The 56,578-nt window shown below is 67.3% G+C and carries 53 protein-coding genes, 7 tRNA genes and 1 riboswitch (1 of these 61 running past the window's edge); of the genes, 38 read left to right on the forward strand and 22 right to left on the reverse strand.

Annotation, left to right across the window (positions count from 1 at the left end; translation table 11 throughout):
- From AB0280_RS00225 to AB0280_RS00245, 5 genes are all read left to right on the forward strand, one after another.
- Positions 1–482 carry the end of an aldo/keto reductase gene (locus AB0280_RS00225; RefSeq protein WP_307489581.1) on the forward strand. 496 nt of this gene lie to the left of the window's left edge, so the window shows 482 of its 978 coding nt (coding positions 497–978); its start codon lies beyond the left edge, outside the window; its stop codon occupies positions 480–482.
- A gap of 6 nt (positions 483–488) precedes the next feature.
- On the forward strand, positions 489–1,514 hold the full coding sequence (locus tag AB0280_RS00230) for a nucleoside hydrolase (protein ID WP_159632166.1): 1,026 nt from the start codon (positions 489–491) through the stop codon (positions 1,512–1,514).
- Positions 1,515–1,700: 186 nt separating this feature from the next.
- Positions 1,701–2,591, forward strand: coding sequence for an ECF transporter S component (locus tag AB0280_RS00235; protein ID WP_307489579.1), 891 nt, complete (start codon positions 1,701–1,703; stop codon positions 2,589–2,591).
- A gap of 10 nt (positions 2,592–2,601) precedes the next feature.
- Positions 2,602–3,384 (forward strand): energy-coupling factor transporter transmembrane component T, encoded by a 783-nt coding sequence (locus tag AB0280_RS00240; RefSeq protein ID WP_307489578.1) that lies wholly within the window; start codon positions 2,602–2,604, stop codon positions 3,382–3,384.
- Positions 3,385–3,388: 4 nt separating this feature from the next.
- On the forward strand, positions 3,389–4,960 hold the full coding sequence (locus AB0280_RS00245; RefSeq protein WP_307489576.1) for an ABC transporter ATP-binding protein: 1,572 nt from the start codon (positions 3,389–3,391) through the stop codon (positions 4,958–4,960).
- 12 nt (positions 4,961–4,972) lie between these two features.
- Here the strand turns inward: AB0280_RS00245 and AB0280_RS00250 are convergent, their stop codons facing one another.
- The 9 genes from AB0280_RS00250 to AB0280_RS00290 all read right to left on the reverse strand — a co-directional run bounded on the left by AB0280_RS00250 (position 4,973) and on the right by AB0280_RS00290 (position 15,111).
- Positions 4,973–7,138: a 3-hydroxyacyl-CoA dehydrogenase NAD-binding domain-containing protein gene (locus AB0280_RS00250; protein WP_307489574.1), complete on the reverse strand. Its 2,166-nt coding sequence runs from the start codon at positions 7,136–7,138 to the stop codon at positions 4,973–4,975.
- Complete coding sequence (locus tag AB0280_RS00255; RefSeq protein ID WP_159632162.1) at positions 7,135–8,412, reverse strand: thiolase family protein; 1,278 nt, start codon at positions 8,410–8,412, stop codon at positions 7,135–7,137. The genes AB0280_RS00250 and AB0280_RS00255 overlap by 4 nt, the downstream gene beginning before the upstream one ends.
- A gap of 121 nt (positions 8,413–8,533) precedes the next feature.
- The gene (locus AB0280_RS00260) at positions 8,534–9,868 is read right to left on the reverse strand and encodes an HRDC domain-containing protein (protein ID WP_307489572.1); all 1,335 of its coding nucleotides are present in this window, start codon (positions 9,866–9,868) and stop codon (positions 8,534–8,536) included.
- A 12-nt stretch (positions 9,869–9,880) separates the two neighbouring features.
- Positions 9,881–10,573, reverse strand: coding sequence for a DUF3000 domain-containing protein (locus tag AB0280_RS00265; RefSeq protein WP_307489570.1), 693 nt, complete (start codon positions 10,571–10,573; stop codon positions 9,881–9,883).
- A gap of 58 nt (positions 10,574–10,631) precedes the next feature.
- Positions 10,632–11,729, reverse strand: coding sequence for a threonine aldolase family protein (locus tag AB0280_RS00270; RefSeq protein WP_307489568.1), 1,098 nt, complete (start codon positions 11,727–11,729; stop codon positions 10,632–10,634).
- 42 nt (positions 11,730–11,771) lie between these two features.
- Entirely contained in the window at positions 11,772–12,521 is a 750-nt protein-coding gene (locus AB0280_RS00275; RefSeq protein WP_307489566.1) for an SDR family NAD(P)-dependent oxidoreductase, read from the reverse strand.
- Positions 12,518–13,885: a DUF6421 family protein gene (locus AB0280_RS00280; protein WP_370871762.1), complete on the reverse strand. Its 1,368-nt coding sequence runs from the start codon at positions 13,883–13,885 to the stop codon at positions 12,518–12,520. The genes AB0280_RS00275 and AB0280_RS00280 overlap by 4 nt, the downstream gene beginning before the upstream one ends.
- A 201-nt stretch (positions 13,886–14,086) precedes the next feature.
- Positions 14,087–14,605 (reverse strand): peptide-methionine (R)-S-oxide reductase MsrB, encoded by a 519-nt coding sequence (gene msrB / locus AB0280_RS00285; RefSeq protein WP_307489564.1) that lies wholly within the window; start codon positions 14,603–14,605, stop codon positions 14,087–14,089.
- Positions 14,606–14,619: 14 nt separating this feature from the next.
- Entirely contained in the window at positions 14,620–15,111 is a 492-nt protein-coding gene (locus AB0280_RS00290) for a hypothetical protein (protein WP_366365983.1), read from the reverse strand.
- 233 nt (positions 15,112–15,344) lie between these two features.
- On the opposite strand from AB0280_RS00290, the gene AB0280_RS00295 reads away from it, so the two are divergent.
- The 3 genes from AB0280_RS00295 to AB0280_RS00305 are packed head-to-tail and all read left to right on the forward strand — an operon-like array spanning position 15,345 to position 19,074.
- Positions 15,345–16,628: an alpha/beta hydrolase family protein gene (locus tag AB0280_RS00295; RefSeq protein WP_307489561.1), complete on the forward strand. Its 1,284-nt coding sequence runs from the start codon at positions 15,345–15,347 to the stop codon at positions 16,626–16,628.
- A 1-nt stretch (position 16,629) separates the two neighbouring features.
- Complete coding sequence (locus AB0280_RS00300) at positions 16,630–18,204, forward strand: succinic semialdehyde dehydrogenase (RefSeq protein WP_366365984.1); 1,575 nt, start codon at positions 16,630–16,632, stop codon at positions 18,202–18,204.
- 36 nt (positions 18,205–18,240) lie between these two features.
- A complete protein-coding gene (locus AB0280_RS00305) occupies positions 18,241–19,074 on the forward strand; it encodes an SDR family oxidoreductase (protein ID WP_366365985.1) in 834 nt (277 codons plus the stop codon).
- Here the strand turns inward: AB0280_RS00305 and ybaK are convergent.
- From ybaK to AB0280_RS00320, 3 genes are read right to left on the reverse strand one after another with little or no spacing between them, the layout of a single operon-like run.
- Positions 19,071–19,583, reverse strand: coding sequence for a Cys-tRNA(Pro) deacylase (gene ybaK, locus AB0280_RS00310; RefSeq protein ID WP_366366235.1), 513 nt, complete (start codon positions 19,581–19,583; stop codon positions 19,071–19,073). The two genes, AB0280_RS00305 and ybaK, sit on opposite strands and share 4 nt — an antisense overlap.
- A gap of 10 nt (positions 19,584–19,593) precedes the next feature.
- Complete coding sequence (locus tag AB0280_RS00315) at positions 19,594–20,046, reverse strand: SufE family protein (RefSeq protein WP_159632150.1); 453 nt, start codon at positions 20,044–20,046, stop codon at positions 19,594–19,596.
- A gap of 28 nt (positions 20,047–20,074) precedes the next feature.
- Entirely contained in the window at positions 20,075–21,001 is a 927-nt protein-coding gene (locus AB0280_RS00320) for a sulfurtransferase (protein WP_366365986.1), read from the reverse strand.
- Positions 21,002–21,216: 215 nt separating this feature from the next.
- Here AB0280_RS00320 and zapE point away from each other — a divergent pair, with 215 nt between their 5' ends.
- Positions 21,217–22,254 (forward strand): cell division protein ZapE, encoded by a 1,038-nt coding sequence (gene zapE, locus AB0280_RS00325; protein WP_224025730.1) that lies wholly within the window; start codon positions 21,217–21,219, stop codon positions 22,252–22,254.
- Here the strand turns inward: zapE and AB0280_RS00330 are convergent.
- The 7 genes from AB0280_RS00330 to AB0280_RS00360 form a co-directional block, all read right to left on the reverse strand.
- Positions 22,251–23,471, reverse strand: a complete 1,221-nt coding sequence (locus AB0280_RS00330) for a benzoate/H(+) symporter BenE family transporter (protein WP_224025731.1) — start codon at positions 23,469–23,471, stop codon at positions 22,251–22,253. The two genes, zapE and AB0280_RS00330, sit on opposite strands and share 4 nt — an antisense overlap.
- Positions 23,472–23,612: 141 nt before the next feature.
- Positions 23,613–23,876 (reverse strand): antitoxin, encoded by a 264-nt coding sequence (locus tag AB0280_RS00335; protein WP_159632146.1) that lies wholly within the window; start codon positions 23,874–23,876, stop codon positions 23,613–23,615.
- A gap of 148 nt (positions 23,877–24,024) precedes the next feature.
- Positions 24,025–24,096: transfer RNA gene (locus tag AB0280_RS00340), tRNA-Val, on the reverse strand.
- A gap of 33 nt (positions 24,097–24,129) precedes the next feature.
- A tRNA-Gly gene (locus tag AB0280_RS00345) sits at positions 24,130–24,202 on the reverse strand.
- A gap of 58 nt (positions 24,203–24,260) precedes the next feature.
- Positions 24,261–24,332 (reverse strand) — tRNA-Val (locus tag AB0280_RS00350).
- Between the two features lie 37 nt (positions 24,333–24,369).
- Positions 24,370–24,440 (reverse strand) — tRNA-Cys (locus AB0280_RS00355).
- A gap of 47 nt (positions 24,441–24,487) precedes the next feature.
- A tRNA-Gly gene (locus AB0280_RS00360) sits at positions 24,488–24,560 on the reverse strand.
- 338 nt (positions 24,561–24,898) lie between these two features.
- Here AB0280_RS00360 and AB0280_RS00365 point away from each other — a divergent pair.
- The 14 genes from AB0280_RS00365 (at position 24,899) to hisF (ending at position 36,194) form a co-directional block, all read left to right on the forward strand.
- Positions 24,899–24,970 (forward strand) — tRNA-Val (locus tag AB0280_RS00365).
- A 104-nt stretch (positions 24,971–25,074) separates the two neighbouring features.
- Positions 25,075–25,929, forward strand: a complete 855-nt coding sequence (locus tag AB0280_RS00370) for a cytochrome (RefSeq protein ID WP_224025732.1) — start codon at positions 25,075–25,077, stop codon at positions 25,927–25,929.
- Positions 25,930–26,006: 77 nt separating this feature from the next.
- Entirely contained in the window at positions 26,007–26,609 is a 603-nt protein-coding gene (gene def, locus AB0280_RS00375) for a peptide deformylase (RefSeq protein WP_159632144.1), read from the forward strand.
- Positions 26,606–27,526 (forward strand): methionyl-tRNA formyltransferase, encoded by a 921-nt coding sequence (gene fmt / locus AB0280_RS00380; protein WP_366365987.1) that lies wholly within the window; start codon positions 26,606–26,608, stop codon positions 27,524–27,526. Before def ends, fmt begins: the two co-directional genes overlap by 4 nt.
- Positions 27,523–29,154 (forward strand): RsmB/NOP family class I SAM-dependent RNA methyltransferase, encoded by a 1,632-nt coding sequence (locus tag AB0280_RS00385; RefSeq protein WP_366365988.1) that lies wholly within the window; start codon positions 27,523–27,525, stop codon positions 29,152–29,154. The genes fmt and AB0280_RS00385 overlap by 4 nt, the downstream gene beginning before the upstream one ends.
- 49 nt (positions 29,155–29,203) lie before the next feature.
- Positions 29,204–29,881 (forward strand): ribulose-phosphate 3-epimerase, encoded by a 678-nt coding sequence (gene rpe / locus AB0280_RS00390; protein WP_224025735.1) that lies wholly within the window; start codon positions 29,204–29,206, stop codon positions 29,879–29,881.
- A 39-nt stretch (positions 29,882–29,920) separates the two neighbouring features.
- Positions 29,921–30,069, forward strand: a riboswitch (FMN riboswitch).
- 171 nt (positions 30,070–30,240) lie between these two features.
- The gene (ribD, locus tag AB0280_RS00395) at positions 30,241–31,380 is read left to right on the forward strand and encodes a bifunctional diaminohydroxyphosphoribosylaminopyrimidine deaminase/5-amino-6-(5-phosphoribosylamino)uracil reductase RibD (protein WP_275181087.1); all 1,140 of its coding nucleotides are present in this window, start codon (positions 30,241–30,243) and stop codon (positions 31,378–31,380) included.
- The gene (locus AB0280_RS00400; RefSeq protein WP_307489541.1) at positions 31,380–32,042 is read left to right on the forward strand and encodes a riboflavin synthase; all 663 of its coding nucleotides are present in this window, start codon (positions 31,380–31,382) and stop codon (positions 32,040–32,042) included. The genes ribD and AB0280_RS00400 overlap by 1 nt, the downstream gene beginning before the upstream one ends.
- Positions 32,039–32,812, forward strand: coding sequence for a 3,4-dihydroxy-2-butanone-4-phosphate synthase (gene ribB / locus AB0280_RS00405; RefSeq protein ID WP_370871761.1), 774 nt, complete (start codon positions 32,039–32,041; stop codon positions 32,810–32,812). Before AB0280_RS00400 ends, ribB begins: the two co-directional genes overlap by 4 nt.
- Positions 32,809–33,543, forward strand: coding sequence for a GTP cyclohydrolase II (gene ribA / locus AB0280_RS00410; RefSeq protein WP_307489539.1), 735 nt, complete (start codon positions 32,809–32,811; stop codon positions 33,541–33,543). Before ribB ends, ribA begins: the two co-directional genes overlap by 4 nt.
- A 33-nt stretch (positions 33,544–33,576) precedes the next feature.
- The gene (gene ribH, locus AB0280_RS00415) at positions 33,577–34,065 is read left to right on the forward strand and encodes a 6,7-dimethyl-8-ribityllumazine synthase (protein ID WP_018770776.1); all 489 of its coding nucleotides are present in this window, start codon (positions 33,577–33,579) and stop codon (positions 34,063–34,065) included.
- Between the two features lie 104 nt (positions 34,066–34,169).
- A complete protein-coding gene (locus AB0280_RS00420; protein WP_009358176.1) occupies positions 34,170–34,433 on the forward strand; it encodes a phosphoribosyl-ATP diphosphatase in 264 nt (87 codons plus the stop codon).
- Between the two features lie 83 nt (positions 34,434–34,516).
- Positions 34,517–35,377: an ATP phosphoribosyltransferase gene (gene hisG, locus AB0280_RS00425; RefSeq protein ID WP_159632138.1), complete on the forward strand. Its 861-nt coding sequence runs from the start codon at positions 34,517–34,519 to the stop codon at positions 35,375–35,377.
- Positions 35,378–35,417: 40 nt separating this feature from the next.
- Entirely contained in the window at positions 35,418–36,194 is a 777-nt protein-coding gene (gene hisF, locus AB0280_RS00430; RefSeq protein ID WP_141160745.1) for an imidazole glycerol phosphate synthase subunit HisF, read from the forward strand.
- Between the two features lie 52 nt (positions 36,195–36,246).
- Here the strand turns inward: hisF and AB0280_RS00435 are convergent, their stop codons facing one another.
- Positions 36,247–36,891 carry a TIGR03085 family metal-binding protein gene (locus tag AB0280_RS00435; RefSeq protein ID WP_110544633.1) on the reverse strand — a complete coding sequence of 215 codons (645 nt, stop codon included), beginning with the start codon at positions 36,889–36,891 and terminating at the stop codon, positions 36,247–36,249.
- A gap of 112 nt (positions 36,892–37,003) precedes the next feature.
- Between AB0280_RS00435 and hisI the strand changes: the two genes are divergently transcribed.
- From hisI to pyk, 11 genes are all read left to right on the forward strand, one after another.
- Positions 37,004–37,459 carry a phosphoribosyl-AMP cyclohydrolase gene (gene hisI / locus AB0280_RS00440; RefSeq protein ID WP_307489536.1) on the forward strand — a complete coding sequence of 152 codons (456 nt, stop codon included), beginning with the start codon at positions 37,004–37,006 and terminating at the stop codon, positions 37,457–37,459.
- A gap of 115 nt (positions 37,460–37,574) precedes the next feature.
- Complete coding sequence (locus AB0280_RS00445; protein ID WP_224025741.1) at positions 37,575–39,137, forward strand: anthranilate synthase component I; 1,563 nt, start codon at positions 37,575–37,577, stop codon at positions 39,135–39,137.
- Positions 39,137–39,790, forward strand: coding sequence for a Trp biosynthesis-associated membrane protein (locus AB0280_RS00450; RefSeq protein ID WP_307489532.1), 654 nt, complete (start codon positions 39,137–39,139; stop codon positions 39,788–39,790). The genes AB0280_RS00445 and AB0280_RS00450 overlap by 1 nt, the downstream gene beginning before the upstream one ends.
- Positions 39,791–39,895: 105 nt before the next feature.
- Positions 39,896–40,183 (forward strand): HGxxPAAW family protein, encoded by a 288-nt coding sequence (locus AB0280_RS00455; protein ID WP_141160741.1) that lies wholly within the window; start codon positions 39,896–39,898, stop codon positions 40,181–40,183.
- A complete protein-coding gene (gene trpC / locus AB0280_RS00460; protein WP_159632132.1) occupies positions 40,183–41,004 on the forward strand; it encodes an indole-3-glycerol phosphate synthase TrpC in 822 nt (273 codons plus the stop codon). The genes AB0280_RS00455 and trpC overlap by 1 nt, the downstream gene beginning before the upstream one ends.
- Positions 41,005–41,126: 122 nt before the next feature.
- Positions 41,127–42,446, forward strand: coding sequence for a tryptophan synthase subunit beta (gene trpB / locus AB0280_RS00465; protein WP_307489528.1), 1,320 nt, complete (start codon positions 41,127–41,129; stop codon positions 42,444–42,446).
- On the forward strand, positions 42,443–43,291 hold the full coding sequence (gene trpA / locus AB0280_RS00470) for a tryptophan synthase subunit alpha (RefSeq protein WP_307489527.1): 849 nt from the start codon (positions 42,443–42,445) through the stop codon (positions 43,289–43,291). Before trpB ends, trpA begins: the two co-directional genes overlap by 4 nt.
- A 2-nt stretch (positions 43,292–43,293) precedes the next feature.
- Complete coding sequence (lgt, locus tag AB0280_RS00475; RefSeq protein WP_307489526.1) at positions 43,294–44,460, forward strand: prolipoprotein diacylglyceryl transferase; 1,167 nt, start codon at positions 43,294–43,296, stop codon at positions 44,458–44,460.
- Between the two features lie 261 nt (positions 44,461–44,721).
- Complete coding sequence (gene gltB, locus AB0280_RS00480) at positions 44,722–49,335, forward strand: glutamate synthase large subunit (RefSeq protein ID WP_307489524.1); 4,614 nt, start codon at positions 44,722–44,724, stop codon at positions 49,333–49,335.
- Positions 49,328–50,785, forward strand: a complete 1,458-nt coding sequence (locus AB0280_RS00485; RefSeq protein ID WP_159632128.1) for a glutamate synthase subunit beta — start codon at positions 49,328–49,330, stop codon at positions 50,783–50,785. Before gltB ends, AB0280_RS00485 begins: the two co-directional genes overlap by 8 nt.
- A gap of 77 nt (positions 50,786–50,862) precedes the next feature.
- Complete coding sequence (gene pyk / locus AB0280_RS00490; RefSeq protein ID WP_224025746.1) at positions 50,863–52,371, forward strand: pyruvate kinase; 1,509 nt, start codon at positions 50,863–50,865, stop codon at positions 52,369–52,371.
- 126 nt (positions 52,372–52,497) lie between these two features.
- Here pyk and AB0280_RS00495 read toward each other — a convergent pair whose 3' ends face one another.
- The gene (locus AB0280_RS00495; RefSeq protein WP_009358190.1) at positions 52,498–53,103 is read right to left on the reverse strand and encodes an ANTAR domain-containing response regulator; all 606 of its coding nucleotides are present in this window, start codon (positions 53,101–53,103) and stop codon (positions 52,498–52,500) included.
- A 202-nt stretch (positions 53,104–53,305) separates the two neighbouring features.
- On the opposite strand from AB0280_RS00495, the gene AB0280_RS00500 reads away from it, so the two are divergent.
- The 4 genes from AB0280_RS00500 (at position 53,306) to AB0280_RS00515 (ending at position 55,839) form a co-directional block, all read left to right on the forward strand.
- Positions 53,306–53,387: transfer RNA gene (locus AB0280_RS00500), tRNA-Leu, on the forward strand.
- An 87-nt stretch (positions 53,388–53,474) separates the two neighbouring features.
- A complete protein-coding gene (locus AB0280_RS00505; protein WP_366365989.1) occupies positions 53,475–54,608 on the forward strand; it encodes a tyrosine-type recombinase/integrase in 1,134 nt (377 codons plus the stop codon).
- A gap of 103 nt (positions 54,609–54,711) precedes the next feature.
- Positions 54,712–54,984, forward strand: coding sequence for a hypothetical protein (locus AB0280_RS00510; protein ID WP_307489519.1), 273 nt, complete (start codon positions 54,712–54,714; stop codon positions 54,982–54,984).
- Positions 54,985–55,221: 237 nt separating this feature from the next.
- Positions 55,222–55,839, forward strand: coding sequence for an HNH endonuclease family protein (locus AB0280_RS00515; protein ID WP_370871767.1), 618 nt, complete (start codon positions 55,222–55,224; stop codon positions 55,837–55,839).
- Positions 55,840–56,056: 217 nt separating this feature from the next.
- On the opposite strand, the gene AB0280_RS00520 is transcribed toward AB0280_RS00515, so the two are convergent.
- Positions 56,057–56,380 (reverse strand): ArsR/SmtB family transcription factor, encoded by a 324-nt coding sequence (locus AB0280_RS00520; protein ID WP_366366236.1) that lies wholly within the window; start codon positions 56,378–56,380, stop codon positions 56,057–56,059.
- Positions 56,381–56,578: the final 198 nt, after the last annotated feature.

Below are 56,578 nucleotides of genomic sequence, written 5' to 3' on the forward strand. Positions count from 1 at the left end.
TCGCCCAAGCGGAATACGTGGCCCGCGAACTGGGCACCGCACGGTTCATCTCCTCGCAAAACCACTACAACCTCCTGGACCGGCGCGCCGAACTGGAGGTGACCCCGGCGGCGGAGGAATTCGGCCTGGGCGTCCTGCCATACTTCCCGCTGGCCAACGGCCTGCTGACCGGCAAGTATTCGCCGGGCCACGCTCCGGAAGGATCCCGGCTCAGCCACACCCGCACCAACATGGTGGACGACGCCGACTGGGACCAGCTGGGAAGGTACAGCGCCTTCGCGAAGGAGCGCGGCCTGACCGAGATCGAGGTGGCCTTCTCCTGGCTCGCCGCCCAGCCCTCGGTGGCGAGTGTCATCGCCGGCGCCACCAGGCCGGAACAGGTCCAGCAAAACGCGGAAGCGGCGGACTGGGTGCCCACCCCGGAGGACCTGGCCGCCCTGGACGGGATCTTCCCCGCCGTGCCCAAGGTCGCGCTCTTCTAGGCAACAGTGCCCGCCTACCTCCTGGACGTCGATACCGGCATCGACGATGCCCTGGCCCTTGCCTATCTTGCCGCCCTCCCGGACACGGAGTTCGTGGCGGTCACGGCCACCCCGGGCAACGTCGACGCCGACCAGGTGGCGCGCAACACCCTCGCCCTGCTGGAGCTGTGTGGCCGCCCTGGAGTGCAGGTGGCGGTGGGTGCCCGGAAGCCCCTGTCCATCCCCCTGATCACGACCCCGGAAACGCATGGGCCGCAGGGAATCGGCTACGCGGTGCTGCCTGAACCATCAGGCCAACCCAGTCCGCAGAATGCAGTGGACCTGTGGATCGAGCACGCCAGGGCCAGGCCGGGGGAGTTGACCGCGCTCATTACCGCTCCGCTCACCAACTTCGCTTTGGCCCTGCGGCAGGAACCGGAACTTCCCGATCTCCTGGCCAAAGTGGTAATCATGGGCGGCGCCTTCTACCACCAGGGCAACACCACACCCACCGCCGAGTGGAACACCCACGTGGATCCGCACGCGGCCAGGGAGGTCTACGCCGCCTACCGCGGCCGGCCGCTGGAGAAACTGCCCATCGTCTGCTCGCTGGACACCACAGAACGCATGGAAATGCACCCGGCCCACGTCAGGGCGCTGGCCCGGGCTGCGGGCGCCGCCGTTCCGGAGCTGGTACTCCCGGAAGACCCTGAGGGCCGCCGCAGCACTTCCGACAACACCCTTATCAGGCACCTTTCGGACGCCCTGCGCTTCTACTTCGAGTTCCACCGGCTCTATGACCAGGGCTACCTTGCCCACGTCCATGACTTCTTTGCCGCCGGGGTGGCCGCCGGCACCCTTGAGTACGCCGCGCGTCCGGCCACGGTGGACGTCGAAACGGAATCGGGGCTCCTCATGGGAACAACCGTGGCAGACTTTCGCGGGCTTTGGGGCGCACCCCCGAATGCCCGGATCGTGTCCGCCAACAACCCGGAGCAGGCGTTCGGTGAGCTGGTGTCCGCCGTGGGGCGCCTGGCCCGGAAGACGGGGTGAGGCAGGCGATCCACGGCCGGCGCGGCAGGAACATCCTGCCCGGGACGCTGCCGGAGGATGGCCGGTAGAATGGGCTCCGGACCGGCCCGGCGCAGTTGCCGCCGGCTGCTGCCGAGGTGACATAGGCAGCCACATCCCGGCCCGGTACTGCCGGGCCACTGCCTGCACCCCAAAGGAACATTCCCCATGTCATCGCCCTCTTTGACGCTTCCGTCCCAGGAACGCCCCGCGGCCCGCCGCCGGCTGCTGGAGATCCTCGGCGCCCTGGCCATTGCCGCCACGTACGTCTACCTGGTCCTTAATCAGCCCGCAGACATCACCGGGGGTCCAGGCAGCGCATCGGCCCTGATCGCCCTCACCGGTTTCCTGGCAGGGGCGGTCCTGCTGATCGTCGCCGTGCTCCCCACCCTTCCTGCCTCCACCCTGGTGCTGATCCCGGTGGCGCTAGTCCTGAACATCGTGCTGGGCCAGTTTGTCGGCAGCACCCTGGTTCCCTTCTACCTCGACGCCATCGGCACGGTGCTGATCGCCGTTCTGGCCGGCCCGGCCGCCGGCGCCGCCACCGGCGCGCTCAGCAGCATTGTCTGGTCCTTCTTCAACCCCACCGTGCTGCCGTTCGCGGCAGGAGCCGCGCTCATCGGCTGCCTGGCCGGCCTCGCGGCACGCTACGGCCTCTTCCGCCGCTTCTACCTTGCCCCGGTTGCCGGCTTCGTCACCGGGATCATTGCAGGCGTCGTGTCCGCCCCCGTGGCTGCCTTCGTCTTCGGCGGAACGTCGGGCGTTGCCACCGGCGCTATCGTCAGTGCCTTCCGGGCCATGGGGGACACCCTCCTGGCCGCCATCACCAAGCAGGCACTCCTGTCCGACCCCATGGACAAAGCCATCGTGTTCACCATCGTGGCCGTCCTGGTCTACGCGCTGCCGCGCCGGACGCGGCAGCAGTTCCGCTTCATCCGCCGCCACCGGGTGCTCGCCGGCAGCAGCCCGGCCCCGCAGCCGGATGCGCGCGCCGACGCTTCGAAGCAGGCACCGGGTACTGCGTCGGGACCGGCCAGCGATTCAGCCCTGAACGGCTGACCCAAGCACCGTGACAGCATCCCCGGCGGGCAGGACCGCGGCCCCGGCCAGGCGGGAGCGGCTTAATCCGCTGACCTCACTTGCCGCTGCCGCCAGCACCGCGGTCATGACGACGGCGGCAGCAAGCTGGGTGCTCTCAGGCACCGTGGTTGCCGGCTGCCTTGTCCTGTCACTTGCCACGGGCGCGGCCCGCCGCGTTGTGCCGGCTGGCGCGGCAGTCCTGGTCCCGCTCGGCCTTTCACTGCTGGTGCTGCACGGCCTCTTCTTCCCGGAAGGAAGGACCGTGCTGGCAGAGTGGGGACCTGCCCGCATCACGGCAGAGGGCCTGCAGTTTGCCGTGCAGCGCATCCTGCAGCTGGCCGCGGTGGTCCTGGCCCTGCTGCTGTTTTCCTTCAGCGTGAGCGTCCCGGACCTCGTGGCGGCCTTGTCGGCCCGCGGCGTGCAGGGCCGGTTCGCTTTCGTCCTGGCCTCCACCCTGACCCTGCTGCCGACCATTGCCGGCCGGGCGCGCCGGATCCGGGAAGCTCAGGAATCGCGCGGCCTGGTCATCAGCCGCGGGCTGCTGTCCAGGGTGGCGGCGTTCCGGCTGCAGGCGGTTCCCCTGGTCCTGTCCCTGATCGAGGATGCAGGGACCCGGGCTGCTGCCCTGGAAGCTCGTGGACTGGGCAACCCCGGACCACGGACCACCTACCGGGAAGTGCCCGATTCCACCGCCCAGCGGGCAGTGCGGGCCGTCCTGGTGGTGGCGGCACTGGCCGCACTGATTCTCCGGGTGGTGCAGTCCGGTGCCTGAACGCATGGCTTCTGCCGGCCGCGCCGTCCCCCTGGACAGCCCCGTGCTGGCTGCCGGGATCCGGAACTTTACCTTCCACGACGGGCATGCCCCCGCCCTTCATGACCTGGCTGTTTCCGTTGCGCCGGGCTCCTTCACGGCCATCCTCGGCGCATCCGGGAGTGGCAAGTCCACCCTGGGCCGGTTGCTGTCCGGCTGGCTGGCACCGGGCGGCCACGGCAGGCTGGCGGGATTCCTTGAGCTGGCCGGCACACGGCTGGACTTCGACGGCGGCACCGGGGACCCCCGGATCGATCCCGCCCAGTGGGGCCGGCAGGTGGGTTTCGTACCCCAGGACCCTGCCGGCGTCCTGTCCACCGTCCGGGCCACGGTGGCCGAGGAACTCGCATTCGGTCTGGAAAACACCGGCATGGACCGTGCCGGGATGAAAGCCGCCGTGGAGCGAACCGCTGCGCTCCTGGGGCTCGCCGGCCAGTTGGACCAGGACCCTGCCCGGCTGTCCGGCGGCCAGCTGCGGCGGCTGGCCATCGGCTGCGCGATCATCCCCGGACCTCCGGTGCTGGTCATGGACGAGCCCTTCGCCTCGCTGGACGCGGCAGGGGCCAACGAACTGGCCGTGTTGGTCCGGGACCTCCTCAAACAAGGCACCGCCGTCGTGATCCTCAGCCAGGCGGTTGACCCGCTGCTACTGGAGGCCGGCACGTGGCTGGTGCTGGCGGACGGCACGCTCACCTCCGGCGGGCCTCCTGCCGCGCCCAGGTCCGGCTCCGGGCTCCTGCCACCGGCCATCAGGCGCCTCGACCTGGAAACCGCTTCGAGCCCCGCGCCCCGGCCCTCCAGCCGCCGGGTGGAGGAGGAGTTACCTGCCGGCCCCGCGGCGCTGGAGCTGCGGGAGGTGTTCTTTGGATACCCGGAAGTGCCCGAACGCCGCCGCAGGCGTCGACGGCAGGAGCCGGGGCCGGACCCCCGCGCAATGGTGCTCCAGGACATCAACCTGTCAGTCCATCCGGGGGAAATTGTAGCTGTCACCGGCCCCAACGGTGCAGGGAAATCAACGCTCCTGAGGCACTTCAACGGCCTGCTCCGTCCCACCGCAGGCACTGTCCTGGTCCGCGGCGGCGACATCGCGGGAGCTCCGGTGGGAAAGACAGCTACGTCCGCCGGCCTGCTCTTCCAGCAGCCCCGTGACCAGCTGTTCGAACGCTCGGTGCTGCGGGAAGTCGGGTTCGGGCTGGACCGCCTGTTCGGTCCGGCGAAGGCGGCCGATTACGCCGCCGCGGCGCTGGAGGCTGTCGGCCTGGCAGGTGCGGCCCAGGAACATCCTGCCGAGCTGCCGGCGTCCGCCCAGCGACTGTTGGCCCTGGCCACCGTCCTGGCCCGCCGGCCTGCCGTCCTGGCACTGGACGAACCGACGGTGGCGCTGGACGGCGACGGACTCGCGCTGCTCGACACAGCCGTACGGTCGGCAGCGGAGGCGGGCGCCGCCGTCGTGCTGGTCACCCATGAACTGGGCTATGCGCGCGCGGCGGCGCACCGCATCCTGTCGCTCGACGGCGGCCGGCTGGTACCGGCCTGACCGCCGGTACGCCTAGTCCCGGGACTTGCTCGACGCGACGCCGGGCGCCAGGAAGCGCTTGCCGTTGACCCGCTCCGATGCGCCCACCCGGTCCAGGTACGGCGTAATGCCGCCCAGGAACATGGGCCAGCCAGCGCCCAGGATCATGCACAGGTCGATGTCCTCGGCGCCGGCCACGACACCCTCGTCCAGCATCAAGCCGATTTCCTCTGCCAGGGCATCCTGGACGCGGCGCAGCACCTGCTCCGCCGAGGACGGGCTGGAGCCAAAGGACATCAGCTCAAGCGTGGACTGGGGGATAGCCCGGGAGCCGTCCGGGGCGGTCTCCCACAGGGCCTTGACGTTGTTGTCGATGAGCTTCTTGAGGTTGTCGGAAACCGGAAAGCGGTCGCCGAAAGCGGCGTTCAGGGACTCCTGGACATGCTGCGCCACGGGCAGGCCCACCATGGCCAGCAGCGTGAACGGTGTCATGGGCAGCCCCATGGGCCGCAGCGCGGCGTCCGCCACTTCCGCAGGGGTGCCCTCGTCGAAGGCAGCCGTCACTTCGCCCATCAGCCGCAGCAGGATGCGGTTGACCACGAACGCGGCCGCATCCTTGACCAGCACGCCGGTCTTCTTCAGGGCCTTGGCCAGTTCAAAGGCGGTGGCGAGCACGGCATCGTCGGTCCGCGGGGCGCGGACGATCTCCAGCAGCGGCATGACGGCCACCGGATTGAAGAAGTGGAAGCCCACCAGCCGCTCCGGATGCTGCAGGTCCGCGGCCATCTCCGTCACCGAGAGGGAGGACGTGTTGGTGGCCAGGATGCACTCCGGCGACACGATGCCCTCCAGTTCGGCGAAGACCTGCTTCTTGATGTGCAGTTCCTCAAAGACGGCCTCAATCACGAAGTCGGCATCCGCGAAGGCTTCCTTTGACACCGAGCCCGTCACCAGCGCCTTGGTGCGGTTGGCAGCGTCCTGGCTGACGCGCTTCTTCGCCAGCAGTTTGTCCACCTCGCCATGGACATAGGCCACGCCCTTGTCCACCCGGGCCTGGTCGATGTCGGTCAGGACCACCGGCACCTTCAGCTGCCGCGCGAAGAGGAGTGCCAGCTGGCCGGCCATCAGGCCCGCGCCCACTACGCCCACCTTGGTGACGGGCCGGGCCAGCTTGCGGTCCGGAGCGCCGGCGGGGCGCTTGCCGCGCTTCTGCACCAGGTCGAGGAAAGCGTAGACGGTGGAGCGGAACTCGTCCGTCTGCATGAGCCCGGCGAGGGTTTCGCACTCCAGTGCGGCGGACTCCGCGGCGGTCATGGTGCGGTTCGCCTCGAGGATGTCCAGGACCGTGGCGGGGGCAGGGGAAGCGTTGGACGTCTTGCCTTCCACGAACTTCCGGCCGGCATCCACGGCGGCGGTCCAGCGGGCCGCGGCGTCAGGGGAGGAGGGATCGACGGCGTTGGGCCGCTCCGGGACCACGTCGCCGGAGATGACGCCCGCGGCCCAGGCCAGCGACTGCTCCAGGAAGTCGGCAGGCTCAACGAGCGCGTCCGCGATTCCGAGACCGAACGCCTGGGCACCGGAAAGGGTCCGGTTGTTGCTCAGCGGGTTCTCGATCATCACCTTGACGGCGTTTTCGGGGCCCACCAGGCGGGGAAGGATGTACACGCCGCCCCAGCCGGGCACCAGCCCCAGGAAGGCTTCCGGCAGCGCCAGGGCGCCGGCGCCTGTTGACACCGTCCGGTAAGTGGACTGCAGGGCAATCTCCAGGCCGCCGCCCAGGGCGGCGCCGTTGATGAAGGCGAAGCTGGGGACGCCCAGGTTGGCCAGGGTGGCGTACACGTCGTGGCCCAGCTGTGCCATCCAGAGTCCGTGCTCGCGCTTTTCCAGGGACTTCACCGCGGAAAGGTCGGCGCCGGCCACCAGGTAGTGCGGCTTGCCGGTGACGCCCACGCCCACGATTTCCCCGCGGGCGGCACGGTCACGCAGGCCTTCCAGCACCGTGCCGAGCTCCACCAAAGTGTTGGGGCCAAGGGTGGTGGGCTTGGTGTGGTCAAAGTCGTTGTCCAGGGTGACCAGGGCAAAGGTGCCCGGGCTGGGCTTCCCTGCAGTTCCCGGCAGGGCGATGTCCTGGACGTAGGAGTGGGTCACGGTTTCGTTGGGGAAGAGGTCCGCCAACTTGCGGTAATCTGCGGCGCTCATGCCATGGCTCCTTCGGAAGCGGTAGCAGCGGTGTCCCCGGCGGGAGTTCCACTGTAGTCGGGGTGGTGCGGGTTCTCCCAGATCACGGTGCCGCCCATGCCCAGGCCCACGCACATGGTGGTCATCCCGTAGCGGACCGACGGATCTTCCTCGAACTGGCGGGCCAGCTGGATCATCAGCCGGACGCCGGAGGACGCCAGGGGGTGGCCCACGGCGATGGCACCGCCGTAGCGGTTGACCCGGGGGTCGTCGTCGGAGATGCCGTAGTGGTCAAGGAAGCTCAAAACCTGGACGGCGAATGCCTCGTTGATTTCGAACAGGCCGATGTCCTCGATGCCCAGGCCGGCGTTCTTCAGCGCCTTCTCGGTGGCCGGGACAGGGCCGATGCCCATGACCTCCGGCTCCACCCCGGCATAGGCGTAGCTGACCAGCCGCATCTTGACGGGCAGGCCCAGTTCGGCGGCGGCTTCCGAGGACGCCAGGACGGCGGCGGTTGCGCCGTCGTTCAGTCCGGCGGCGTTACCGGCGGTGACCCGGCCATGGGCACGGAACGGGGTGCGCAGGCCGGCGAGGTCGTCCAGGGTGGTGCCGGGGCGCGGCGGTTCGTCCTTGCTGTGGACAGTCCAGCCCTCGCCGGGCTTCCGGGCGGCAACGGGAACCAGGTCGGGCTGGATCATGCCGTCCCGGTAGGCGGCTGCCAGCTTGTCCTGGGAGGCCACCGCATAGGCATCGGTGCGCTCCTTGGTGATGGCGGGGAAGCGGTCATGCAGGTTCTCGGCGGTGTTTCCCATGTTCAGGGCTGCCGGGTCCACCAGCCGTTCGGACATGAACCGTGGGTTGGGATCGGCGCCCGAGCCCATCGGGTGGTGGCCCATGTGTTCCACCCCGCCGGCGATGACGACGTCGTAGGCGCCGAAGCCGATGCTGCCGGCCGTGGTGGTAACAGCGGTCATGGCGCCGGCGCACATGCGGTCGATGGCGAAGCCGGGAACCGTGCGCGGCAGGCCGGCCAGCAGCGCGGCGGTCCTGCCGAGGGTGAGGCCCTGGTCGCCGGTCTGGGTGGTCGCGGCGATGGCAACCTCATCGATCCGCTCCGCCGGCAGCGACGGGTTGCGGCGCAGCAGGCCGCGGATGCATTTCACGATCAGGTCGTCGGCCCGGGTCCCGGCGTAGATTCCCTTCTCGCCGGCCCTGCCGAAGGGTGTGCGGATGCCGTCCACAAAGACGACGTCGCGGACAGTGCGCGTGGATGCGCCGCTTCCGTGCTGGCTCACGTGTAACTCCTCATCGAGATGTGGCGCGCCGGGTGCATGCCGGAGGGCGGCAGCAGCCTGGCGTCGGTCACACCGATGTTACTCGTGAGTAACTTAGCCTGCAAGGGGTGGTGCGGGACAGTTACTGGCCGCCGGCCGCGGCGACAGGTTTGGCTTCCTTGGGCGGCAGCGGCTGCGGGTTCAGGAATGCGCCGGCGATCAGCGGTGCACTGAGTTCCACCTGCCACCCGCGGGCCCCGAGCGCCCGCAGCTCAGCGGCAATGGAATCTTCGGTAACGATTGCTGGAGGCCGCCACGCCACGCGCCGCAGGTAGTCGGGCGTCAACAGGTTCTCCAGCGGCAGGTTCAGTTCCTCTGCCTTGGCCTGGAGGAGGGGCCGGGCAGTGGCCAGCCTGGCGGCGGCTTCGGGATCGCGGTCCGCCCAGACCCTCGGCGGTGGCGGGGCGTTAGTGGGCAGGTGCAGGGGCGGCAGTTCCTCCAGGTCCCGTGCTGCGGCGATGCAGCGCAGCCACCGTGGAGCTTCGCGCTGGGCCGCGCGGCCGTGGAACCCCTTGGTGCTGAGCAGTTGCGGGACGGTGGCGGGCATGGCCTTCGCCGCCGCTACCAGGGCGGAGTCCGGAATGAGCCTGCCCGGTGCCACGTCGCGTTTTTGCGCCAGGGAATCGCGTTCCAGCCACAACTCGCGGACAGCGGCCAGTTGGCGGCGGTCCCGGATCTGGTGCAGGCCGGAGGTCTTCCGCCAGGGGTCCACCCGGGGCGGAGCGACGCCGGCTTCGAGGATGGCGGCAAATTCCTGCTCGGCGTACTCCAGCTTCCCGTCCGCCTGGAGCAGTTCAATGAGTTCCTCGCGCAGTTCGGTGAGGACCTCCACGTCCAGGGCGGCGTAGCGCAGCCACGGCTCCGGCAGGGGGCGGGTGGACCAGTCGGCGGCGGAGTGTTCCTTGGCGAGCCCGAATCCCAGGAGCTGTTCGATCACAGCTGCCAGCCCCACGCGGGGAAGCCCGGCCAGGCGTGCGGCCAGTTCGGTGTCGAAGAGCTTGTCCGGCCACATCCCGAGTTCGGACAGGCAGGGCAGGTCCTGGCTGGCGGCGTGCAGGATCCATTCGACGCCGCGCAGGGCGTCATTGATGATGTCCAGGTTTCCGAAGGGTTCGGGATCGATCAGCCAGGTCCCGGCACCTTCGCGCCGGATCTGGACCAGGAAGGCCCGCTGGCCATAGCGGAACCCGGAGGCGCGTTCGGCGTCAACGCCTGCGGGGCCGGTGCCGGCGGCAATGGCGGCGGCGCAGCGCTCCAGGCCGGACTGGGTTTCGATGACCAGGGGAACGCCGTCCCGGGGTGCGTCGAGATCGATGATTTCGGGGATGGGGCTGTCAAAGCCATCCACCGTGATGTGGGGTGCGGCAGCAGCAGCCGGGACGCCGGCTGTGGTGTTTTCCGGAATGTTTGGGGTCATGATGCCCCCAGTTTACCGGGCTGCCCCATAACCGTTCTGCTGGCCGCGGCGCCGGGGCGGAAGGGCCGTCACACCGTCGGGCAGGGGCGGCAGGCCCGCGAACGTGCAGACCATGTCGGACCAGGCTTCCAGGTGTGCCTGGACATCGGAGGAATCCGGCGTCCAGGAGGCCCGGAGCTCGATGTCGATGGAACCCGGGCGCCCGGCCAGGGTGCCGAAGCTTTCGGACAGGACGCGGGTGGCTGTGCCGCCGGCTGCCCTGTAAGCGGCCTTGTGGTTCTCCAGCGCTTCGACCAGCCACGTCCATGCCACGGTTCCCAGCATCTGGTCGTTGCCCATTTCCGGTTCCAGTTCGGCCCGGATGTAGGTCACGATGCGGAACTCGCCGTCCCAGACCGCTGAGCCGTCCGGATCGTGCAGCAGGATGAACCGTCCGGTGGCGAGTTCCGTCTCATCGTCGTCCGCAGCTCCTGCGGCGGTGGTCCCGGATGCTGCTGCGAAAGCCAGTGCCGCCGGTCCGTGGACGGGCGTGGAAAGGCTGCCTGTGCCGGGGGCCATGACTTCGGCACCGAGTGCGACGGCGAACGGAGCCAGCCGCGCAGGGGCAGGGATTTCGGCCAGGTGCAATTCCTTGCGGCACCGGGCTTTCCTGAGGGTTCCCAAGGCGTGGAGGAAATCCGGGGGAACCTGGTCAAGTGCGTTCACCTTGGCAGATTACGGGGCCGGGCGGGGCGGGGCAGGAAGGCTCGCCGTCAACGGACGGTCACCCTGCCTGGCCGTCCCGGTAATCCCGCAGTTCATGGCGGATCGCGGCGGCAAAGGCATCCACATCCTCCTCGGTGGTGTCGAAGGAGCACATCCAGCGGACTTCCCCGGCTGCCTCGTCCCAGTCGTAGAAGCGGAAGGAACTGCGCAGCCGGTCCGCCACGCCGGGTGGAAGGATGGCAAAGACGCCGTTGGATTCCGTCTTCTGGGTGGGGCGGACGCCCTCAATGGTGTCGACGGCGTCCCTCAGCCGGGAGGCCATGGCGTTGGCATGCGAGGCGGAGCGCAGCCAGAGGCCGTCTTCGAGCAGGGCGATGAACTGGGCGGACATGAACCTCATCTTGGATGCCAGCTGCATGTTCATCTTGCGCAGGTACACCAGGCCGTGGGCGGCCTCAGGGTTCAGCGCCACCACGACCTCGCCGAAGAGCAGTCCGTTCTTGGTCCCGCCGAAAGAGAGGATGTCCACGCCGGCGTCCCTGGTGAAGGCCCGCAGGGGGAGGTCCAGGTGGGCGGCGGCGTTGGCCAGCCGTGCCCCGTCCATGTGCAGCTTCATGCCCTTTGCGTGGACATGGTCGGCGATGGCCCGCACTTCCTCCGGGGTGTAGCAGGTGCCCAGTTCAGTGGTCTGGGTGATGGAGACGGCCAGCGGCTGCGCACGGTGCTCGTCGCCCCAGCCCCAGGCCTCAATGTCGATCAGCTCCGGGGTCAGCTTGCCGTCCGGGGTGGGGACCTGCAGCAGCTTCATGCCGCCGATGCGCTCGGGTGCCCCGTTCTCATCCATGTTGATGTGGGCGGTGGAAGCGCACACCACGGCGCCCCAGCGGGGGAGCAGGGACTGCAGCGAAAGGACATTGGCGCCGGTCCCGTTGAAGACCGGGAAGCATTCGATGCCCGGGCCGAAGTGTTCAACCATCAGTTCCTGCAGCCGTGCGGTGTAGAGGTCCTCGCCGTAGGAAACCTGGTGCCCCTCGTTGGCTGCAGCCAGGGCTGCCAGCACCTCGGGGTGGACGCCGGAGTAGTTGTCGGAGGCAAAGCCGCGCACGCTGGGGTCGTGCAGCCGCAGCGTCGAGCGTGTTTCTGCTGTTGTCGTCATAGGGTTGCTCACGCTTTCAGTGTAGGTACAGTCACGGCGGGATCAGCCCGCCAGCCGGAGGCGGACCCCGTTGAGTTCGGTGGACGGCGTGCCGAAAAGCCGTACGACGGCGGCGGCCAGGTCAGCCACGTCCGTGGCCCCCGGGAATTTCCGCTCGGGGTGCGCGCGGCGCAGTTCGTCGTCAACGAGTGCCTTGACCACCAGGATGGTGGCAGCAGCCAGGTGTCCGCCGTCCCCGGCGGCGCGGCGGAAGCCATCCGCCATGGCCATGGTCCAGGCTTCCGCGGCGGCCTTCGCTGCAACGTAACTGGCCACCGCGGCGGTTGGTTTGTCCAGGGCGGTGGAGGACACCATGGCAAACCTGCCGGCCGGAGATGCGGCGATGTCGTCGAAGAAGACGCGGGAGACGTTGCGCAGTGTGGTGATGGCTCCGCGCTCCAGGAAGTCCCAGTCGTCGTCGGATTGGTCGGCGATGCCCTTGGCCCCGCGCCAGCCACCCACCAGGTGGATCACGGCGTCAACGGGCCCGACGGCGGCGCTGACCTCCGCCCGAAGCTGGCGGACGCCGTCGGGGTCGGCGAGGTCGCACGTGAAGGGGGTGACGCCGTCGCCCGCCTTTTCCGCCGCCGCCCCGATCCTGGCCCGGTCCGAGCCCGCGGTGGCGACGCGGTGCCCTGCCGCAGCCAGTGCGCGCGCAACGGCGACGCCGGACGCGCCGCTGCCGCCGGCCACCAGGACCGTAAGGGCCCCGGTGACGCTGGGGGCAGCCGCGGCAGTGCCGGAACCGGTCACAGGGCGGAGCGGCCGGTGATGCCGGCGGTTGATTCGATGACGGGGCGCATCTTCTTCTCCAATGCCTCGTAGAACATGGACAGCGGGAATTCGTCGTCCAGGACCTGGTCCGTGAGGCCGCGGGGTGTTCCCGCCAGTGGCAGCGCGTCCGGCCCCTTGGCCCACACGGAGGCCGGGTTGGGGGTGACGGTTGCGGACACCAGCTGGTAGGCCGCCAGCCAGTGGGCGGTCTTGGGCCGGTCGATGGAGCGCCAGTACAGGTCATCGATGCTGGCTCCCAGGGCGATCACAGCGTCCGCCACCTCATCCCAGTCGATGGTAAGCCGTGTGTCCGTCCAGTGCAGTACGTGCTGCTGGTGCAGCCAGGCGAAAAGGAGCTGGCCACCCAGGCCGTCATAGTTGCGGACCCGGCTGCCGGTGATGGCGAAGCGGAAGATGCGGTCGAAGATGATGGCGTACTGCACGAGCTTGGCGTGCCGCCGGGCCTCGGGGTCGGCGTCGTCGTCCTTTTCGATCCGGACGGACTCGCGGAATGCGGTGAGGTCGCAGCGCAGCTCCTCGAGCGAGTACAGGAAGTAGGGCATCCGCTGCTTGATCATGAAGGGATCGAAGGGCAGGTCGCCGCGCATGTGCGTCCGGTCGTGGATCAGGTCCCACATGACGAAGGTGGCCTCGGTGAGGTCCTGGTCAGCGAGCAGTTCGGCCGCGCCCTCCGGGAGCTCCAGGGAGGTGATCTCCGCGGCCGCCTTGAGCACGCGGCGGAACCGGGCAGCTTCGCGGTCGGCGAAGATGGCGCCCCAGGTGAAGGTGGGGGTCTGGCTGACCGCTACCGTCTCGGGGAAGAGGACGGCCGAGTTGGTGTCGTAGCCGGGCGTGAAATCGACGAAGCGGATGGGGACGAACAGCTTGTTGGAATACTCCCCGGCTTCCAGTCCCGCGATGAACTCAGGCCAGATCACTTCGACCAGCACCGCCTCAACCAGCCGGTTGCTGCTGCCGTTCTGGGTGTACATGGGGAACACCACCAGGTGCTGCAGGCCGTCAATGCGCTGCTGCTGCGGCTGGAACGCCAGCAGGGACGACAGGAAGTCCGGGACGGCGAACCCGCCCGCGGCCCATGCCCGGAAATCAGCGCAGGCGGCCTCAAGGTACTCCGCGTCGTGGGGGAAGGCAGGGGCCAGCGCCGTGAGGGCCTCCACGATGGTTTCCACGGACCGGGCTGCCGCCGTGTGGTCCGCGGGCTCGGGGACGGAACCGTCCTGGACCTGGAGGGCCTGCAGGGCGGTGGCTGCGCCCTTGAGCCGCAGCCAATCCTCGTTCTGCGCGGAAATACCGGTGACGGCGCTGGTCAGGGTCTCTGTCATCGTCGGCTGCCTTTCTGGTTGCCTGCTTCTCTGGTGAGCGTAACAAGCAACCAGCAGGACTTATGCCCGAAGGGTTGTTGAATAAGAAATTCTTAGGCTACGGCCCGGCTGGGGAGGAACGAGACCGGCCCCCGGCTGTGGGAACAGCTGGGGGCCGGTCTTTTTGGACGGGTTGCGGGGACTTCCCGTGGTGCTCATCGCTTAGCCCTGGGGTCCGTCGCCGGCTGCCTCTTTGGCCACGAGCCGGAGGGAGACCGAGTTGATGCAGTAGCGCTGGTCGGTGGGCGTTCCGTAGCCCTCACCCTCGAACACGTGCCCCAGGTGTGAGTCGCAGGAGGCGCACCGCACTTCGATCCTGTCCATGCCCAGAGTGCGGTCATGGATGTAGCGCACTTTGCCCTCAGTCAGAGGGGCCCAGAAGGAGGGCCAGCCGCAGTGGGAATCGAACTTCTCATTGCTGGTGAACAGTTCAGCGCCGCACGCGCGGCACTGGTACACGCCCTCCGTGTGGGTGTCCCAGTATTCGCCGGTGTATGGCCGTTCCGTCCCTGCCTGGCGCAGGACGTGGTATTCCTCCGGAGTCAGTTCCTCCCGCCACTGGGCATCACTTTTCTGGACTGCGGCCTCGCTGTCCGCAGCCTCCTGTGCGCTGCCATGCTGCGTTCCGGGGCCAACGCCTGGTGCCTTGTTCCCGAAGATGCTGTTTCCAAAGATGCTCATAGCTTTCCCAACGCTTAGGAGTCGCCGATAAATCCCGAGCCCGCGTACAGGTGGAGCACGGGGACGCCGAGTTGGTCCTGCGCCTTGTTGGCCCAGTCAGTGTGGAACGTATCGGCCACGGCATGCGGCCGCGTGATCACGACGGCCTGGGAAGCGCCGGTTTCGCGGACCTTTGCCACCAGGCTGTCAACGGCCTTCCCGTCCACCACCTGGCCGGTCACACCGGAGCCCAGTCCCTCGAGCGCCGCGAGGGAGGCTGCCAGCGTGTCGTCGGCGTGCGCCCGTTCGGTGGCGGCATCAGGGTTGCGGGCGGCGAGCTCACGGAAAGCCTTGGCAACGTCCAGCATGGACACGTTCTCAAGGAAGTCCACCAGCAGGTGCCGCTCGGTATTGGCCGGGACCAGGACCAGCAGGCGGCTGTCCGCACCATCCACGAGCCGTTCGATGTTAACGCGGTCGTCCGCGCCCAGGGGTTCTTCAGTCAGGATGACGATGGGATCACTCATGGCCTTAGCCTAGTCCCGCCCGCTGGCCCCCGCACTGCACCTGCCCTGGGACTGCGTGGGCCCTTGAACTGTGTGGGCCCTCGAACTGCACCGGCCCCTGAACTGCACCGCGGCCCGCGTCCCTCCCGGGCCGGCCCGGCGTCGCCGTGCCGCCCGGGTGCTGGAATGCGGGTATCTGCGGCAGGGCCGGTAAGAATAGTCCCATGGCACCTTTCCGGCGAGCGCGCCCTGCAATGACTGCATCCACCAGGGAATCCGTTGGGGTGTCGCCGGGGGCCAAATGGGCCGTTGGCGGCGCCATCGCCGGCGGCTCGGTGGCGGGCCTGCTGGGAGCGGGTTCCTCTGCGCTCGCCGTGTATTTCGCGCGGCGGGTCATCACTCCGGCACGGCAACGGGCGGCCGACAAGGAAGTCCTGGCGGTGATCCGGGACGGGCAGAAGCTGCAGGTGATCCTGGCCGCGAACGACGACACCACGGTGGACGGCGTCTACGGGTTCTTCTTCGACGGCGGCAAAGGGCACGCACGGATCGGCCGCATCGTGTCCTACTCTCCCGCCGAGCGGACTGTGCTGCGCGAGGTCGAAGCCGTGTACAGCGGGGATCTCTCCACGGCACGCTGGGGATGGTGGAGCGGTGCCACCTACCCGGACCCGGCTGCCGTCGGAATCCCTGCCGAGGACGTCCTGATTCCCGTTGAGCGCGGCGAAGCTCCCGCCTGGCTGGTCCGGGCAAAGGGAACTGCCCGGACCTGGGCCATCATGGTGCACGGGCGGGGTGCCACCCGCCAGGAGGCGCTGCGGGCGGTGGGACCGGCGCTGGAACTGGGCCTGACCAGCCTGCTGGTGTCCTACCGGAATGACGGGCTGGCACCGTCAGCCGATGACGGCCGCTATGGCCTGGGCTCGACGGAGTGGCAGGATATCGAGGCTGCCATCGGGTACGCGCTGGCCAACGGTGCCGAGGAAGTTGTCCTGTTCGGCTGGTCCATGGGTGGGGCCATTTGCCTGCAGACTGCCGATCTCTCCCGCCACCGCCACCTGATCAGGGCGATGGTGCTGGACGCACCGGTCATCGACTGGGTGACAGTGCTGGCCCACCATGCGCAGCTGAACCGGATTCCGTCGCTGGTGGGCAGGTACGGCCAGCTGATGCTGGGCCACCCGCTGGGGCGCAGGCTCACGGGCCTCTCAGCGCCCGTGGACCTGAAAGTCATGGACTGGGTGTCCCGGGCCGTCGAGCTGCGGACGCCAACACTGATCATCCACAGCGTCGACGACGAGTACGTACCGTACGGGCCGTCGGCCCTGCTGGCCGAGCGGAACCCGGAGATGGTGACGTTCGAGACGTTCAACCACGCACGGCATACGAAGGAATGGAATGTGGACCCCGAACGCTGGGAACGGCTGGTGAAGGCGTGGCTGCGCCAGCAGCTCGCTCCGCGCCTCAATCCCGGCTCCGGCCTTACCCCTGGACGCATGGCAGAATCACCGGCCCAGCCCACGCAGGCGGGTGGCTGACATGGCGAAAGCACGCCCGGCAGGAACTGTGACCGGCCGCGGCAGGGAGCTGGCGGCGGAGCTTGCCGGGCTGGTGGCGTCGTCGGGCCCCGGACGGCCGGCGCAGGCCTCGCACGCGCCCTTCGACGGCTCAGTGGTGGGTGAAGTGCCCGTATGCACCCCGGACGACGTCCATGCCGCCGTCGAAACCGCGCGCATGGCGCAGCGGCAGTGGGCAGCCCAGCCGATCGCCGAACGCCGCGCGGTGATCCGGCGGTTCCTGGCGCTGCTCCTGGACCGCGAGCAGGACGTCCTTGACCTGGTCCAGGCGGAGAGCGGCAAGTCCAGGCTGAGCGCCTTCGAGGAGTTCGCGGACGTGGTCCTGACGGCCAGCTATTACGAGCGGACCGCTGACCGGTATCTTCGCCCGCGCCGCCGGAAGGGCGCGGCCCCGGTCCTCACGCGCACCACGGAATACCGGATACCCAAGGGGGTTGTGGGTGTCATCAGCCCCTGGAACTATCCCTTGACGCTTGCGGTTTCGGACGCCATCCCGGCCCTGCTGGCGGGCAACGGCATCGTCCTGAAGCCTGACTCGCAGACGCCCTTCACGGCCCTGCTGATGCTCAGGCTCCTGCGGGAGGCGGGCCTTCCGGCGGACCTGTTCCGGATCGTCACGGGACCGGGCACGGAGATAGGGCCTGCCTTGATCGGGCGGGTGGACTTCCTGATGTTCACGGGATCCTCCAGGACCGGCAAGACCGTCGCCAGGCAGTGCGCTGAGCGGCTGATCGGCTTCTCCGCCGAACTGGGCGGCAAGAACCCGATGCTGGTGCTCGCGGATGCGGACGCGGGCAAGGCGGCTGCCGGCGCGGTGCACGCCTGCTTCTCCAACTCCGGGCAGCTGTGCGTCAGCATTGAGCGGATCTACGTCCATGCCGACCTTTATGACCGGTTCCTGGCGGCGTTTACAGCCAAGGTGAAGGGCATCCGGATGGGGTCCGGGCCGGACTGGGACATTGGCATGGGGTCCCTTATCAGTACGGCACAGGTGGAGCGGGTGGACCGCCACGTCCAGGATGCGCTCGCAAAAGGCGCCCAACTCCTGGCCGGAGGACGGCGCCGTCCGGACCTGGGTCCGCTGTTCTATGAACCCACCGTCCTGGCCGGGGTTACGGATGACATGCTCGTCGCCCGGGAAGAGACGTTCGGGCCGGTGGTTGCCGTCTACCGGGCGGCCGACGACGACGCCGCCGTCGCCCTGGCCAACGACTCGGACTTTGGGCTCAACGCCAGCGTCTGGTCCGCAAGCCGCGGGGAAGCAGTGGCCCGCAGGCTCCAGACGGGGACCGTCAACGTCAACGAGGGCTACGCAGCCACCTGGGCCTCCCACGATGCACCGATCGGCGGCATGAAGGACTCCGGCGCGGGCCGCCGCCACGGCTGGGAAGGCATCCTCAAGTACACGGAACCGCAGACCATCGCTGTGCAGCGGCTGCTCCGGGTGGCCCCCGCCCCCGGGATGTCCAACCATGCCTACGCACGGATCATGAAAGGGGCCATCACCTTGATGGGCCGCCTTCCCCGAAACCGCTGAGGACACAGCCTGTGCCAACACCCGAGGAGAACTGAGATGGCCAAAGGAACACGACTTTCCGGTGCAACACTGTTGGTCACGGGAGGGGGAAGCGGGCTGGGCCGCCGCCTGGCACTCGGCGCCGCCCGGCGCGGGAGCCGGGTGGTGATCTGGGATGTGGACGCGGCAGCGGGAGAAGCGGTCCGCGACGAAATCCGGGCCGTCGGCGCGCAGGCTGAAGCCCACGCCGTGGATGTCACGGACCGGGAGGCGGTCAAGGGCGCCGCAGTGGGGACCGGGCCGGTGGATGTGCTGGTGAACAACGCCGGGGTGGTCAGCGGGCAGCGGCTCCTTGATGCGACGGAAGAGGCCATCCAACGGACCATGGACGTCAACGTCATGGCCCTGTACTGGGTGACCCGTGCCTTCCTCGGCGGGATGGCGCAGCGCGGGCACGGCACCGTGGTCACCGTTGCCAGTGCTGCGGGGATGGTGGGCGTCGCCCGGCAGACGGACTACTCCGCCAGCAAGTTCGCCGCATTCGGTTTCACAGAGTCACTCCGGGCCGAGCTCCGGGCGGACCACACCGGGGTCAACACGCTGGTGGTCTGCCCCTACTACATCAACACGGGGATGTTCGACGGCGTACAGACCCGTTGGCCCCGGCTCCTCCCCATCCTCGAGGAGGAGGACGTGGCAGCTGAAGTCCTTGACGCGATCGAGGCCGGCCGCCGGAAGCTCGTCCTGCCGCCCCTGGTGAACCTGCTCCCGGTCCTGCGGATCCTTCCGGTTGGCGTCTTTGACCGGCTCATGGATGTGCTGGGCGTCAACCGCACCATGGACCACTTCACGGGCCGTTCCGGCAGCCGCGCCGGGGAGCCCATCGGCTAAGCCCGGAGGTTGCCTGCGGCCAGGGAGCCGATGGGAGCCGTGACGGCGTCTGTCAGCCGGACCAGGTCAGCGGGCGCCAGCTCAATGTCCAGGCCCCGCCGGCCGCCCGAGACCAGCAGGGTCTTTAGTGCCAGGGCGCTGGAATCCAGCACCGTGGGGGAAGGCTGGCGCTGGCCGAGCGGGGAGATGCCGCCGAGGACATAGCCGTTGCGGCGCTGTGCTGCCGCGGGATCTGCCATGGCGGCCTTCTTGGCCCCCAGCGCCATGGCCATTGCCTTCAGGTCCAGGGTTCCGCTGACGGGAACAATGCCCACCGCGAGCCTGCCCTCCACGTCCACCATCAGGGTCTTGAAGACGCGGGACGGATCGATCCCCAAAGCCTCGGCTGCCTCCACACCGTAACTCGCCGCCGAGGGGTCATGGGTATACGGATGCAGCACAAAGGGAACCCCGGCCGCGGTCAGGGCCGCTGTGGCCGGGGTTCCCTGGGAGTTGTTCCTGCGTGCCATGACGGCGGGGTCAGGCCTGGCTGCGGGATGCTGCGGCAACCTTGCGCTTGATCCTGCCCAGCATGGCGGTCATGCCCCGCATGCGCAGGGGGGTGATGGCGCGGGTGAGTCCCAGCAGCTCCGGCATGTCGTCCGGCACCGACAGGATCTCGTCCGCTGTCAAACCGTCCAGGCCCTCGTGCAGCACCCCGGCGAAACCGCGCGTGGTGGGCGCCTCGGGCGGTGCCTTGAAGAACAGGCGGACGGCGCCGTCGTCGTTGGTTCCCGTCTCAACGGTGAGGAACAGCGGCGACTGGCATTCCACCACCTGCTCCAGGAGTTCGGGGTGGTCCTTGAGCCGGTCCGGGAGTTCCGGCAGTCCTTCCGAGAACTCCAGCAGCAGCTGCAGCCTCTCGGGTTCGGACAGGGCCTGGAAATCGTCCACGATTGCCGCCAGGGCGGAAGGCAAAGCTTGAGTAGTCATCGTTCCAAGTCTACGCGGGGGAGTGGGGTCAGGCTCCGACGGCGACGGGAACGGAACCCCGCTCGACGCCCTTGACGATCGGCACGCGCACGGCGTTGCCCCACTCGGTCCAGGATCCGTCGTAGTTGCGGACGGTCTCAAAGCCAAGGAGGTACTTCAGGGCGAACCAGGTGTGGCTGGACCGCTCGCCGATGCGGCAGTACGCCACGACGTCGTCGCCTTCAGCCAGGCCGGCCTCGCCGAGGTAGATGGCTTCCAGTTCCTCCCTGCTGCGGAAGGTGCCGTCGGCAGCAGCGGCGCGTGCCCACGGGATGGACGCTGCAGTAGGGATGTGGCCGCCGCGCAGGGCACCCTCCTCCGGGTAGGCCGGCATGTGGGTGCGCTGACCGGTGTACTCCTCGGGGGAGCGGACATCGATCAGGGGACCGGTGCCCAGGTGGGCCAGGACGTCATCCTTGAAGGCGCGGATCGGGGCGTCGTCACGCTCCACCACCGGGTAGTTTCCGGGAGCGGGAGCTGGCCGGTCCCTGGTCAGTTCGCGGCCTTCGGCAACCCACTTGTCCCGGCCGCCGTCCAGCAGCCGGACGTCCTGGTGGCCGAACAGCGTGAAGACCCAGAGGGCGTAGGCGGCCCACCAGTTGGACTTGTCGCCGTAGATCACCACGGTGCTGTCGCGGGAAATGCCCTTCGACGCCGCGAGTTCAGCGAAGGCGGCACCGTCAACATAGTCGCGGGCCACGTCGTCGTTCAGGTCCGTGTGCCAGTCGATCTTGACGGCGCCGGGGATATGGCCGGTTTCGTACAGGAGCACGTCCTCGTCGGACTCCACCACGACGAGTTCGCCGCGGGCCACGGCACCGCTTTCAACGGCGGCAGCAAGCCACTCAGTGGAGACCAGCCGCTCAGGGTGGGCATAGGCTGCGAACTTCTCATTCTGTTCAACCGGGTAGGGCATGGCTTGGCCTTTCACTAAGATCACGGGAAACCGCGGAACATGCATTGGAACCTGTTCCCACACTAACCAGCGCCCGTGGGGTTGTCCGTATTCCGTTAATAGGGCGAAATGTTGCCTTCATCACGCCCCAGGGCGGCAGGCCGGCGTCCCGCGCGGGTTGGGCCTGCATTGCCGGTATCCTTTCTGGGGACCAACCACCAGCAGAACGGACCACCTTGGTACAGATCGAACAGCTTGCCGCCCGCACTCCGGCAGTATCGGTGGACGAACTCCTTAAGGGCTTCTACCCCTCGCCCCGGTTTGGGGAGGTTTCCTTTTCGAGCTACCGCCCCGACCCGAAGCAGCCCAGCCAGGCCGCCGCGGTGCGTGCCCTGGAGGGATTTGCCGACGGCGTGGGGTCAGGCAACGGAGGCGGGCTTTTCAAGAAGCTGTTCGGCAAGAAGGACGAGTCCAGGGCGGGAATCTACCTGGACGGCGGCTTCGGCGTGGGCAAGACCCACCTGCTCGCCTCCCTGTGGCACGCGTCGCCCGGCCCCAAGGCCTTCGGTACGTTCGTGGAGTACACCAATCTGGTGGGCGCCCTTTCCTTCCGCAAAACGGTAGACGCGCTGAGCAGCTACCAGCTCGTGTGCATCGACGAATTCGAACTGGACGATCCCGGCGACACCGTCCTGATGTCCCGTCTCATGCGTGAGCTGGCTGACGCCGGGGTCAAACTTGCCGCCACGTCCAACACGCTGCCCGGCTCCCTGGGCGATGGCCGGTTCGCCGCTGTGGACTTCCAGCGCGAAATCCAGGTCCTGGCGGACCAGTTCGACGTGATCCGCATCGACGGCGAGGACTTCCGGCACCGTGGCCTCCCTGCCGCGCCGGCGCCGCTGAAGAACAGCGAGCTCAACGCGCACATGAAGGCGGAATTCGACGGGAAGACCGTGGCCCAAGATGAGTTTTCCACCCTCATCCACCACCTGGCCGGCGTGCACCCCAGCCGCTACCGCCAGCTGATCCACGGCATTGACGGCGTGGTGTGGCGCAACGTGGAAACCATCACGGAACAGGCTGTGGCGCTGCGGTTCGTGGTCCTTGCAGACCGGCTCTACGACAAGGACGTGCCGATCCTGGCCAGCGGCGTCCCCTTCGACAAGCTGTTCACCGAAGAGATGATGGCCGGCGGGTACATGAAGAAGTACTTCCGCGCCGTCTCCCGCCTCACTGCGCTTGCCCGTGAAGGCCAGAACCACGAGCCCTCCTAGGCGGACTTCTTCCCGGGCCGGGGCCGCAGCGCCAGCCGGACCAGCAGTCCGGCCAGCAGCGCCCAGAAAGCAGACCCGATCCCGGCGAACGCCAGGCCGGACGCGGCCATCAGGAACGTGACGGCCGGGGCAATCCGGTCGTCCGGGTCCGCCAGGGCTGCCGAGACCGCCGAGGCGAGGGTGCCGAGCAGTGCCAGCCCGGCAACGGCTTCAAGCATCCCGGCCGGCGCTTTGCTGACCACCGACACCAGGGCCGCCGAGAAGGCAGCCAGCACCAGGTAGGCCAGGCCGGACGTGAAGCCCGCGATCCACCTCCTGCTCCGGTCCCCGCCGGCTTCCTCGCCGGCGGCCAGGGCAGCACTGAGCGCCGCGAGATTGATGGCATGGCCGCCGAACGGGGCCCCCGCAACAGTTCCCGCTCCCGTGACGAGCATCGCCGGGCGCCACGGTGCCTCATATCCAAAAGACCTCAGCACGGCCACCCCGGGAATGTTTTGCGAGGCCATCGTCACCACGAACAACGGGAGCGCAAGGCCCGCCATCGCCTGGAGGCTGAACGCGGGTGTGGTCCAGGCCAGTGCCGGGACCAGGCCTGCCGGTTCAACAGGGGTTCCGGCAGATGCCAGGGTTATTCCGATCACGCCCAAGGCCGCCAGCAGGGCTGCCGGCACCGCCCAGCGCGGGGCGAACTTCATCATCAGCAGCCAGCACAAGATCACCGGCGCTGCAAACGCCGGGGCGGAGCCGAGGGCTTTGAAGGGTGCCAGGCAGAGCTGGAGCAGGACACCGGCCAGCATGGCCTGGGCCAGGGAAGTCGGGATACGCGCCATCAGCCTGCCAAGCGCCGGCACCAGGCCGGTCATGGCCAGCAGCAGGCCCGCACCAAGGAAGGCTCCGACGGCGGCCGGCCACCCGCCGTCGGGCACTCCCGATGACGCAAGCAGTGCTGCGCCCGGCGTTGACCAGGCCAGTGTCACCGGGACCCTCGAACGCCAGGCGAGCACCAGCACGCCGAGTCCGACGGTGAGCGTTACGGCCAGGAGGCCGGACGCAGCCTGGGCAGGATCAGCGCCGACTGCCTTGAGTCCGGCCAGGACCACGGCAAAGGATGAGGTGAAGCCCACCAGCGCGGTGACGATCCCTGCGACCACCGGCCGGGAATCGGTCCGGGTCAGTCCGGGCTTGGTTGCCGTGGTGGGGGCGGGGGACTTGGGCATACCGGCAGGTTACCGGCCCGGGTTTGGCAACCGGCAATTCGGGGCGGCGAATGTCGCCGTTAAACGCCAAAGGTGCGGGCGCCGCCTCCCGGCGGGACCCGCACCTCCTTGACGTGCCGGGCAAAGCCCTGGCCAAATCCTTTACGGAGCCCTGTCAACCGGCGGAACCGGATTTCCAGGAGCTGCCGGGGGAACCTGCTCGGCGGCAGGTTCCTGCCCCGGGGTGCCGTTCTTGTCAACGAGCTTGGAAGCGCCATCCTGGATCTTGTCGACGTGGCCTGCGTACTTGCCGCCGGTCCTGGTGTCGACGAAATCGCCGGCCTTGGTGATGCCGTCCTTGATGGCCTGCTCGTTGCCGCGGATGAGACCCTGAGCCTTGCCCTTTAGATCGTCAATCAAACCCACGGGCACCTCCCTTCTATCGCGGAGCCAGGTCGCTCCTCGCGCATTCGATCCTATCCGGGCCCGGGCGGCGTGCCAAGGGAATCACGTTCGCCAGCAGCGGATGCGGCTTAAACGAAAAAAGCAGCTCCGGAGAGCTGCTGTTCGTGTGTGGGCGATACTGGGATCGAACCAGTGACCTCTTCCGTGTCAGGGAAGCGCGCTACCGCTGCGCCAATCGCCCGGAACCGGAAGACCGGCTTATGGGATATAAGAGAGCGGACGACGAGATTCGAACTCGCGACATCCACCTTGGCAAGGTGGTGCTCTACCAGCTGAGCTACGTCCGCATTGTGCAGATTGTTCCGGAAAAATCCGGCGGTTCTGCCAGCAAGTTGCCTTGCCGAGTGGGCGATACTGGGATCGAACCAGTGACCTCTTCCGTGTCAGGGAAGCGCGCTACCGCTGCGCCAATCGCCCATTGCATCCGGAAACCCGGAAACCATGGTTTTCACCGAGGTGGGTACGGGATTCGAACCCGTGTATACGGCTTTGCAGGCCGCTGCCTCGCCTCTCGGCCAACCCACCGTGTTAGCGTCAATTCCGAAGAATGTTTGCTGTGACAGTGTCCTGCGAGCGGACGACGAGATTCGAACTCGCGACATCCACCTTGGCAAGGTGGTGCTCTACCAGCTGAGCTACGTCCGCATTTTGGAGGCTTGATTCCTTGCCGTTTCCGGCATTTCCTCGCGTTCCAACGAGTAAAAACAATATAGGAGGTTCCGGGAAACTCCAAATCGCCCCGGCGCGGCCGGCCCGCATGGGCCCAACAACCGCGGAATTGCGCGAAATTTTCGAGTTACAGGCGTGTAATTCCGGCCAGGGTGAGTACGGCCGCCCCACCTTGTACTGCCTGATGCGCTGCTTTCGTGCAGGCGCGGGCGGGGGTGGACGTGGCTGCAGGACCCCCATGGAGCATGGCTTTGCGTGTGGCGCCGGCCGATTTTTCAATTGGGGCAGACGTGGGCTAGCATTCAAATGCATCGGGGCGATTGGCGCAGTGGTAGCGCGCTTCGTTCACACCGAAGAGGTCACTGGTTCGAACCCAGTATCGCCCACCGCAGAGGTCCGTTTCCGCTCATCAGCAGCGGAAACGGACCTTTTTTGCGTGCGGCTTCTGCCGCCGGAGATTTTGTCGGCCCCCTGTGAAAGAGTCTTTTGTATGACTGATCCGCTTCTTGCCCACGCCACCGAATACGGCCGGATGTACGCACGGTCAACGTCTGAGCAGTTCTCGGTTCCTTCCATCACCACGGTGATCAGCCAGCAGCCGCACGGCCTCGATGGCTGGTTCGGCTATATGGGTGCCAGCAGCCTGGCCAACGATCCGCTGCTTTCCGACTGCCTGGGGAGCCCGGCCAAAATCAAGCAGGCCATCAACCGTGCGGCAAAGGCGGCCGAAACGTACCGGGACGACGCCGCCAGGCGCGGGGACCGGGTCCACAACTACTGCGAGCAGGTGGCCCTGCGGGCGCTCGGACGCCCCCATTCCATGAAGGAAGCCCGCGATGCCCTGGCCGCCAACGGGGAGGAGGCTTTCGCCGTGCGCTTCGACGAATGGTGGGAACTCTTCCGCGTGGAGCCCATCGCCCCGGAAATCACGGTCTGGAACAACTCGGTGGGATACGCGGGAACCCTTGACCTCGTGGCCAGGATCAACGGACGCATCTGCCTGATCGACTACAAGACCAAGGGCACAACCCGGGACGGTCAGGTCAAGCCCCTGGATGACAAGGTGGTGATGCAGCTGGTTGCCGGCATGAAGGCGGAAGAAAGCCTCGTGGATCCGGAGGCGGGGACCTGGGAGCCCTGGAAGTACGGTGAGGACCCGGTCCTGCTGGCGGTGGCCATCGGTGAAACGGAGGTCCGCCCCGTCCGGGCCAACCCTGAGGTCCTCAAGCACCACTGGTGGAAGTTCTGCGCCCTGCGCCGCGTCTGGGAACTTTCCGCGGACACCATCAGCGCGGGCACTGCGCTGCTGCCCATCGCACCCCCGCCCCTGGCCCGTACTGCCTAAGGAGACGGTGCACGTGAAGAGACTGCACCTAAACTGGACAGGTTCACTTTCCCGCCAACCGTGAGGACACCCAGCGCATGGCTATTCTGAATATCCGCATCATCGGCGATCCTGTGCTGCGCACAGTTGCCGATCCCGTGACGGAATTCGGACCCGACCTTGCAAAACTGGTCGCCGACATGACCGAGACCATGGAGGACGTGGAAGGAGCCGGCCTTGCCGCTCCCCAGATCGGCGTCAGCAAGCGCATCTTCACCTACCGGATCGACGGCGTCGAGGGCCACATCATCAATCCTGTCCTGGAGAACAGCGAGGACTACCAGCCGGACCACGTGGAGGGCTGCCTGTCCATCCCGGGCCTGGGCTTCCCGGTCCGCCGTTTCCGCGCCACCCGTGTCACCGGCGTTGACATGCACGGCAACCCGGTCACCATTGACGGCGAGGGGATGCTGGCGCGCTGCTTCCAGCACGAAAACGACCACCTGGACGGCATCCTTTACACGGACCGCCTCGAGGGCGAGGACCGGAAGGCGGCGCTGAGGTCCATCCGCAACGCCAATTACGACGCCGTCGCCGGACGGACCACAGCCAAACGCGCCAAGAGTGTGGGGTCAAGCTTCGGCGGGACCAGCTTTGGCGGAACCAGCACCCCCGGCTCCAGCTTCGGCGCAGCCGGGTGAGGGTCCTCTTCGCGGGGACACCCGCCGTCGCAGTTCCCTCCCTGGAAGCGCTGGTCAACGCCGGCTTCAACGTCGTTGCCGTCCTGACCCGGCCCGACGCGCCGCTGGGCCGGAAACGGGTGCTGACGCCGTCGCCCGTTGCCCAGCGGGCCGCGGAACTGGGCATCGAGGTCATCCGTGCCGCACGCGTCGATGCCGAGGCCATTGCCAGCATCAGCGCGGTGCAGCCGGACGTCGCGGCCATCGTCGCCTATGGCGGACTGGTTCCCCGCGATGCCCTGGGCATTCCGCGGCACGGCTGGGTCAATCTGCACTTCTCCCTGCTGCCCGCCTGGCGCGGGGCGGCGCCCGTCCAGCGGTCCATCATGGCCGGGGACGACGTCACCGGCGCAGTGACGTTCCAGCTTGAGGAAGGCCTGGACACCGGGCCCGTCTTCGGCACCCTGACGGAGGCCGTCAAGCCCCAGGACATGGCGGGTGACCTTTTGGAACGGCTGTCCCACAGCGGCGCGGTCCTGCTGGCCCAGACGCTTTCTGCCATCGATGCCGGTAAAGCAGCGCCGCAGCCACAGGCCGGCGATGTCACGCTGGCGCCGAAGCTGACCCTGGAGGATGGCCACCTGAACTGGGCGCATCCGGCCCTGGCCATCAGCAGGCAGGCGCGCGGTGTCACCCCCGAGCCCGGTGCGTGGACCGTGCTGGACGGGCAGCGGGTCAAACTTGAGCCGGTGCGGCTGCGGCCAGATGTTTCCGGGCTTGCCCCGGGATCCGTGGCACTGCGGGACAAGGCCGTGCTGGTGGGGACAGGTTCGCACGCGGTGGAACTTACCCGGATCCAGCCCGCCGGGAAAAAGATGATGGCCGCCGCCGACTGGGCGCGCGGTTTGGCTTCACTGGAGAGCGTGGTGTTCGAATGACCGGGTCCGGAGGCAATAAAGGCGGACGGGGCAGTGCCGGGGGACGCAGCGGCGCCGGGAAAGGCGGGCAGGGCGGCAGCGGCGGACCTGCCGGCGGCGGCCGTGGGAACGGCGGTCCCCGGGACGCCAGCCGGCGGAACGCCAAGGGGCGGGAACGCAACCGCGGGCCGCAACGGAGCTTCACCGACCAGGCGCCGTCCCAGCGCACCAGGCGCGCAGATCCCGCCCGCCTGGTGGCCTTCGAGGTGCTCCGCGCCGTGGCGGCGGAGGATGCCTACGCCAACCTGGTCCTGCCCGCACGGATCCGGCACCACCACCTGGACAAGCGGGACGCCGGATTCGCCACCGAACTGAGCTATGGGGCCCTCCGCGGCCAGGGAACCTATGACGCCATCCTGGCGCGGTGCGTGGACCGGCCCCTGGCGCAGCTTGACCCGGCCATCCTCGACGCCCTTCGCATCGGTGCCCACCAACTGCTTGCCATGCGGGTCCCGGCCCACGCTGCCCTGGACCAGACCGTAGGGCTGGCCCGCGCCGTGATCGGCGCCGGACCATCGACGTTGATCAACGCCGTCCTTCGCAAGGTCGCCGCCCGGAGCCTGGAGGAATGGCTGGACCTGCTGGTGGAAGGCGAAACCGACGCTACGAAGGTAGCCGCGGTGAGGTACGCCCACCCCGAGTGGATCGTCCGGGCCATGCGCCAGTCCCTCGTCGCCCACGGCCGTTCCGCAACAGAGATCGACGACCTGCTGGAAGCGGACAACGACGCACCTGTGGTTAACCTCGTTGCCCTGCCCGGCCTGGGCAGCCTGGACGAAGCGCTGGAAAACGGCGCCACCCCCGGGGAGCTGGTTGAAGGCTCGGCGCTCTCCAGCGGCGGGGACCTGGGCCGCCTGGCCTCCGTCCGCGCCGGTACCACCAGGGTGCAGGACGTCGGTTCCCAGCTGGTGGCCAGGGCCCTGGCCGCGGTGGACCTCGGTGCACCCGGCGGAGCGGGCGGCACGGGAAGTGAACCCACGGCCGGTGACGCTGAAGCATGGCTTGATCTCTGTGCCGGTCCCGGCGGAAAGGCAGCGCTCCTTGGTGCGCTGGCACACCAGCGGGGCGCCACACTGCTCGCGAACGAGCCCGCGCCGCACCGGGCCAAGCTGGTCAGCCAGGCACTGTCCGCCGTTCCGCACGACAGCTGGCAGGTCCGCACCGGTGACGGCCGTGAAGTGGGCGGTGAGCAGCCCGGGCGGTATGACCGTGTCCTGGTGGACGTTCCCTGCACGGGCCTGGGAGCATTGCGCCGCAGGCCGGAGTCCCGGTGGCGGCGCTCGCCCAAGGACATTGCAGATCTCGGGCCGCTGCAGCGCGAACTGCTGGCCTCGGCCCTGGGTGCCGTCCGGCCAGGGGGAGTGGTGGCCTACGTGACCTGTTCACCGCATCCCGCCGAGACAACAGCCGTCGTGGACGACACCCTGCGCAAGCGCCCTGACCTGGAACTCCTCGATGCCGGTGCGGCCCTGGACGCGGTCAGCCTGACCGGGAGCCTGGGCGCCGGCCACGAGTCAACGGCGCAGCTCTGGCCCCATATCCACCACACCGACGCGATGTTCCTGGCCCTGATAAAGAAGAAGGCCTGACCGGGCAGAACGCCTGGGTTTCCCACCACGCACCTTGAAAGGCACCCCCGTGACGCAATGCTGCATCAATCCGAGCATCCTCTCCGCCGACTTCGTGAACCTTGAGGCCGAACTACAGCGGATCAGCAATGCCGACGCCGTGCACGTTGACGTCATGGACAACCACTTCGTGCCCAACCTGACCATCGGGTTGCCCGTCGTGCAGCGGATCCAGGCCGTCAGCCCCGTACCGCTTGACGCCCACCTGATGATCGCCGACGCGGACCGCTGGGCGCCTGGTTTCGCGGACGCCGGCCTGGCCTCCGTGACGTTCCACGCCGAAGCTTCCATTGCGCCCATCAAGCTGGCACGGGAACTGCGCAGCAGGGGATCCAAAGCGGGCATGGCCCTGCGCCCGGCAACCCCGGTGGAGCCATACCTTGACATGCTGCCGGAACTCGACATGCTGCTCATCATGACGGTGGAACCGGGCTTCGGCGGCCAGGCGTTCCTGGACATCACCCTGCCCAAGATCCGCAGGGCCCGCGCGGCCGTGGAGGGCTCCGGGCTGGGGGTGGCCATCCAGGTTGACGGTGGCATCACGGAAGAGACCATTGCCCGGGCCGCCGAGGCCGGGGCGAACGTCTTTGTGGCCGGTTCCGCCGTCTACGGCGCCGACGATCCGTCCGCTGCCATCGACCTGCTGCGCGCCAAGGGCAGCCGGACATTACGCGCGGCGACGGAATAACCGGGAGCCCATCCCGGTTGTGGCACAATAACAACACACATACGTGCTCCGGGGTCGGTGTAAGTCCGAACCGGCGGTGACAGTCCGCGACCCGCGCGCCGTTGTTCTCCCAGGAGGGCTCCGGCAAACGGTTGAACCGGTGGAATTCCGGTACCGACAGTTAAAGTCTGGATGAGAGAAGCACGTACAGCTGTATCTGCGCAGCCTTTTGGCTCCGCAGCGTTCTGCTGTCGTATCCCCGGAGCCATCGCGGTTCGACAGGGAAGGAACGACACACGAATGAACCCCCAGCGATGGCTCTTAAACGCCGCAAGCCCTGCCGCTTCAAAGGCAGGCCACACCTCCGCAACGGCAGCCGCATGACGGGCGCCGTAAAGCTTCAGCCCGCCGCCGGGGTGGTCACCGCCTTCAGCGCCGCCGAAACCGCGGCCATGGAGCAGGCCCTCCAGGCAGCGCTGAAAGGCCCCCGCGGCGCGAATCCCCTGGTGGGCGCCGTCGTCGTAGGCGCTGACGGCAAGCAGCTCGTTGCCGGCTACCACCGCGGCGCCGGCACCGCACACGCCGAAGCCGACGCGATTGCCCAGGCCGCCGCCGTCGGACTGGACCTGTCCGGCTGCACCATGGTGGTCACGCTGGAACCCTGCAACCACGTGGGCCGCACCGGACCGTGCACGGAGGCGATCATCGCGGCCGGGATCACTGATGTGGTCTATGCCGTGGATGACCCCCACGATCCCGCTGCCGGGGGCGCGGCAACACTGCGCGCAGCCGGCGTCAGGGTCCGCAGCGGCCTGGGTGCCGACGAGGCCCTGGACCTGAACCGCCAGTGGTTCGAGGCGGTGGCTGCCAAGCGGCCGTTCGTCACCCTGCACATCGCGCAGACCCTGGACGCCCGCATCGCTGCCGAAGACGGCACCAGCCAGTGGATCTCCAGCCCGGAGTCCCTGGCTGACAACCACGGGATCCGCAGCCGCATCGACGCCATCCTGGTGGGCACCCAGACCGTGATGGTGGACAACCCCCGGCTGACCGCCCGGGACGCCGCCGGCAACCCCGCGCCCAAGCAGCCGGTCCGTGCCGTCATGGGTCTCCGCGATATTCCGGAGGGCGCCGCAATCCACGGCGACGATGGCCTTGCCGTCCACCTTCCCACCCGCGACCCGCGCGAAGCCCTGTCCATGCTGTACTCGTCCGGCATCCGGCACGTCATGGTGGAGGGCGGGTCCAGCATCCTCAGCTCCTTCCTGGCGGCAGGCCTGGTGGACGAACTGATCGTTTACCTGGCGCCCACCCTGCTGGGATCGGGCACCCCCGCACTGAACGGGCTGGGCATCACCAGCCTTCCCGACGCCCAGCAGTGGGAATGGGACGCGTCCGACGGCGGCGCGGTCCGGACGCTGGGCCGGGACCTCAGACTCCACCTCAGACCGCAACGGCACGTTGCACTTGACCACCCACCAACCCGCACAGCCGCGGAGCCAGCCCAGGGAGGCTACTGATGTTTACCGGAATTATTGCCGAGCAGGGGCAGGTGCTGTCCGTCGAGCGCGACGGCACCACCAGCGCCACGGTCCGGCTGCACGCGCCCGCCTCCACCGAGGGCCTGGCCCTTGGGGGCTCCATCGCCGTCAACGGGGTCTGCCTCACGGCAACAGCGATTGACGGCAAGGACTTCAGCGTCGACGTCATGGGGGAGACCCTGGTCCGGAGCACCATCGGCGAGCTCACTGCAGGGGACTCCGTCAACCTGGAGCGTTGTGTTCCCGCAGGCGGCCGCCTGGACGGCCACGTGGTGCAAGGCCACGTGGACGGCGTGGGCATCCTGCTCGAACGGGAACCGCAGGGCAACTGGGAGCGGCTGCGCTTCGGCGTCCCCGCCAACCTGGCCCGCTACATCGCCGAGAAAGGCTCCATCGCCATCGACGGCGTCTCCCTCACCGTGACGGCGGTCAGCCCGGCCGCAGAGCAGGAACCCTGGTTCGAAGTGGGCCTGATCCCCACCACCCTCGCCGAAACCGGCCTGGGCACCAAGACCACCGGCAGCCGGGTAAACCTTGAAGTCGACGTCCTGGCCAAATACACCGAACGGCTCCTTGCCTTCAGCAGCGCCGCCGCACCGGCCGGCAGCGGCGAAGCTGCCATTGCGGGAGGTGCACTGTGAACGCAGCAGTACGCCTGGAACCCGCCGTGGCCCATGACCCCGTGACCGGCACCCCGGCATCCGGTGACCCGGTGACCGGCCGGGCATCGTCGGCGCCCGCCCGGGGACTGGACCCCATCGCGGACGCCGTGCGAGCCATGGCCGCCGGGCGTCCGGTGCTGGTGGTAGACAACGAGGACCGCGAAAACGAAGGCGACATCATCTTCGCCGCCCAGCACGCCACGCCCGCGCTGATGGGCTGGACCATCCGGTACAGCTCCGGTGTGATCTGCGTGCCGCTGACCGGGGACCGCGCGGATGCACTGGCACTGCCTCCCATGACCGCTGTCAACGAGGACGCCAAGGGCACTGCCTACACCGTCTCCTGCGACGCGGCCGTCGGCGTCAGCACGGGAATCTCCGCAACGGACCGCGCACTGACCGCGCGCATCCTGGCGGACCCGCAGGCCGGTCCGGCATCTGTGACCCGGCCGGGGCATATATTCCCGCTCCGTGCAGTTGATGGAGGTGTGCGGGAACGCCAGGGCCACACCGAGGCCGCGGTGGACCTGTGCCGCCTGGCGGGCCTTGAGCCCGTCGGGGTGATCGCGGAAGTGGTGTACGACGACGGCGAAATGATGCGCCTGGACGGGCTCCGTTCGTTCGCAGCTGAACATGGGTGCCCCCTGATCTCCATCGAGGACCTGGTGGCGTATCTTGAAGCCGGGACCGGGGGAGCACCGGACGAGGATGCCCGGGCGGTCCCGGGTGAAGAAAAGGAGAAACGATGACGGCAGCGGCAGCCAGCGACGACAGCCAGCACAACGGTCACCGGAAGCCCCACGCGGTGTCCGGTGACGCGCCCCATCCCGTCAGCGGAGGGCCCGTGGTGCAACTGCCCACCGCCTTTGGCGACTTCGTGGCGCAGGCGTGGACGGACCTCGTGACAGGCGTGGAGCATCTGGCTGTTAGTTCCCCCAATGCTCCCACCGACGGAAAAGCTCCCCTTGTCCGGCTGCATTCCGAGTGCCTCACGGGGGATGTTTTTGGTTCCTACCGGTGCGACTGCGGGGAACAGCTCGCCTTCGCGCTGGAGCTGATCCGGGACAACGGCGGAACCCTGCTCTACCTCCGCGGCCAGGAAGGCCGCGGTATCGGCCTGGCCAACAAGATCAAGGCCTATGCGCTGCAGGAAGCGGGCTTTGACACCGTTGAAGCCAACGAGCAGCTGGGTCTTCCCGTTGATGCCCGCTGCTACAAGGCCGCGGCGCAGATCCTCGCGGAGATGGGCCTGCATGAAGTACGGCTGCTGAGCAACAACCCGGACAAGCAGAACAGGCTGGCCAAGGCCGGGGTGACGGTGGTGGAAATGGTTCCCACGGAGGTCCCCTCCCGCGAGCAGAACATCCGGTACCTGCGCACCAAGAAGGACCGCATGGAACACCGGCTGCTGCTGGACACCCAGGTGGCTCCCGTGCCTGTGACGGCCCCCGAAACCCCCTACGACCACGAACAAGACTGACGTCTTCACGAACGAACGGAACACAGGAAACCCATGAGCGGACACGGCGCCCCCGACATCGACCTCAGCACCCTCAACCCGGCTGAAACCTCGCAGCTGAAGCTGGCCATCATTGCCGCCAGCTGGCACACGCAGATCATGGATGGCCTCCTGGACGGTGCACTCCGCGCCGCCAAGGATGCCGGGATCGCCGAGCCCACCGTGCTCCGGGTTCCGGGCAGCTTCGAACTTCCCGTTGCCGCCGCGCGGCTGGCACCGCACTTTGACGCCGTGGTGGCCCTCGGCGTCGTGATCCGCGGCGGCACGCCGCACTTCGACTACGTCTGCCAGGCCGCGACGTCGGGCCTCACCGACGTCAGCGTCTCCACCGGCGTGCCGGTGGGCTTCGGCGTGCTCACCTGTGACAACGAACAGCAGGGCCTGGACCGCGCCGGCCTGCCCGGCTCCAAGGAAGACAAGGGCCACGAGGCCGTCACCGCGGCACTGGCCACCGCCGTCGTCCTCAAGCAGTACCGGAGCTAAGCGGCACTCCGCTGCACGGGCGCGGTGTGTATTCCCTCACATCGCGCCCGTCATGCAACCGCCCGGGAAGCGCCCCCACGGCCGCAGCAAGTAGGCTGGAGGGCGTGAAGAATTTCGAGACGCTGTTCGCTGAGCTCAGCGAGAAGGCAGCCACCCGCCCGGAAGGCTCCCGCACCGTCGCTGAATTGGAGTCCGGTGTTCACGGCATCGGCAAAAAAGTCGTTGAGGAAGCAGCCGAAGTATGGATGGCTGCCGAATATGAATCCGATGAAGCTGCGGCCGAGGAAATCTCCCAGCTGTTGTACCACCTGCAGGTTCTGATGCTCGCAAAAGGCCTGACCCTGGAAGACGTCTACAAGCATCTGTAGCCACCGGCCGGCGCTTTGCCGCCGGGCCCGCTGTGGCCTGCATTGCCTGAAAACCCAGACCTTCCACCCAGAAAGAATTTCCCATGCTGCGAGTAGCCGTCCCCAACAAGGGCTCCCTGTCCGAAGCCGCCTCCGCCATGCTCTCCGAAGCCGGATACCGCCAGCGGCGCGACAGCCGCGAGCTGGTCATGGTTGACCCCGACAACGACATTGAGTTCTTCTTCCTCCGCCCCCGCGACATCGCGGTGTACGTGGGCCGGGGAACGCTCGACGTCGGCATCACCGGCCGCGACCTGCTGCTGGACGCCGAGGTGGAAGCGGAAGAACTGCTTCCGCTGGGCTTCGCCGCCTCCACGTTCCGCTTTGCCGGCCCGGTGGGCGATTTCAGTTCCGCCGCCGAACTCGAGGGCAAGCGTCTTGCCACCAGCTACGACGGACTGCTGCGCAACTACCTGGCAGAACGGGGCATCAATGCCAAGGTGGTCCGGCTCGACGGCGCCGTTGAATCCTCCGTGCGGCTCGGCGTTGCGGACGCCATCGCCGACGTCGTGGAAACCGGCAACACCCTCAAGGCCGCCGGCATGGAAATCTTCGGCGAACCCATCCTCAAATCCGAAGCCGTCCTGATCCGTCGCACCGGCGCCGGCGGAGCCGCCAACGGCACGGCCAAGGAGATCGAGGTCCTCATCCGCCGCCTCCAGGGCGTCCTGGTGGCACGCCAGTACGTCCTCATGGACTACGACATCCGCAAGGAACTCGTAGAGAAGGCCGCCAGCCTGACTCCCGGCCTCGAATCGCCCACCGTCTCCCCGCTGCGGGACTCCGACTGGGTAGCCGTCCGGTCCATGGTGCCCAAAAAGGAAACCAACCGGATCATGGATGAACTCTACGACCTGGGCGCCCGCGCCATCCTGGTCAGCAGCATCCACGCCTGCCGCATCTGATCACCGGCTTCCCCAGCACCACCGAATACCAGGAGTTCCCATGGCAGTAGCAGTACGGGTCATTCCCTGCCTTGATGTCGACGCCGGGCGCGTCGTCAAGGGCGTCAACTTCGAGGGCCTCCGCGATGCCGGCGACCCCGTGGAACTCGCCCACCGGTACGACAACGCCGGCGCCGACGAACTGACCTTCCTCGACGTCACCGCGTCGTCCGGCAACCGGGAAACCACGTTCGACGTCGTCCGGCGCACCGCCGAGGAAGTCTTCATCCCGCTCACCGTTGGCGGCGGCGTCCGGGGGGTGGCCGAGGTGGACAAGCTCCTGCGCTACGGCGCGGACAAAGCCTCCATCAACACCGCGGCCGTGGCGCGCCCGGACGTCATCGACGAGATCACCCGGCACTTCGGTTCCCAGGTGCTGGTCCTGTCCGTCGACGCCCGCCGGACGCGCCCGGGATCCCAGCCCACGCCGTCGGGCTTCGAAGTGACCACGCACGGCGGCCGCACCGGCACCGGGATCGACGCCATCGAATGGGCCCGGGAAGCAGCCGACCGCGGCGTCGGGGAGATCCTGCTGAACTCCATCGATGCCGACGGCACCAAGGACGGCTTCGACCTCGAACTCATCAAGCTGGTCCGGGCCGCCGTCAGGGTCCCCATCATCGCCTCCGGCGGTGCGGGGGAGCCGGCGCACTTCCCGCCCGCCGTCGCGGCCGGCGCGGACGCCGTCCTGGCTGCGTCAATTTTCCACTGGGGCCCGGACAACATGATGTCCCAGGTCAAGGACGCCATCCGCGAAGCAGGCTTCGAAGTCAGGTAGTCCCTGTCTCCAAAAGCAACGCCAGGTCACTGTCTGTGACCTGGCGTTGCCTTTACAGGCCTACTTCGGCTGACTGGAGGAGGGCGACGGCGTCCGGCTGGCCTTCGAACGTGACCAGGGCGTGGCGGGTGCGGCCATGGGCGTGCATCAGCAGCTCGCCCGGCTCGCCGACGATGGCCACCGAAACCGGTGCCCGCTTGGCGACGTGGCGGGGTCCGGACGGCCGGACCAGGACAATACCCAGGTCCACGCCGCGGTAAAGGATGGCGGCGCGCTTAACCAGTTCATCCCAGAGCGCGTCCGAGTATGCCTCGTCCAGTGCCCGGGGGGCCCACCGGTCCACGGCGCGCCGGACGTCCTCCGTGTGCACGAAGTACTCGATCAGGTTGGCGCTTTCGTCCAGCGCCCGGATGCTCATCGGGGAGAGGGCCGGCGGCCCGGCGCGGAAGGTGTTCACCAGCCGGGCGTAGTCCTCGTTACTGGTGAGCTTGGCGGCCAGCTTTGCGGTGGCCTGGTCCGAGGCCTTGGCCAGGCGCTTGATGATCAAACCGAGCCCGACGGCGGCCTTCCGCTCGCGCAGGTAAAGGTGCGCGGCAAGGTCCCTGGTACGCCAGCCTTTGCACAGCGTGGGCGCATCAGGGCCGGCCGCAAGCAGGGTTTCGGCCAGGACTTCTCGGGACGGTTCGACGAAATGCATCACTTGTGAAACTAGCACGAGTGGTGTGGAGATGGGCAGCACTGAGACGGCCGGTGGCGTGCCGTTGTTCACAACAGGAGACCGGCCCGGCGAAGGCACTAGACTTGACCCGATGTCTGAGCAGCCAATCCCCGTCCAAACCGCAGGATCCGCCGTGTCCGCGCCCGTGCAGTCCGTGCCGGCGCCGTCCGTTGAATCCGCCCCGCCGGCAAGCCCGCTTCCCGAGGAGGTGGCCGCCGCGCTCAAGCGCGACGGTGCCGGCCTGGTGGCCGCTGTGGTGCAGCAGTACGACACGAACGAAGTGCTCATGCTTGGCTGGATGGACGACGAAGCCCTCCACCGCACCATGACCACCGGCCGCGTGACGTTCTACTCCCGTTCCCGCCAGGAGTACTGGCGCAAGGGGGACACCTCGGGGCACGTCCAGTGGGTCAAATCCGTGGCCATGGACTGCGACGGCGACGCACTGCTGGTGCGCGTCGACCAGGTGGGCGCCGCGTGCCACACCGGCACCCGGACCTGCTTCGACGGCAGGGACCTCGACGTGGTGGCCGGCCAGGCAGGGTAGGCGGCAGCCGCAGGCCGGCCGGCGTTTCCATCCGGCGGCGGCCATCCCAGCAAAGCACAACCAAGGTGCCGGCGATCCCGGCCCCTTTTTGAAGAACAGGCGGACAAGCACAGCCATGCAGGACCTCGGAACCATCAGCCCAAGCCTTGAGGAGTTCCGGGAACTCGCCGGCCACAGCCGCGTCATTCCCGTCCGGCTCAAGGTCCTCGCCGACGCCGAAACCCCCATCGGCCTGTACCGGAAGCTGGCCCAGGGGCAGCCCGGCACCTTCCTCATGGAATCGGCCGCCGTGGGCGGAGCCTGGTCACGCTACTCCTTCATCGGTGCCAGGTCCCGCGCCACGCTGACCACCAAGGACGGCCAGGCGCACTGGCTGGGCGAGCCGCCCGCCGGGGTGCCGGTCAGCGGCAGTCCGGTGGACGCCATCCGCGACACCATCGACGCCCTGCGCACGGACCGCTTCGAGGGACTGCCGCCGTTCACCTCCGGCCTGGTGGGCTTCCTCGGCTGGGAAACCGTCCGGCACTGGGAGCGTCTGGTCAGTCCGCCGGAGGACGATCTGCACCTGCCCGAGATGGCCCTGAACCTGGTCACGGACATGGCGGTGCACGACAACGTGGACGGCACGGTCCTGCTGATCGCCAACGCCATCAACTTCGACAACAGCTCCGAGCGCGTCGATGAGGCCTGGCACGACGCCGTGGCCCGGGTCAAGGAACTCCTGGCCAGGATCAGCGCCCCCGTGGTGCAGCCTGTGTCCGTGCTGGCACCTGCTGCCCTGGACTTCGCCTCGAGCGTCCAGGAACGCTGGGATGAAGCCGAATACCTGGCGGCCCTGGACCGTGGCAAGGAAGCCATTGTCGACGGCGAAGTCTTCCAGGTGGTGATCTCGCGCCGCTTCGAGATGGAGTGCAAGGCATCCGCCCTGGACGTCTACCGCGTGCTCCGTAACACCAACCCCAGCCCGTACATGTACATCTTCAGCCTCGAAGACGCCGAGGGCCGCGAATACTCCATCGTCGGGTCCTCCCCGGAAGCGCTGGTGACGGTCACGGGCGAGGAAGTCATCACCCACCCCATCGCCGGCTCCCGCCCCCGCGGCAAGACGGTCGAAGCGGACAAGGCCCTGGCCGAGGAACTGCTGGCGGACCAGAAGGAACGCGCCGAGCACCTGATGCTGGTGGACCTGTCCCGCAACGACCTCTCCAAGGTCTGCGTTGCCGGCACGGTGGATGTCACCCAGTTCATGGAGGTGGAGCGCTTCAGCCACATCATGCACCTGGTATCCACCGTGGTGGGCAAGCTCGCCCCGCAGGCCAAGGCTTACGACGTCCTGAAGGCCACGTTCCCGGCCGGCACGCTCTCCGGAGCCCCCAAGCCCAGGGCGCTGCGCCTCCTCGATGAACTGGAACCGCACCGCCGCGGCATCTACGGCGGCGTGGTGGGCTACCTCGACTTCGCCGGGGACATGGACATGGCCATCGCCATCAGGTCGGCGCTGCTTCGGGAAGGACGCGCCTACGTCCAGGCCGGCGGCGGGATCGTGGCGGACTCGGTGAACCCCACCGAGGCCATGGAAACCGTCAACAAGGCCGCTGCCCCGCTGCGCGCAGTCCACACCGCCGGATCGCTGCACAACATTTCGGCGGAATCCCTGCCCGGCGGGACGGATTCCTGATGCCGGAGTCCGGAGTAACTGCGGGCAAGGCCGGCAAGGCAGGCAAGGCGCGGACGAACCGCAGCACGCCGGTGTGGGCACGCAAGTCGACGCTGGTGATGCTGATCGCCCTCCTCGCGCTGGCCGCCTTCGGCACCACCACCCAGACCTGGATGACTGCCACCCTGGACCCCAACCAGGTGGGCCAGGCTGCCGCCACCCAAAGTGCCATCCAGGTGCAGGGCAGCAAGGCCGCCACCACCGTCACGGCCCTGGCCCTGGTGGCCCTTGCCGGGGGACTGGCAGCTGCCATCGCCGGCAGGATCGCACGGTGGGTCATCACCGCCATCATCGTCCTGGCCTCAGCCGGCGTGGTCACCGCCGCGGCAACGGTCCTGGCGGACCCGCTCTCGGCCGCGCAGGGAACCATTGCAGGCGCCACCGGGATCTCCGGCAGCCAGGCGCACGTGGAGCTCACCCCCTTTCCGGTCCTCGCCGTCGTCGCCGGCTGCCTCCTGGCGCTGGCAGCCCTCCTGATCCTGCCGGCGTCCCGTTACTGGAAGACGCGCACCAAATATGACGCGCCCGGCGCCGCGGGAACCGCTGCAGCGGCAGGACCGGTGGACGAGATTGACAGCTGGGACCGGCTTTCCCGCGGCGAGGACCCAACGTAAGGCCTGCGGCCACCACCGCCGGCGCGGGCGTCGGGCCCAGCGGTACGCGGTCGGCGGCCAAAAAATGGCAGAATGTAAGCAGTATCCACCCTGAGGAGATTTTCCATGAGCAAAGCACCTGCGTCCGTTTCCAAGTCCGGCACCCGCCAGGTCGCCCCGGGCGCCATTGACCACAGCCAGGAACTGGGCCACGGCAACAGCCCGGCAGCATGGACCTGCGTCATCGTCATGCTCGTCGGCGCGCTCATCGCAGCCATCGCCTTCGTCATCGCCAGCACCCCCATCTTCATTGGCGGCGCCGTTGTCATGGTCATCGGCCTGATCCTCGGTTACGTCATGCGCAAGGCAGGCTACGGCGTCGAAGGCAGCAAGCTGAAGAACTCCGGCCACTGATGGCGACTGTTCTCGACGACATCAACGCCGGTGTCAGGGAGGATATGGAGGCCAGGAAGCGGCTCGTTTCCCTGGCTGAGCTGAAGGACCTGGCCCAGGCAGCGGCACCCGCCCGCGACGCCTGGGCGGCCCTCGGCGGAACCTCCCCAACCCGGGAACAGCTGAAAGTCATCGCCGAAATCAAGCGCCGCAGCCCCTCCAAGGGCGATCTCGCCAGCATCGGGGATCCGGCGTCGCTCGCCCGGCAGTACGCCGACGGCGGTGCCTCCGTCATCAGCGTCCTCACCGAACAGCGCCGCTTCAACGGGTCACTGGCCGACCTCGACGCCGTGCGCGCCGCCGTCGACATTCCGCTGCTGCGCAAGGACTTCACGCTCGACGAGTACCAGATCTGGGAGGCCCGCGCCCACGGTGCCGACCTCATCCTGCTCATCGTGGCCGCGCTTTCCGACGCCCAGCTCACGGAGTTCAGCGCCCTCAGCCGCGAGCTCGGCATGAACGTGCTGGTGGAGACGCACACGGAGGAAGAAATCGAGCGGGCCGTCGCGGCCAACGCCCGGATCATCGGCGTCAATGTGCGCAACCTGAAGACGCTCGACGTCGACCGTTCCGTTTTTGCCTCCCTGGCAGGAATGATCCCCGCCGAGGCCGTCGTGGTTGCCGAATCAGGCGTCCGCGACGCGGACGACGTCACGCATTACGCCGCCAGCGGCGCCAACGCCATACTGGTGGGCGAGGCCCTGGTAAGCCACGCCACACCGCGGGAACGCATCGCCGAGTTCACTGCCGCCGGCGCCGCCGCCATCGCTGCCCGCAGCTAAGGCACGCACCATCGGGCCTCCTGCGGGGCAGCAGCACGCTGGCCCGCGGGACAGGCACCCGTTCCGGCCCGGTACCGGAACTGCACACTTTTTGACCACCAACTTCGAACAGGACAGGACTGATGGCTGACGCACCCTCAGGAAAAGCTGACAACACCACCGCGGAAGCATTCCTGCAGGGCGGATCCCTCCGCCACGCCCCGGGGCCGTACTTCGGCAACTACGGCGGGCGATGGATGCCCGAGTCCCTCATCGCCGCCCTGGACGAACTGGAAGAGACCTTCAACAAGGCAAAGGACGATCCCGATTTCCGGGCGCAGATCGCGGACCTGAACAAGAACTACTCTGGCCGCCCGTCCCTGCTGACCGAAGCCAAGCGGTTCTCCCAGCATGCCGGGGGAGTACGGGTGTTCCTCAAGCGCGAGGACCTTAACCACACCGGATCGCACAAGATCAACAACGTCCTGGGCCAGGCATTGCTCGCCAAGCGCATGGGCAAAACCCGCATCATCGCCGAGACCGGCGCAGGCCAGCACGGCGTCGCCAGCGCCACCGCTGCTGCGCTCATGGGCCTGGAGTGCGTGGTCTACATGGGCGCCGAGGACTGCCGCCGCCAGGCGCTGAACGTTGCCCGCATGGAGCTGCTGGGGGCCAAGGTCATTCCCGTGACCAGCGGATCCCAGACCCTCAAGGACGCCATTAACGACGCCCTCCGGGACTGGGTAGCCAACGTTTCCACCACCCACTACCTGCTGGGCACCGCCGCCGGAGCCCACCCGTTCCCCGCCATGGTCCGCTACTTCCACGAGGTCATCGGCGAGGAAGCCCGCGCCCAGATCCTCGAGCAGGAGGGCAGGCTCCCGGACGCTGTCTGCGCCTGCATTGGCGGCGGCTCCAACGCCATCGGCATCTTCCACGGGTTCCTGGATGATCCCAGCGTGAAGATCTACGGGTTCGAGGCCGGCGGCGAAGGCGTGGAGACCGGCCGGCACGCCGCCACCATTACCCTGGGCAAGCCCGGGGTGCTCCATGGTGCACGCTCCTACCTGATGCAGGACGACGACGGGCAGACCATCGAGTCGCACTCGATCTCCGCCGGACTGGACTACCCCGGGGTCGGCCCGGAGCACTCCTACCTGGCCGATATCGGGCGGGTCAGCTACGAGCCCATCACCGACGGCGAAGCGATGGACGCCTTCCGGCTCCTGTGCCGCACCGAGGGCATCATCCCCGCCATCGAGTCCTCGCATGCGCTGGCCGGAGCCATCAAGGTGGGCCAGCGGCTTGCCGCCGAGGACGCCGCTTCCGCCGGCGAAAAGATCATCATCGTCAACCTGTCCGGACGCGGTGACAAGGACGTGGCCACCGCCGCCGAATGGTTTGACCTGTTGGACAAAAATTCCGCCGAATCGGAAATCGGCAAAGAGGGGGAGCAGCTGTGAGCAGCGCAGACATCGCCAATCAGGCAGAAACGGCCAGCAAGTCGGCAGCAGCGATCGACAGGGCCCGTTCCCAGGGGCGCTCGGCGCTCATCGGCTACCTTCCCGCCGGCTACCCCAGCGTGGAGGAAACCATCGCCGCAGGCATCGCCCTGGCGGAGAACGGAGCCGACCTGATCGAAATCGGCATCCCCTACTCGGATCCGGTCATGGACGGGCAGGTCATCCAGGCCGCCACCACCGAGGCCCTGGCCAAGGGCTTCCACGTCAGCCAGGTGTTCGACGTCGTCGCCGGCATCACCAGCAGGACCGATGCTGCCGTCCTGGTCATGACCTACTGGAACCCCGTGGTCCGCATGGGCGTGGATGAGTTCTCGCGCCGGCTCGCCGAAGCCGGCGGCGCCGGGCTCATCACCCCGGACCTCATTCCGGACGAGGCCGCCGAATGGATGGCAGCCTCTGACAAGTACGGCCTGGACCGGGTGTTCCTGGTGGCACCGTCCTCGACGCCGGAGCGGATGCAGCGCACCGTGGACGCGAGCCGCGGGTTCGTCTACGCCGTATCCATCATGGGGGTGACGGGCGCACGGACATCCGTCAGCACGGCCGCCAAGGATGTTGTGTCGGCAGCGCACGGTGCAGGCGCCGAACGCGTCTGCGTGGGGCTTGGCGTCTCCACCGCTGACCAGGTCCGCGAAATCGCAGCCTACGCGGAAGGCGTCATTGTGGGCACGGCCCTGGTGGCCGCCCTCCGCGACGGGGGAGTGGACGCCGTCGGCGCCCTCACCAAGGACCTCGCCACCGGGCTGGCCCGGGAATCCGGCCTCACGCAGGGAACCGGGGCGTAGCCATGCAGCCGCTCCTTCAGGCAACCGCCCTGGCACCCACGTTGGTGTCCGCCAGCATCCCCAGCCCGGACTGGTCCGGCTTCGACATCCCCCTCCCGTGGGGGAGCCTGCGGATCCACGCCTACGCGCTGTGCATCCTGGCCGGCATCGTCGTAGGCCTGTGGCTGACGTCCGTCCGCTGGGCCAAGCGTGGTGCCCCTGAAGGCAGCGTCTGGGACATCGTCATCTGGGCCATCCCCTTTGGCATCATCGGCGGCCGGCTTTACCACGTGGTCTCATCCCCGGACGCCTACTTCGGCCCCGGCTTCGACGGCACCGGAGACCTCTCCCTGATCCCGCAGATCCAGCGGGGTGGCCTGGGAATCTGGGGCGCCGTCGTGCTCGGTGCGGTGGGTGCCTGGATCGGGTGCCGCCGCAGCGGCGTCAAGCTGAGCGCCTTCGTCGATGCCGCAGCGCCGGGACTGCTCCTGGCACAGGCCATTGGCCGGTGGGGCAACTACTTCAACCAGGAACTATTCGGCGGCCCCACCACCCTGCCGTGGGGCCTGCAGATTGACGCGAACAACCCCAACTTTCCGGCCGGCATGCCCGCCGACACCCTCTTCCACCCCACGTTCCTTTACGAGTCGCTGTGGAACCTGGCCGGCGTCCTGATCCTGCTGGCCCTGGACCGGCGCTTCACCTTCCGCCGGAGCAGGCTCTTCTGGCTGTACGCCATGTACTACACGCTGGGCCGCGTCTGGATTGAAGCGATGCGCATCGACGATGCCGAACAGATCAGCATCCTTGGCATCACCACCAGGCTCAACGTCTGGACCAGCATCTTTGTGTTCCTGGCAGCCCTAACCGCCTTCATTCTGCTGGGCCTCAAGGGCCGGCCGGATCCTGACACCGTGTACCTTGCGGGCCGCGAACCGGACAAGGCCGTGACAATGGGACCACATGCCGGGACAGTCACAGAGGTCCGTGATCCGGACAATGTTGTCTCAGATAGTGATTCGCGTGGTAATCTCCCTGATAACCACAGCGGTTCCAGGCATGCTTCCGACCCCACGGAAGAAGCCGAGGCGGCACCGGCCGGCCGAAAGCCCGGAGCGGATGCGACGGCTGCCGGACACTCCGGCAGCACAGCCACGGAACCCGCACCGGAGGCCGGCACCGGCAAGTAGGGCGCCGGCCAGGCAGGGCAGTAGAGCCACCGCTCGAAGAGCCCGAAACCACAACGTCGTGGCATGGGGCACCGTCCGTACAGCGTGAAGCTGCTGTCCGGTGTTGCCCCGGGCAGGGGCCTGCGTAACCGTTAGTTCAGCAGGCTGCGCTGACCTACAATTTCCAGTAATCAACACTTTGTTGTGCCCTTGCAACGGCGCCGACGAGTGGGGCCAACGGTGTCCCTTCCATACGCACGATCAGGAGGAAGGACGTCTCCCATGACCCAAACTCTTAACACTCCCAGCTGGTCCGAACCGGATCAGCCCGGGGCTGCACTGTCGCCGTTCAAGCGCTTCGCCGCCATGCCGGAGGCCGCCGGGCTGTACAACCCGGAACAGGAAAAGGACGCGTGCGGCCTCGCCATCATCGCCACCCTTCGCGGCGAACCCGGGTACGACATCGTCGATGCCGCCCTCACCGCGCTGCGCAACCTTGAGCACCGCGGTGCCGTGGGCGCCGACGAGGGAACCGGCGACGGCGCGGGCCTGCTCATGCAGATCCCCGACGAGTTCTTCCGGGCCGTCACCGAATTCGAGCTGCCGGCACCCGGCCAGTACGTTGCCGGTACCGCCTTCCTTCCGGCCGAGCAGCGGGAGGCCGACGCCGCCAAGGCAGGCATCGAAGGCCTGGCCGCGGATGAGGGCCTGAAGGTCCTCGGCTGGCGTGAGGTGCCGGTTGTCGCCGACCTCGTGGGCGCCATGGCCCGTGCCTGCATGCCTTACTTCTCCCAGCCGTTCCTGGCATCCGCCAACGGTGAGGAACTGGACCGCAAGGAACTGGACTCCCGCGCCTGGCGCATCCGCAAGCGCGCCCAGAACAAGTTCGGCGTGTACTTCCCGTCGCTGTCCTCGCGCACCATCGTCTACAAGGGCATGCTCACCACCGCCCAGCTGGAGCCGTTCTACCCGGACCTGTCGGACAAGCGCTTCAAGACCAAGCTCGCGATCGTCCACTCACGCTTCTCCACCAACACCTTCCCGTCCTGGCCGCTCGCGCAGCCGTTCCGGACCATCGCCCACAACGGTGAAATCAACACCGTCAAGGGCAACCGGAACTGGATGCGCGCCCGGCAGTCCCAGCTTGCCAACCCGCTGCTGGGTGACTCGCCGGAAGAGCTGTACCCCATCTGCACCCCCGGCGCCTCCGACTCCGCCTCCTTTGACGAGGTAGCGGAACTGCTGTGGCTGTCCGGCCGCCCCATCACGCACTCGATCATGATGATGATCCCTGAGGCCTGGGAAAACCACGCCACCATGGATCCGGCCCGCCGCGCCTTCTACGAGTACCACTCGCTGCTGATGGAACCCTGGGACGGCCCCGCCGCTGTTTCCTTCACCGACGGCAACCTGGTGGGCGCCACCCTGGACCGCAACGGACTGCGTCCCGGCCGCTTCTGGATCACTGAGGACGGTCTGATCGTCTTCGCCTCCGAGGTGGGCGTGATCGACGTCGAACCCTCCAAGGTGGTCAAGAAGGGCCGTGTGTCCCCGGGCAAGATGTTCCTGGTGGACACCGAGGCCGGCCGCATCATTGACGACGAAGAGGTCAAGGCTGAAGTGGCCGCGGCCAACCCGTGGGCCGAGTGGGTCAAGGACAACCTGATCGACCTCAACGACCTGCCCGAGCGCGAGCACGTGGTGCACACCGCCGCGTCCGTCAACATCCGCCAGCGCACCTTCGGCTACACCACCGAGGAACTGAAGATCCTGCTGGGCCCCATGGCCCGCACCGGCGCCGAGCCCCTGGGTGCCATGGGTTCCGATACCCCGGTGGCCGTGCTGTCGAAGCGCCCGCGCCTGCTCTTCGACTACTTCGTGCAGTCCTTCGCGCAGGTCACCAACCCGCCGCTGGATGCCATCCGTGAAGAACTGGTCACGTCGCTGACCTGCGCCATCGGACCCAACGGCAACCTCCTGGACACCAAGCAGGTCCGCCAGCCGCAGGTCCAGCTGCCCTTCCCGGTGATCAACAACGACCAGCTCGCCAAGATCGCCAACATCGAGGACGCCGACGGCAACCGCGTGGCCATGAAGGTCCGCGGCCTGTACCGCCCCGAAGGCGGCGAGAACGCGCTCCGTGCCCGGCTCACCGAAATCTGCGAGCAGGTCTCCGGTGCGATCAACCGCGGTGTCCAGTACATCGTGCTCTCCGACCGTGACTCCAACGCCCAGTGGGCGCCCATCCCGTCGCTGCTGCTGGTCAGCGCCGTGCACCACCACCTGCTGCGCAGCGCCAACCGCACCAAGACCGCCCTGGTGGTCGAGGCCGGTGACGTCCGCGAGACGCACCACGTGGCCGTCCTGATCGGCTACGGCGCCTCCGCCGTCAACCCGTACCTGGCCATGGAATCCGTGGAGCAGCTCATCGCGGCCGGTGACGTCACCGGGGTGACCCCGCAGGACGGCGTCTACAACCTCATCAAGGGCCTGGGCAAGGGCGTCCTGAAGATCATGTCCAAGATGGGCATCTCCACGGTGGCCTCCTACACCGGCGCCCAGACCTTCGAGGCGCTGGGCCTGGGCCAGGAACTGGTGGACGAATTCTTCGCCGGCACGCACTCCCAGCTGGGCGGCGTGGGCCTGGACGTCATCGCAGCCGAGGTCTCCGCCCGCCACCAGATGGCCTACCCGGAAGGCGGCATCGAACAGCCGCACCGCCCGCTCCTGGGCGGCGGCGAGTACCAGTGGCGCCGCGACGGCGAGCCGCACCTGTTCAACCCGGAGACCGTCTTCCGGCTGCAGCACGCCACGCGTGAGCGCCGCTACGACATCTTCAAGGCGTACACCAGGGGAGTGGACGACCAGTCCACCAACCTCATGACCCTCCGCGGCCTGCTCAAGTTCAAGAATGAGCGCCCGTCCGTTCCCCTTGAGGAAGTGGAGCCCGTCTCCAGCATCGTCAAGCGGTTCTCCACCGGCGCGATGAGCTACGGCTCCATCTCCCAGGAGGCCCACGAGACGCTGGCCATCGCCATGAACCAGCTGGGCGGCAAGTCCAACACCGGTGAGGGCGGCGAGGATGTGGACCGCCTGCTCGACCCGAAGCGGCGCTCTGCCGTCAAGCAGATCGCGTCCGGCCGTTTCGGCGTGACCAGCCTCTACCTGACCAACGCCGACGACATCCAGATCAAGATGGCGCAGGGTGCCAAGCCCGGCGAAGGCGGCCAGCTGATGGCGCAGAAGGTCTACCCGTGGGTTGCCCGCACGCGGCACTCAACCCCCGGCGTCGGCCTGATCTCCCCGCCCCCGCACCACGACATCTACTCGATCGAGGACCTGGCGCAGCTCATCTACGATGCCAAGCGCGCCAACCCCTCGGCCCGTGTCCACGTAAAGCTCGTCTCCGAAGTGGGGATCGGCACCGTGGCGTCCGGCGTGACCAAGGCGAAGGCCGACGTCGTCCTTGTTTCCGGACACGACGGCGGCACCGGCGCCTCGCCGCTGAACTCGCTCAAGCACGCCGGTGTTCCCTGGGAACTTGGCCTGGCCGAGACCCAGCAGACGCTCATGCTCAACGGCCTGCGCGACCGCGTGGTGGTGCAGGTGGACGGCCAGCTCAAGACCGGCCGCGACGTCGTCATCGCCGCCCTGCTGGGCGGCGAGGAGTTCGGTTTCGCCACCGCGCCGCTCGTGGTGGAAGGCTGCATCATGATGCGCGTCTGCCACCTGGACACCTGCCCCGTGGGCGTCGCCACCCAGAACCCCGAGCTGCGCGCCCGCTTCAGCGGCAAGCCGGAATTCGTGGTCAACTTCTTCGAGTTCCTCGCCGAGGAAGTCCGCGAAATCCTCGCTGAGCTTGGCTTCCGGAGCCTCGAGGAGGCCATCGGCCATGCCGAGGTCCTGGACACCCGCGACGCGGTGGACCACTGGAAGGCCGACGGCCTGGACCTGGACCCGATCCTGCACGGCCTGGAGTTCGACGACGACGCGCCGCTGCGGAACATGACCGGGCAGAACCACGAGCTGGACAAGCACTTTGACCAGCGCCTGATCACCATGGCCACCGAGGCCCTGACCGACCGCAGCCCGGTGAAGATCACCGTGGACGTCATCAACACCGACCGTTCGGTGGGCACCATGCTGGGCCACGTCGTCACCAAGACCTTCGGTACCGATGTCCTGGCCACGGACACCATCGACGTCACGCTGAACGGCACTGCGGGCCAGTCCCTGGGCGCTTTCCTGCCCGCGGGCATCACGCTGCGGCTGTACGGCGACTCGAACGACTACGTGGGCAAGGGCCTGTCCGGCGGCCGGATCATCGTCCGTCCGGACCGTACCAACGTGTTCAAGGCGGAGACCAACGTCATCGCCGGCAACGTGATCGGCTACGGCGCCACCAGCGGTGAGATGTTCCTGCGCGGCCAGGTGGGCGAACGCTTCCTGGTGCGCAACTCCGGTGCCACCGCCGTCGTCGAAGGCATTGGCGACCACGGTTGCGAGTACATGACCGGCGGCCAGACGCTCATCATCGGACGCACCGGCCGCAACTTCGGCGCGGGCATGTCCGGCGGTACCGCCTACGTCCTGGACCTGCGGACCACCCGCGTCAACAAGCAGGCGCTGGAGTCCGGCGAACTGCAGCTGCGCGAGCTGGACTCCGAGGACCGCGACATCGTCCACGGCCTGTTGGTCAAGCACGTGGAAGAAACTGACTCCCAGCTGGCGGCACGCCTCCTCGAGAACTTCGATGACACCGCCGCCCGCATCACCAAGGTGCTGCCGCGCGACTACGCGGCCGTGCTGCAAACCCGTCTCGACGCCATCGAAGAGGGCCTTGACCCCGACGGCGAAGAAGTATGGTCTCGAATCCTGGAGGTTACCGGTGGCTGATCCACGCGGATTTCTGAAAGTACGCCAGCGTGAAACCCAGCCACGCCGCCCCGTTCCCGTCCGCATCATGGACTGGAAAGAGGTCTACGAGGCGCAGGAAAAGGGCACGCTGAAAGCCCAGGCCGGACGCTGCATGGACTGTGGTGTTCCCTTTTGCCACCAGGGCTGCCCGCTGGGCAACCTCATCCCCGAGTGGAACGACCTCATGTGGCGGGACAAGGGCGATGAGGCAATCGAGCGCCTGCACGCCACGAACAACTTCCCCGAGTTCACCGGCCGGCTCTGCCCGGCGCCCTGCGAGGCGTCCTGCGTGCTGGGGATCAACCAGCCCGCCGTGACCATCAAGCAGGTGGAAGTGTCGATCATCGACGAGGCCTGGGACAACGGGTGGGTCAACCCGCTGCCGCCGGCCCGCCTCACCGGCAAGACTGTTGCGGTGGTCGGCTCCGGTCCCGCCGGCCTGGCCGTCGCCCAGCAGCTCACCCGGGTGGGCCACACCGTTGCCGTCTACGAGCGGGACGACAAGATCGGCGGCCTCCTGCGGTACGGCATCCCCGACTTCAAGATGGAAAAAGAGCAGGTGGACCGCCGCGTCGAGCAGATGAAGGCGGAAGGCACCCGGTTCCGGACCGGCGTGTCCGTGGGCACCGACGTCACCTGGGAGCAGCTGCGCAGGCGCTACGACGCCGTCGTGGTGTGCACGGGTGCCACCGTTCCGCGTGACCTGCCCATCCCGGGCCGAGACCTGGACGGCGTCCACTTCGCCATGGACTACCTGGTGCCCGCCAACCGCGCGGTGGCCGGGGAAACCATCGAGAACCAGATCAACGCCCACGGTAAGCACGTGGTGATCCTGGGCGGCGGCGATACCGGTGCCGACTGCCTGGGCACCGCCCATCGCCACGGCGCCGCCTCCGTCACCACCCTGGCCATCGGCAAGCAGCCGCCGGCCGAGCGGGCCAGCCACCAGCCGTGGCCGACGTTCCCCACCCTCTTCGAGATGGCCAGCGCACACGAGGAAGGCGGCGAACGCACCTACCTCGCCTCCACCGTCGAGTTCGTGGGCGAAAACGGCAAGCTCACCGGGGTCAAGGTGGCCGAGACCGAGTTCGTGGACGGCAAGCGGCTCCCCAAGGCCGGCACCGAGCGGATCATCCCCGCCGACCTGGTGTTCCTGTCCCTGGGCTTCACCGGCGCCGAACCTGCCGGCATCACCGAACAGGTGCACGCTGAATTCGACGGCCGCGGCAACGTGGCACGCGACGGCTACTACATGACCAACACCGAGGGCGTGTTCGTTGCCGGTGACGCCGGCCGCGGGCAGTCCCTGATCGTGTGGGCCATCGCCGAAGGCCGCGCCGCCGCCGCCGCCGTGGACAAGTACCTGATGGGGAGCACCATCCTTCCCGCACCCGTCGCGCCAACGGACCGCGCCATCGCTGTCCTCTGACCACTGTCCCGGGGGATGCATCGAGGGTTCACCTCGCAGACAACTCAACCAATGCAAGAGACCAATAGGGTAGGTATATGAGACGCGCAAAAATTGTGGCTACGTTCGGCCCGGCAATTGCCAGCTACGAAAACACCCTCGCGGTGCTGGAGGCCGGCGTTGACGTCGCCCGCATGAACATGAGCCACGGTGACTACACCGTGCATGACAACACGTACGAGAACGTCCGCAAGGCCGCGTCCGACCTGAGCAAGGCAGTGGCCATCATGGCCGACCTGCAGGGTCCCAAGATCCGCCTGGGCCGCTTTGTTGACGGCCCGCACGCCCTCGCTGTTGGCGACATCTTCACCATCACCACCGAGGATGTTCCCGGCACCAAGGACATTTGCTCCACCACGCTGAAGAGCCTCACCGAGGACGTCAACGTGGGCGACGCCCTGCTGATCGACGACGGCAAGGTGGCGCTGCGCGCCATCGAGGTCGACGACGTCAAGGTGGTCGCCGAGGTGACCGTCGGCGGCATGGTGTCCAACAACAAGGGCATCAACCTCCCCGGCGTGGCAGTCAACGTCCCCGCACTGAGCGAAAAAGACGAGGATGACCTCCGCTGGGCCATCCGCCGCGGGGTTGACCTGGTGGCGCTCTCGTTCGTCCGGGATGCCTCGGACATCACCCGCGTGCACGAGATCATGGACGAGGAAGGCCGCCGCGTGCCGGTCATCGCCAAGATCGAAAAGCCGCAGGCCGTGGAGCAGCTGCCCGAGATTATCGACGCGTTCGACGCCATCATGGTGGCCCGTGGCGACCTTGGCGTGGAACTGCCGCTGGAGGAAGTGCCGATCGTCCAGAAGCGCGCCGTGGAACTGGCACGCCGCTGGGCCAAGCCGGTCATCGTGGCCACCCAGGTGCTGGAGTCGATGATCGACAACCCGCGCCCCACCCGTGCAGAGGCGTCCGACTGCGCCAACGCCGTGCTGGACGGTGCTGACGCCGTCATGCTGTCCGGTGAGACCAGCGTGGGCAAGTACCCGATCGAGACGGTCAAGACCATGGCCCGGATCATCGAGTCCACCGAAGTTCATGGCCTGGAGCGCGTCCCCCCGCTGGGGACCAAGCCCAAGACCCGTGGCGGCGCCATCACCCGTGCCGCCGTCGAAATCGCCGACCAGCTGGACGCGAAGTACATCTGTACCTTCACCCAGTCCGGCGACTCCGCCCGGCGCCTCTCCCGCCTGCGGCCCATCAAGGCCGTGTTTGCCTTCACCCCGGTGGAGCACGTGTGGAACCAGCTCGCACTGACCTGGGGCATCCAGCCGGTGCTGGTCCCCATGGTGGGCCACACCGATGAGATGACGTCCCAGGTTGACCGCAGCCTGCTGGAAATGGACCTGGTGGACGACGGCGACCTGGTGGTCATTGCCGCCGGTTCACCTCCCGGAAAAGCCGGCTCCACGAACATGCTGAAGGTCCACAAGGTGGGCGACCTCGCCGATGCCGGCAGCCAGGGCGGCGAGCCCGGCAGCAACCGCGAGAAGCTCGGCCCCTGGCCGGAAAAGAAGAAGAAGAACCAGGCCGCCCAGGCCTAGGCTTCACCGAAAAGGACCCCTGCCGGTTGGCAGGGGTCCTTTTTCGTTGTGGTGGTTGGCTGGTTCGGTGACCTGCCTGTGCGAGGCTGGCCCGCCGTCGTGCGTTTCCGCGGGCCAGCTGAAGCGCTAGTTGACCTGGTTGATGATGGTTTCGGCGACCTCGCGCATGCTGAGGCGGCGGTCCATGGAGGTCTTCTGGATCCAGCGGAAGGCTTCCGGTTCCGTCAGGCCCATCTTGGTGGTCAGCAGGCTCTTGGCGCGCTCGACGAGCTTGCGGGTGGCGAACTGCTCCTGAAGGTCCGACACTTCACTTTCGAGGGCCTTGATTTCCTCGTGGCGGGAGAGTGCGATCTCCAGGGCCGGGATGAGGTCGGCAGGCGTGAACGGCTTGACCACGTAGGCCATGGCGCCGGCGTCGCGGGCACGCTCCACCAGTTCCTTCTGGCTGAAGGCGGTCAGCAGCACCACGGGGGCGATGCGGGCCTTGACGATCTTCTCGGCCGCGGAAATGCCGTCCATGACGGGCATCTTCACGTCCATGAGGACCAGGTCAGGCTTCAGTTCCTCGGCGAGCTGGACGGCCTTCTCGCCGTTGTCCGCCTCACCCACAACGTCGTAGCCTTCACCGCGCAGGATCTCGATGATGTCGAGGCGGATGAGGGTTTCATCCTCTGCCACAATGACGCGGCGCGCCGGCTGGGACGTGGGCTTGGACTCCGTCTGTTCAGTCACGGGATCTCCTTGAAAAGGTACGGCGGGACATCACTATCTTAGGTGCCACCGCGGCTGTACTTGGCTTGCAGGGGTTCGTTTGCGGCGACGGCGGCGCGATTCTGGAATTCAGCCTATCTGCATGTAGAGTAATTCCGCGTACGTGAAGCGATCGCGTTGCTCACAGTCAGCTGTGGGCGTACTTCGACTGCACGTAATCCGCGCCCGAGTGGCGGAATTGGCAGACGCGCCGCACTCAAAATGCGGTATCGAAAGGTGTGTGGGTTCGAGTCCCACCTCGGGCACAGTGTTTCCGCAGGTCAGAGGCCTGTTCAAGGATTGTGCGTGTACAAAATCAGCCAAAGTGTGTACACGAGCGTACCGTTTTGAGTGTGGCCAGCATCAGTACTCGCACCAAAAAGGACGGTTCGAAGTCCTACATGGTTCGCTGGCGGGATAAGAAAACCAAGACCGCCCAAGGCCTTACGGTAGCCACTCTTACCGAGGCGGAGACCCTTAAGCGGCTGTTGGACGCCAACGGCCAGTCTTTCGAGATTGCTCAGCACGCCATCCTGACGAATGAGAAACGTCCGCCCACTGTGGGGGAAGTCATCCAGGAACATATAGACCTGCTGGTCCGTCCATCGAGCGGAACGGTCAAGACGTACCAGACCATGCTGGATCTCCATATCCGGCCAGTCGTAGGTCACGTTCCCGTGGACAAGCTCGACTACCGCGTCATCGCGCACTGGGTGAAGTCGATGATGGCCAAGGGCAAGGCGCCCAAGACGATCCACAACATCCATGGGCTGATTTCGGCATCGATGAACACTGCCGAGATGCTCGGCTACATCAGCCGCAATCCCTGCCGGGGCGTGCAGCTGCCGAACATTGAGAAGGCTGAAGATGAGGCCATGTTCCTGACGCATGCCGAGTACAGGCTGATCATGGAGGGGATGGGGGAGAGTTACAAGGCCTTCACGGACTTCCTGGTCATGACCGGCACCCGCTTCGGAGAAGCCACCGCATTGACCGTGGCGGATGTCGACTTGCTTTCGAAGCCGCCCACCGCTCGTATCAACAAGGCTTGGAAGCGGGATGGGCAGAACCAGTTCTACGTTGGCCCGACCAAGACCGGCGCTGGCAAGCGGACCATCGGGCTGAACCCGGCGCTTGTGGAGCTGCTGATACCGCTGGTGGCAAGCAGACCAGGAAAGGACCTGGTGTTCACGACGCCCACGGGCGGACGGATCGTCCACAAGCTCTACTGGGCCGACTACTGGGTCCCCGCTGTCCGCACGGCCCAGGCAATGGGTCTGACCAAAAGCCCACGGATCCACGACCTCCGCCACACTCACGCGTCCTGGCTAATCCAGGACGGCGTACCTCTGTTCACCATCTCGCGCCGGCTAGGGCACGCCTCCACGAAGACTACCGAGCAGGTTTACGGGCATCTGATGCCTGAGGCACTGCAAGTGAGTGCCGATGCCACGGAGCGGTCCGTCACGGCTTTCCAGCGGCTTTAGCGGGCCTTCAATGAATCGGCCGGCGACTACGGAATTCGGTCATGTTGGCGAGTCCTGGCGGGTGCATGAACTGAGAAACGTGCACCTATTCCTGGGAGACGCTGTGGATATTGAATTTTTTGAGCCCGCCGAAGCAGCGGCTCTAATGCGCTGCACCGAGTCTTGGCTGCGTGAAGGCGCGACCAGCGGACGGTTCCCTCACGCCTGCTGGGGAAAGGGAAAGATCATCTTTACGTCGGAACACATCCGGGAAATTGCGAGACTGAGTGAAATTCTTCCTGATGGCGCGGAGTCCAAGCAATCACCGGAGCAACCACTGACCAAGCAGCGGCTCATAGGGACCCGTTCCAAAGTCCGCCTGGCCACGGTGAACTGATTCAGCCTGACAGGCGCGTCTTGGTTCGGTTCTTCCACTTGCTCCAGTGTGGCCGGCACGACATGTCCTCTTACCGATTGCACAAGGTAGCGGAAGTTAGTGTGGAGCAACCCGCCTCAATACAGAAGGGCCGTTCAAATCATCCGCTCGACTGCCCCAGCCCTGACCGCTGCTGCCGCCCTCTTGTTGGCTGGCCCGCTTGCCGGCTGCGGCGTTGCCGCCCATGCCATTGAAGGCATCCGGACCGCTCCAAGTACCTCTGCCGCTCAGCCTGTCCGCGGTGGCTCTGCCCAAGCGGCAGCACAAGCTCTCGTCCAGCTTGAGAGTATCCCGGTCAAGGGCCGAGCGCCGAAGACTGGCTACATGCGCGATGAGTTCGGACCCGCTTGGGCGGATACGGACCACAACGGCTGCGACACCCGCAATGACATTCTCGCCCGCGATCTCACCGGGGAGACGTTCAAGCCCGGCACCAACAACTGCGTCGTCGCGACAGGCACACTGGCAGACAAGTACACGGGCACCACCATCAACTTTGTCCGCGGCCAGGACACCAGCTCCGACATCCAGATCGACCACATCGTCCCGCTCAGCGACGCATGGCAGAAAGGCGCCCAGCAGCTGAGCGCCGACCAGCGCAAAGAACTCGCGAACGACCCGCTGAACCTCATGGCAGCCGACGGCCCCACAAACAGCGCCAAAGGCGATAAGGACGCCGCCACATGGCTTCCCCCGAACAAAGCGTTCCGGTGCGAATACGTGGAGCGGCAGACATCGGTCAAAACGAAATACAGTCTCTGGGTCACCCAAGCCGAGCATGATGCCATCGCTGGCATCCTGAACAATTGCCCATAGCTGTCTAAGTCACTATGCGACCGCCAGTGAGGGTGTTCTTCTGCCTGGGTCATTCAAGATCCTGACGTACACGCTTTTGCGACGGCTGAAGTGGTCGCCAATAGTTGTACGTGCTTTCGTACTCCAGCCAGTTGGTGGTACTGCCCGTTCACTTCGGCAGGGTATCGGCGTTGAGAGAACGTTCTTTCTGTCTGGTAAGAAGCCGACCCGACCTTGTTCAGTTGGTCTCCTCCGCCGTTCCCGGGCATTCGCAGGAGTGGAACGACGATTCCGACAAGAGCGCGCCCTCATGATCTGGGCTTCTCAGGTCGGTAACAGGACAATGGAACCCGGCGGATAGCTCCTGAATCTGCTCTTTAATCTGCTCCACCTGTGCGCTGAACGACCCCGCGAGCGGGCTGACCAAACCGGCCTCGCACAGCAGCATGATCTGTCGACGGACGGTCGACTGCGACAGTCCTAGGGCAAGAGAGGCAACCCCGCAAGACGCTGGGCCATGTGCGATCAGGAAGCGAAGGAGTCGGCTTCGCGTCCGGTTCATCAAGATGTCCTCTACCAAGGAGACCACCACCGAATGACGTTGGGGGAGGGCTGAACGACCTGTAGACGGGTCTACACGAGAACGATACGCTCATCCATAACGGGATGGAAGCGACCCGCAGGCGTTATTGCGGGCGCCGTTTGGCAGCGGAATACTGGGCACCAGGGTTGGCGTGAACCATTGCACCAGAAGGGAGGC

This window comes from Pseudarthrobacter sp. 902506025 (assembly GCF_040702325.1).
Classification (GTDB): Bacteria; Actinomycetota; Actinomycetes; order Actinomycetales; family Micrococcaceae; genus Arthrobacter.

Excerpts from the sequence above, each read along its gene's own strand:
- AB0280_RS00260 (WP_307489572.1), bottom strand. The coding sequence starts at position 9,868 with ATGACCCCAAACATTCCGGAAAACACCACAGCCGGCGTCCCGGCTGCT.
- hisF (WP_141160745.1), top strand. The coding sequence starts at position 35,418 with ATGGCAGTAGCAGTACGGGTCATTCCCTGCCTTGATGTCGACGCCGGG.
- def (WP_159632144.1), top strand. The coding sequence starts at position 26,007 with ATGGCTATTCTGAATATCCGCATCATCGGCGATCCTGTGCTGCGCACA.
- AB0280_RS00315 (WP_159632150.1), bottom strand. The coding sequence starts at position 20,046 with ATGACTACTCAAGCTTTGCCTTCCGCCCTGGCGGCAATCGTGGACGAT.
- AB0280_RS00450 (WP_307489532.1), top strand. The coding sequence starts at position 39,137 with ATGCCGGAGTCCGGAGTAACTGCGGGCAAGGCCGGCAAGGCAGGCAAG.
- ribA (WP_307489539.1), top strand. The coding sequence starts at position 32,809 with ATGACGGCAGCGGCAGCCAGCGACGACAGCCAGCACAACGGTCACCGG.
- AB0280_RS00520 (WP_366366236.1), bottom strand. The coding sequence starts at position 56,380 with ATGAACCGGACGCGAAGCCGACTCCTTCGCTTCCTGATCGCACATGGC.
- AB0280_RS00250 (WP_307489574.1), bottom strand. The coding sequence starts at position 7,138 with ATGAGCGCCGCAGATTACCGCAAGTTGGCGGACCTCTTCCCCAACGAA.
- AB0280_RS00295 (WP_307489561.1), top strand. The coding sequence starts at position 15,345 with ATGACTGCATCCACCAGGGAATCCGTTGGGGTGTCGCCGGGGGCCAAA.
- ribD (WP_275181087.1), top strand. The coding sequence starts at position 30,241 with ATGACGGGCGCCGTAAAGCTTCAGCCCGCCGCCGGGGTGGTCACCGCC.
- AB0280_RS00435 (WP_110544633.1), bottom strand. The coding sequence starts at position 36,891 with ATGCATTTCGTCGAACCGTCCCGAGAAGTCCTGGCCGAAACCCTGCTT.
- AB0280_RS00370 (WP_224025732.1), top strand. The coding sequence starts at position 25,075 with ATGACTGATCCGCTTCTTGCCCACGCCACCGAATACGGCCGGATGTAC.
- AB0280_RS00290 (WP_366365983.1), bottom strand. The coding sequence starts at position 15,111 with ATGAGTGATCCCATCGTCATCCTGACTGAAGAACCCCTGGGCGCGGAC.
- AB0280_RS00245 (WP_307489576.1), top strand. The coding sequence starts at position 3,389 with ATGGCTTCTGCCGGCCGCGCCGTCCCCCTGGACAGCCCCGTGCTGGCT.
- hisI (WP_307489536.1), top strand. The coding sequence starts at position 37,004 with ATGTCTGAGCAGCCAATCCCCGTCCAAACCGCAGGATCCGCCGTGTCC.
- ribH (WP_018770776.1), top strand. The coding sequence starts at position 33,577 with ATGAGCGGACACGGCGCCCCCGACATCGACCTCAGCACCCTCAACCCG.
- AB0280_RS00320 (WP_366365986.1), bottom strand. The coding sequence starts at position 21,001 with ATGCCCTACCCGGTTGAACAGAATGAGAAGTTCGCAGCCTATGCCCAC.
- gltB (WP_307489524.1), top strand. The coding sequence starts at position 44,722 with ATGACCCAAACTCTTAACACTCCCAGCTGGTCCGAACCGGATCAGCCC.
- pyk (WP_224025746.1), top strand. The coding sequence starts at position 50,863 with ATGAGACGCGCAAAAATTGTGGCTACGTTCGGCCCGGCAATTGCCAGC.
- AB0280_RS00270 (WP_307489568.1), bottom strand. The coding sequence starts at position 11,729 with ATGACGACAACAGCAGAAACACGCTCGACGCTGCGGCTGCACGACCCC.
- AB0280_RS00280 (WP_370871762.1), bottom strand. The coding sequence starts at position 13,885 with ATGACAGAGACCCTGACCAGCGCCGTCACCGGTATTTCCGCGCAGAAC.
- AB0280_RS00330 (WP_224025731.1), bottom strand. The coding sequence starts at position 23,471 with ATGCCCAAGTCCCCCGCCCCCACCACGGCAACCAAGCCCGGACTGACC.
- AB0280_RS00455 (WP_141160741.1), top strand. The coding sequence starts at position 39,896 with ATGAGCAAAGCACCTGCGTCCGTTTCCAAGTCCGGCACCCGCCAGGTC.
- AB0280_RS00305 (WP_366365985.1), top strand. The coding sequence starts at position 18,241 with ATGGCCAAAGGAACACGACTTTCCGGTGCAACACTGTTGGTCACGGGA.
- AB0280_RS00385 (WP_366365988.1), top strand. The coding sequence starts at position 27,523 with ATGACCGGGTCCGGAGGCAATAAAGGCGGACGGGGCAGTGCCGGGGGA.
- trpC (WP_159632132.1), top strand. The coding sequence starts at position 40,183 with ATGGCGACTGTTCTCGACGACATCAACGCCGGTGTCAGGGAGGATATG.
- lgt (WP_307489526.1), top strand. The coding sequence starts at position 43,294 with ATGCAGCCGCTCCTTCAGGCAACCGCCCTGGCACCCACGTTGGTGTCC.
- AB0280_RS00445 (WP_224025741.1), top strand. The coding sequence starts at position 37,575 with ATGCAGGACCTCGGAACCATCAGCCCAAGCCTTGAGGAGTTCCGGGAA.
- msrB (WP_307489564.1), bottom strand. The coding sequence starts at position 14,605 with ATGAGCATCTTTGGAAACAGCATCTTCGGGAACAAGGCACCAGGCGTT.
- hisG (WP_159632138.1), top strand. The coding sequence starts at position 34,517 with ATGCTGCGAGTAGCCGTCCCCAACAAGGGCTCCCTGTCCGAAGCCGCC.
- AB0280_RS00235 (WP_307489579.1), top strand. The coding sequence starts at position 1,701 with ATGTCATCGCCCTCTTTGACGCTTCCGTCCCAGGAACGCCCCGCGGCC.
- ybaK (WP_366366235.1), bottom strand. The coding sequence starts at position 19,583 with ATGGCACGCAGGAACAACTCCCAGGGAACCCCGGCCACAGCGGCCCTG.
- AB0280_RS00300 (WP_366365984.1), top strand. The coding sequence starts at position 16,630 with ATGGCGAAAGCACGCCCGGCAGGAACTGTGACCGGCCGCGGCAGGGAG.
- trpB (WP_307489528.1), top strand. The coding sequence starts at position 41,127 with ATGGCTGACGCACCCTCAGGAAAAGCTGACAACACCACCGCGGAAGCA.
- AB0280_RS00400 (WP_307489541.1), top strand. The coding sequence starts at position 31,380 with ATGTTTACCGGAATTATTGCCGAGCAGGGGCAGGTGCTGTCCGTCGAG.